49 protein-coding genes, 2 pseudogenes, 2 riboswitches and 1 other annotated feature (1 of these 54 running past the window's edge) are annotated in these 57,671 nt (G+C 28.1%); of the genes and pseudogenes, 43 read left to right on the forward strand and 8 right to left on the reverse strand.

Annotated elements, in window-relative coordinates; all coding sequences use genetic code 11:
* Positions 1–127 precede the first annotated feature (127 nt).
* On the reverse strand, positions 128–1,114 hold the full coding sequence (locus RGC78_RS10390) for a radical SAM protein (RefSeq protein ID WP_252212788.1): 987 nt from the start codon (positions 1,112–1,114) through the stop codon (positions 128–130).
* A gap of 252 nt (positions 1,115–1,366) precedes the next feature.
* On the opposite strand from RGC78_RS10390, the gene RGC78_RS10395 reads away from it, so the two are divergent.
* A complete protein-coding gene (locus RGC78_RS10395) occupies positions 1,367–2,734 on the forward strand; it encodes an MATE family efflux transporter (protein ID WP_309556593.1) in 1,368 nt (455 codons plus the stop codon).
* A gap of 306 nt (positions 2,735–3,040) precedes the next feature.
* On the opposite strand, the gene RGC78_RS10400 is transcribed toward RGC78_RS10395, so the two are convergent.
* Positions 3,041–3,430 (reverse strand): hypothetical protein, encoded by a 390-nt coding sequence (locus RGC78_RS10400; RefSeq protein ID WP_003371490.1) that lies wholly within the window; start codon positions 3,428–3,430, stop codon positions 3,041–3,043.
* A gap of 181 nt (positions 3,431–3,611) precedes the next feature.
* On the opposite strand from RGC78_RS10400, the gene RGC78_RS10405 reads away from it, so the two are divergent.
* The 3 genes from RGC78_RS10405 to RGC78_RS10415 are packed head-to-tail and all read left to right on the forward strand — an operon-like array spanning position 3,612 to position 6,233.
* On the forward strand, positions 3,612–4,568 hold the full coding sequence (locus RGC78_RS10405) for a CobW family GTP-binding protein (protein ID WP_309556594.1): 957 nt from the start codon (positions 3,612–3,614) through the stop codon (positions 4,566–4,568).
* Positions 4,569–4,582: 14 nt separating this feature from the next.
* Positions 4,583–5,239, forward strand: coding sequence for a GTP-binding protein (locus tag RGC78_RS10410; RefSeq protein ID WP_252212785.1), 657 nt, complete (start codon positions 4,583–4,585; stop codon positions 5,237–5,239).
* On the forward strand, positions 5,229–6,233 hold the full coding sequence (locus tag RGC78_RS10415; RefSeq protein ID WP_252212784.1) for a permease: 1,005 nt from the start codon (positions 5,229–5,231) through the stop codon (positions 6,231–6,233). The genes RGC78_RS10410 and RGC78_RS10415 overlap by 11 nt, the downstream gene beginning before the upstream one ends.
* 101 nt (positions 6,234–6,334) lie before the next feature.
* Here the strand turns inward: RGC78_RS10415 and RGC78_RS10420 are convergent, their stop codons facing one another.
* From RGC78_RS10420 to RGC78_RS10430, 3 genes are all read right to left on the reverse strand, one after another.
* A complete protein-coding gene (locus tag RGC78_RS10420) occupies positions 6,335–6,733 on the reverse strand; it encodes a bacteriohemerythrin (protein ID WP_252212783.1) in 399 nt (132 codons plus the stop codon).
* A gap of 223 nt (positions 6,734–6,956) precedes the next feature.
* Entirely contained in the window at positions 6,957–7,511 is a 555-nt protein-coding gene (locus tag RGC78_RS10425) for a hypothetical protein (RefSeq protein ID WP_252212782.1), read from the reverse strand.
* Positions 7,512–7,642: 131 nt separating this feature from the next.
* Entirely contained in the window at positions 7,643–8,551 is a 909-nt protein-coding gene (locus tag RGC78_RS10430) for a DMT family transporter (RefSeq protein WP_252212781.1), read from the reverse strand.
* Between the two features lie 199 nt (positions 8,552–8,750).
* Here RGC78_RS10430 and RGC78_RS10435 point away from each other — a divergent pair, with 199 nt between their 5' ends.
* Positions 8,751–8,960 carry a hypothetical protein gene (locus RGC78_RS10435; protein WP_252212780.1) on the forward strand — a complete coding sequence of 70 codons (210 nt, stop codon included), beginning with the start codon at positions 8,751–8,753 and terminating at the stop codon, positions 8,958–8,960.
* 110 nt (positions 8,961–9,070) lie between these two features.
* On the opposite strand, the gene RGC78_RS10440 is transcribed toward RGC78_RS10435, so the two are convergent.
* Positions 9,071–10,219, reverse strand: a complete 1,149-nt coding sequence (locus RGC78_RS10440) for a DEAD/DEAH box helicase (RefSeq protein WP_252232607.1) — start codon at positions 10,217–10,219, stop codon at positions 9,071–9,073.
* Positions 10,220–10,515: 296 nt separating this feature from the next.
* Between RGC78_RS10440 and RGC78_RS10445 the strand changes: the two genes are divergently transcribed.
* The 24 genes and pseudogenes from RGC78_RS10445 to RGC78_RS10560 form a co-directional block, all read left to right on the forward strand.
* Positions 10,516–11,958: a DEAD/DEAH box helicase gene (locus tag RGC78_RS10445; protein WP_309556595.1), complete on the forward strand. Its 1,443-nt coding sequence runs from the start codon at positions 10,516–10,518 to the stop codon at positions 11,956–11,958.
* A gap of 289 nt (positions 11,959–12,247) precedes the next feature.
* The gene (map, locus tag RGC78_RS10450; protein WP_309556596.1) at positions 12,248–13,117 is read left to right on the forward strand and encodes a type I methionyl aminopeptidase; all 870 of its coding nucleotides are present in this window, start codon (positions 12,248–12,250) and stop codon (positions 13,115–13,117) included.
* Between the two features lie 276 nt (positions 13,118–13,393).
* Positions 13,394–13,531, forward strand: coding sequence for a hypothetical protein (locus RGC78_RS10455; protein ID WP_003374026.1), 138 nt, complete (start codon positions 13,394–13,396; stop codon positions 13,529–13,531).
* Between the two features lie 328 nt (positions 13,532–13,859).
* A complete protein-coding gene (locus RGC78_RS10460) occupies positions 13,860–14,840 on the forward strand; it encodes a hypothetical protein (RefSeq protein ID WP_309556597.1) in 981 nt (326 codons plus the stop codon).
* A gap of 276 nt (positions 14,841–15,116) precedes the next feature.
* Positions 15,117–16,826 (forward strand): AIPR family protein, encoded by a 1,710-nt coding sequence (locus tag RGC78_RS10465; protein ID WP_309556598.1) that lies wholly within the window; start codon positions 15,117–15,119, stop codon positions 16,824–16,826.
* A gap of 599 nt (positions 16,827–17,425) precedes the next feature.
* Entirely contained in the window at positions 17,426–18,571 is a 1,146-nt protein-coding gene (locus tag RGC78_RS10470; protein ID WP_309556599.1) for an HNH endonuclease signature motif containing protein, read from the forward strand.
* Positions 18,543–18,860, forward strand: a complete 318-nt coding sequence (locus tag RGC78_RS10475; protein ID WP_309556600.1) for a nucleotidyltransferase domain-containing protein — start codon at positions 18,543–18,545, stop codon at positions 18,858–18,860. The genes RGC78_RS10470 and RGC78_RS10475 overlap by 29 nt, the downstream gene beginning before the upstream one ends.
* 484 nt (positions 18,861–19,344) lie before the next feature.
* Positions 19,345–19,668 carry a hypothetical protein gene (locus tag RGC78_RS10480; RefSeq protein ID WP_309556601.1) on the forward strand — a complete coding sequence of 108 codons (324 nt, stop codon included), beginning with the start codon at positions 19,345–19,347 and terminating at the stop codon, positions 19,666–19,668.
* A 56-nt stretch (positions 19,669–19,724) separates the two neighbouring features.
* Positions 19,725–19,889: a hypothetical protein gene (locus RGC78_RS10485; protein ID WP_252231884.1), complete on the forward strand. Its 165-nt coding sequence runs from the start codon at positions 19,725–19,727 to the stop codon at positions 19,887–19,889.
* Position 19,890: 1 nt separating this feature from the next.
* Positions 19,891–20,188 (forward strand): annotated as a pseudogene (locus tag RGC78_RS10490) (hypothetical protein).
* Between the two features lie 424 nt (positions 20,189–20,612).
* Positions 20,613–20,807: a hypothetical protein gene (locus RGC78_RS10495; protein WP_309556602.1), complete on the forward strand. Its 195-nt coding sequence runs from the start codon at positions 20,613–20,615 to the stop codon at positions 20,805–20,807.
* Positions 20,794–21,330: a transposase gene (locus tag RGC78_RS10500; protein WP_309556603.1), complete on the forward strand. Its 537-nt coding sequence runs from the start codon at positions 20,794–20,796 to the stop codon at positions 21,328–21,330. The genes RGC78_RS10495 and RGC78_RS10500 overlap by 14 nt, the downstream gene beginning before the upstream one ends.
* 514 nt (positions 21,331–21,844) lie before the next feature.
* On the forward strand, positions 21,845–22,630 hold the full coding sequence (locus RGC78_RS10505; RefSeq protein ID WP_309556604.1) for an electron transfer flavoprotein subunit beta/FixA family protein: 786 nt from the start codon (positions 21,845–21,847) through the stop codon (positions 22,628–22,630).
* A 21-nt stretch (positions 22,631–22,651) separates the two neighbouring features.
* Positions 22,652–23,590, forward strand: a complete 939-nt coding sequence (locus RGC78_RS10510; RefSeq protein WP_309556605.1) for an electron transfer flavoprotein subunit alpha/FixB family protein — start codon at positions 22,652–22,654, stop codon at positions 23,588–23,590.
* A gap of 287 nt (positions 23,591–23,877) precedes the next feature.
* Positions 23,878–25,422 carry an L-lactate permease gene (locus RGC78_RS10515; protein WP_309556606.1) on the forward strand — a complete coding sequence of 515 codons (1,545 nt, stop codon included), beginning with the start codon at positions 23,878–23,880 and terminating at the stop codon, positions 25,420–25,422.
* 147 nt (positions 25,423–25,569) lie between these two features.
* Entirely contained in the window at positions 25,570–27,006 is a 1,437-nt protein-coding gene (locus tag RGC78_RS10520; RefSeq protein WP_252226381.1) for an FAD-binding oxidoreductase, read from the forward strand.
* A 172-nt stretch (positions 27,007–27,178) separates the two neighbouring features.
* Positions 27,179–28,318: an acyl-CoA dehydrogenase gene (locus RGC78_RS10525; protein ID WP_309556607.1), complete on the forward strand. Its 1,140-nt coding sequence runs from the start codon at positions 27,179–27,181 to the stop codon at positions 28,316–28,318.
* 344 nt (positions 28,319–28,662) lie between these two features.
* Positions 28,663–29,265 carry an FAD-dependent oxidoreductase gene (locus RGC78_RS10530; RefSeq protein ID WP_309556608.1) on the forward strand — a complete coding sequence of 201 codons (603 nt, stop codon included), beginning with the start codon at positions 28,663–28,665 and terminating at the stop codon, positions 29,263–29,265.
* Positions 29,266–29,776: 511 nt separating this feature from the next.
* Complete coding sequence (locus tag RGC78_RS10535; protein ID WP_309556609.1) at positions 29,777–30,358, forward strand: TetR/AcrR family transcriptional regulator; 582 nt, start codon at positions 29,777–29,779, stop codon at positions 30,356–30,358.
* A gap of 72 nt (positions 30,359–30,430) precedes the next feature.
* Positions 30,431–31,597: an alpha/beta hydrolase gene (locus RGC78_RS10540; RefSeq protein WP_309556610.1), complete on the forward strand. Its 1,167-nt coding sequence runs from the start codon at positions 30,431–30,433 to the stop codon at positions 31,595–31,597.
* Between the two features lie 15 nt (positions 31,598–31,612).
* On the forward strand, positions 31,613–32,230 hold the full coding sequence (locus RGC78_RS10545) for a DUF6064 family protein (RefSeq protein WP_252231898.1): 618 nt from the start codon (positions 31,613–31,615) through the stop codon (positions 32,228–32,230).
* Positions 32,231–32,334: 104 nt separating this feature from the next.
* Positions 32,335–32,910 (forward strand): TetR/AcrR family transcriptional regulator, encoded by a 576-nt coding sequence (locus RGC78_RS10550; protein ID WP_309556611.1) that lies wholly within the window; start codon positions 32,335–32,337, stop codon positions 32,908–32,910.
* A 147-nt stretch (positions 32,911–33,057) separates the two neighbouring features.
* Entirely contained in the window at positions 33,058–34,383 is a 1,326-nt protein-coding gene (locus RGC78_RS10555; RefSeq protein ID WP_309556612.1) for an MATE family efflux transporter, read from the forward strand.
* 24 nt (positions 34,384–34,407) lie between these two features.
* Positions 34,408–34,933: pseudogene (locus RGC78_RS10560) on the forward strand (DUF4351 domain-containing protein); the annotation flags it as partial.
* Positions 34,934–35,535: 602 nt separating this feature from the next.
* Here RGC78_RS10560 and RGC78_RS10565 read toward each other — a convergent pair.
* Entirely contained in the window at positions 35,536–37,281 is a 1,746-nt protein-coding gene (locus RGC78_RS10565; protein ID WP_309556613.1) for an ABC-F family ATP-binding cassette domain-containing protein, read from the reverse strand.
* A 235-nt stretch (positions 37,282–37,516) separates the two neighbouring features.
* Between RGC78_RS10565 and RGC78_RS10570 the strand changes: the two genes are divergently transcribed.
* The 11 genes from RGC78_RS10570 (at position 37,517) to ade (ending at position 51,621) form a co-directional block, all read left to right on the forward strand.
* Positions 37,517–37,732, forward strand: a complete 216-nt coding sequence (locus tag RGC78_RS10570; RefSeq protein ID WP_252226388.1) for an F-box protein — start codon at positions 37,517–37,519, stop codon at positions 37,730–37,732.
* Positions 37,733–37,743: 11 nt separating this feature from the next.
* Positions 37,744–38,532, forward strand: coding sequence for a hypothetical protein (locus RGC78_RS10575; protein WP_252226390.1), 789 nt, complete (start codon positions 37,744–37,746; stop codon positions 38,530–38,532).
* Positions 38,533–39,052: 520 nt separating this feature from the next.
* Positions 39,053–40,030 carry a mannose/fructose/sorbose PTS transporter subunit IIA gene (locus tag RGC78_RS10580; protein WP_252212756.1) on the forward strand — a complete coding sequence of 326 codons (978 nt, stop codon included), beginning with the start codon at positions 39,053–39,055 and terminating at the stop codon, positions 40,028–40,030.
* 32 nt (positions 40,031–40,062) lie between these two features.
* Positions 40,063–40,872 carry a PTS mannose/fructose/sorbose transporter subunit IIC gene (locus RGC78_RS10585; protein WP_252212755.1) on the forward strand — a complete coding sequence of 270 codons (810 nt, stop codon included), beginning with the start codon at positions 40,063–40,065 and terminating at the stop codon, positions 40,870–40,872.
* A gap of 19 nt (positions 40,873–40,891) precedes the next feature.
* The gene (locus RGC78_RS10590) at positions 40,892–41,803 is read left to right on the forward strand and encodes a PTS system mannose/fructose/sorbose family transporter subunit IID (RefSeq protein ID WP_252212754.1); all 912 of its coding nucleotides are present in this window, start codon (positions 40,892–40,894) and stop codon (positions 41,801–41,803) included.
* A gap of 212 nt (positions 41,804–42,015) precedes the next feature.
* Positions 42,016–42,390 (forward strand): DUF956 family protein, encoded by a 375-nt coding sequence (locus RGC78_RS10595; protein ID WP_252212753.1) that lies wholly within the window; start codon positions 42,016–42,018, stop codon positions 42,388–42,390.
* Positions 42,391–42,540: 150 nt separating this feature from the next.
* Positions 42,541–45,900 (forward strand): HEAT repeat domain-containing protein, encoded by a 3,360-nt coding sequence (locus RGC78_RS10600; protein WP_309556614.1) that lies wholly within the window; start codon positions 42,541–42,543, stop codon positions 45,898–45,900.
* 310 nt (positions 45,901–46,210) lie between these two features.
* The gene (locus RGC78_RS10605; protein WP_252226398.1) at positions 46,211–46,453 is read left to right on the forward strand and encodes a hypothetical protein; all 243 of its coding nucleotides are present in this window, start codon (positions 46,211–46,213) and stop codon (positions 46,451–46,453) included.
* Between the two features lie 147 nt (positions 46,454–46,600).
* Entirely contained in the window at positions 46,601–47,629 is a 1,029-nt protein-coding gene (locus RGC78_RS10610) for a helix-turn-helix transcriptional regulator (protein WP_252212750.1), read from the forward strand.
* A gap of 30 nt (positions 47,630–47,659) precedes the next feature.
* The gene (locus tag RGC78_RS10615; RefSeq protein ID WP_252212749.1) at positions 47,660–49,621 is read left to right on the forward strand and encodes a glycine zipper domain-containing protein; all 1,962 of its coding nucleotides are present in this window, start codon (positions 47,660–47,662) and stop codon (positions 49,619–49,621) included.
* Between the two features lie 87 nt (positions 49,622–49,708).
* Positions 49,709–49,808: riboswitch (purine riboswitch) on the forward strand.
* Positions 49,809–49,875: 67 nt separating this feature from the next.
* Positions 49,876–51,621, forward strand: coding sequence for an adenine deaminase (gene ade, locus RGC78_RS10620; protein WP_309556615.1), 1,746 nt, complete (start codon positions 49,876–49,878; stop codon positions 51,619–51,621).
* Positions 51,622–51,874: 253 nt separating this feature from the next.
* Here the strand turns inward: ade and asnB are convergent, their stop codons facing one another.
* On the reverse strand, positions 51,875–53,464 hold the full coding sequence (asnB, locus tag RGC78_RS10625) for an asparagine synthase B (protein ID WP_252212747.1): 1,590 nt from the start codon (positions 53,462–53,464) through the stop codon (positions 51,875–51,877).
* 96 nt (positions 53,465–53,560) lie between these two features.
* Positions 53,561–53,820: a binding site (T-box leader), on the reverse strand.
* 370 nt (positions 53,821–54,190) lie between these two features.
* Here asnB and RGC78_RS10630 point away from each other — a divergent pair.
* The 3 genes from RGC78_RS10630 to RGC78_RS10640 all read left to right on the forward strand — a co-directional run.
* Entirely contained in the window at positions 54,191–55,456 is a 1,266-nt protein-coding gene (locus RGC78_RS10630) for a cation:dicarboxylate symporter family transporter (RefSeq protein WP_309556616.1), read from the forward strand.
* 475 nt (positions 55,457–55,931) lie between these two features.
* Positions 55,932–56,019, forward strand: a riboswitch (glycine riboswitch).
* A 141-nt stretch (positions 56,020–56,160) separates the two neighbouring features.
* The gene (locus tag RGC78_RS10635; RefSeq protein ID WP_252212745.1) at positions 56,161–56,415 is read left to right on the forward strand and encodes an alanine:cation symporter family protein; all 255 of its coding nucleotides are present in this window, start codon (positions 56,161–56,163) and stop codon (positions 56,413–56,415) included.
* A gap of 141 nt (positions 56,416–56,556) precedes the next feature.
* A protein-coding gene (locus RGC78_RS10640; protein ID WP_309556617.1) for an amino acid permease crosses the window boundary here: on the forward strand, positions 56,557–57,671 show its 5' portion. 268 nt of this gene lie beyond the right edge of the window; the window shows 1,115 of its 1,383 coding nt (coding positions 1–1,115); its start codon is at positions 56,557–56,559; its stop codon lies beyond the right edge, outside the window.

Below are 57,671 nucleotides of genomic sequence, written 5' to 3' on the forward strand. Positions count from 1 at the left end.
TGTCTCAATTTTATATTGGGAGCAAGCTAAAATGGGACTATACTCATTTTTAGTATTCCTAAGTTTAATTACTCAGTCCACTTTGCTTATGCATATATCAACACACTGCTAAAACATAGTATCAATTTCAAATCCTTAAAGAACAAGATTCAAAACAATATTTCATATTATTAAATTTTAGTTTGATTTCATTTTTATAGAGACTATTTTTATCTATAAGAATTTTTGAATTTATAGAGTTATCAAGAAAATCTAAAGGAAAACAGGATGTATTTATTTTAAAATTTTTCATCTTTGCATAAAGTTCTAATTTTTGTTTTCTTTCATTTATTATAGAATCATAAAAATAAAAGTTTATAAATGCTCCTTTATTTAATAGCATGTCAGTAAAATTATTAGAAGTTATAATATCTATATTATTAAATGAAATATTTGATGATATTCCAAAGGGTATTGAGTTTTCTTTAAGTAAATCCATGTTAAACATAATTTTATCAAAAGTTCCGATTCCACGCTGATAATCTGTTTCATCCTTAAATCCATCAAGAGAAATTATAGGTATAACATTACAGGTTGAATATAATCTATTGCAAATTATAGGACTAAACATTTCTCCATTTGTAAAAGGTATAAATAATATATTAGGATATTTCTTATAAATATTAAATAAGAAGTCCATGGAGAAGGGCTCTTTAGCAATTATAAAAACATAATATATTTTATTTTCTTTGACTTTTGTTAAAATAGTGTCAACATCACTATATGTAAGCTGATTAATATTATTTTCAGGTGATAAATTTATAACAAAGAATGGGAAAGAGCTATGAGCACTGTTATCAAAAACATAATCGAAAAAATTTATAGTGAACTTTTTTAAAAAATTAGGATTTATGTTTAACAATATATTTTCAATGAAATTTTTAACTAAAGGAGTATCATTATAATAATTATAAGCACTTTTTATCTTTTTTTTATTTTCATTATCTTTTATAAGTTTAATAGATAAATTAAATAATTTATCCATATTTTTTGAAGGATTCTTTTCTAAAAGTGAACATACTTTTGAAATTACAATATTTTTAGTAGAATTTTTCATATATCCACTGAAATTCATATTTGCAACATCCCCTAAATTTTCTATTAATACATTTATAGATATATTTATAAAACTTTAAAATATGCTAACTTTAAAAAATATTTTTGACATATGCTTAGATTCTTATATAATAATTTAAGTACAATAAGATTTTGACTAAGTCTCAGATTAGATTTTATTTCTAATTTTGAGACTTTAAAATCGTTATATATTAAAAATATAATAAATGTTTAAATTTATAGTTAAAATTAAAAAAGGAGGGAGATTAATGTGGAAAAAAGAATTGATCTAACAGAAGGTAAGATTGTATCCAAACTTGTAAAACTGGCTTTGCCTATTATGGGAACTTCTTTTATACAAATGGCATACAATATGACGGATATGATATGGATAGGAAAAGTAGGAAGTAAAGCTGTTGCTGGAGTTGGAACGGCAGGGTTTTATAGTTGGCTTGCCATGGCCTTTATTATGATTTCAAAAACAGGAGCAGAGATAAAAGTTGCACAAAAGATGGGAGAGCATAATTTAAGGAAAGTAAAGTCGTACATAGTAAGTGCTATTCAAATAAATTTAGTACTTTCAATTTTATATACAGTGGTTTTATTAGTATTTAGTGATAAACTTATAGGCTTCTTTAACTTAGGGGATGCAGAAGTAATATCAATATCTAAAACATACTTGGTCATTGTAGCAATGGGAATGATATTTTATTTTATAAATCCAGTATTTACTGCAATATTTAATGGTGCTGGAAGCAGTAAAACACCATTTGTAATAAACACTATAGGACTTGCATTTAATATGGTTTTTGATCCTGTTTTAATATTAGGAATAGGACCATTTCCAAAGATGGGGGTAGCAGGAGCGGCTATTGCAACAGTAATTGCTCAAGTAATAGTAAGTTTAAGTTTCATATTTGTTATGATTAAAGGTAAAGAAGAGTATTTAAAGGTAAATGTATTTACAAGACCTAGAATGGATTATATAAAGGTGCTTTGTAATATAGGATTACCTGGAGGAATACAAAATGGATTATTTACTATATTCTCTATGTGTATAGGAAGAATAATAGCAGTATTTGGACCCGTACCCATAGCTGTTCAAAAAGTAGGTTCACAAATAGAAGCTATATCATGGATGACAGCAGGTGGGTTTTCTACTGCACTTGGAACTTTTGTTGGACAAAATTACGGAAGTAAAAGGTATAATAGAATAAATAAGGGTGTAAAAGTTACTATGGTTATGGCTGTGATTATAGGAATACTTGCTTCTCTTTTATTAATACTAGGAGGAGAATATGTATTTTCATTTTTCTTAAATGATCCAGAAGCAGTTGAGCAAGGTACTGTATATTTAAGAATACTAGGTTATTCACAATTATTTATGTGTATAGAGATTACAATAACAGGTGCATTTAATGGACTTGGACGTACATACATACCATCAATCATAGGAATATTACTAACAGGGGCTAGAGTACCAGCTTCATATTTTTTATGCAATCCAAATGTGCTTGGCTTAGACGGGATATGGTGGAGCATAAGCATAAGTAGTATTTTAAAAGGAACAGTATTATTAACTATATATCTATATTTATTAAGGAAAAGAAAATTGTATAGAGAAGAAATACTAGCTTAAAGTTGATAGTAAAAAGTTGCGGAAAAAATCTATATTAGAATTTTAAAACATATATTTTTAGAAAGTGTTATTCACCTATTCTGTTCCTATGTTTTAAGTTTATGTCTATATATGCAATAGGCAAAGTGGCATTGTAATTGGACTTTGAGAATACTTAATGAGTATAGTCCCATTTACTGCTTGTCTCAATTTTATATTGGGAGCAAGCTAAAATGGGACTATACTCATTTTTAGTATTCCTAAGTACAATTACTCAGTCCAGCTTTGCTTATGCATATATAGACATTTTACTAAAACATAGCATTATTATACTATTTCATAATGAACTTTAATTTTTCTTCTAGCTCTAGATTCATCATAAGTGTATTTTAATCCAGATTTAAATATAGTATTTTTTCTTTTAAGAGTAGGGATTTTTTCAAGTGGAAAACACCCAAAATCTCTAAGAATAAATTTAACCATACGTCCAATCATTTGTTTAAACATATCTTCAGGCATTCCAGCTTCAAAAAAATCTTCAATTTCTGGAATTACACCTTCAAGAGCAGGTCTATTAGATTTAGCTGCTTCAATCATATTATAAATACTCTTGGCTTCACATAAAAAATAAAATATTTTAGGTGTAAGATAAAAAGGTTCATATTTTATATACATCCTGTGTTCTGGATGATTAAAAAAATCATCTACATCATACATATAATCACTCCCTAATTGTATTAAATCAAACGTTAGTGTAATATACCTTAATTAAAAATAACATAATTTTAGAATTTTATCAATAATTATTAATAGAAAGAAAAAATATTTAAAATTAAGTAATATTTACATTGATTTAATTATAAATAAATATATAGGAGTATAAGGAGGGGTAAAATTTATGGTAAGTAAAATAGATATATTTTCGGGATTTTTAGGAGCCGGTAAAACAATGCTTATTAAAAGTTTGTTAGCTAACAAGGTTTATGATGAAAATACAGTAATAATAGAAAATGAATTTGGTGAAGTTGGAATAGATGGAACTATATTAAAGGAAAGAAATATAGAAATAAAAGAAATAAATTCAGGATGTATTTGTTGCCAAGTAACAGGTGATTTTATAGAATCTGTGTTAGAAATAATAGAAAAATATAATCCTAAAAATATTATAATTGAACCTTCAGGTGTAGCAAAATTAAGTGAAATATTAAATCTATTAAATAAATATGAATATAAAGAAAAATTTTCAATAAATAGAGTAATTACAGTAATAGATGCGCAAAGGTATGACATGTATTTAAATAATTTTGATGAATTTTATAAGGACCAAATAAAAAAAGCAAAAGTTTTGGTTTTTAGTAGAACAGAGTTAATAGGCAAAGAAGAACTCAAAAAAGTAATTAGCTCTATTAGGAAGATAAATAGTACTGCAAAAATAGTAAGTAAATCTTTGTTAGATAGGGATATAAAAGAAATAAACAAAATAGTAGGGGTTGATGACAAAGCATTATACAACAAGAATGAATTTATAATAAATAAAATAGCTAAACATGCTTCTTTTAGAAAAGAACATAATCATTCTGCAAAAGATGTTTTTGAAAGTTATCCTATAGATTTGAATAATAAAATTAGTGAAGAAGAATTAGAAAGTAAATTTAAAATAATAGAACAAAACAAAGAATATGGAAATGTAATAAGAGCAAAAGGAATTGTTGAAGTTATAAATGGTGGATATTATCAATTTGATTATGTACCAAATGAATTTCAAGGAAGAAAAATAAAATGGGCTAATAAAAAAGTTATTTCTATAATAGGAAGTAATTTAAATAAAAAAGAACTGATTCGTTTATTTAGTTAAGGTGGGATATTAAAATGAAAATTCAAGTTGAAATAGTTACAGGATTTTTAGGAGCCGGGAAAACAAGTTTTATAAATTCTTTGATAAAAGAAAGTTATGTAAAAGGTGAAAAAATAATAGTAATACAATTAGAAAATGGAGAAAACAAAATATCTGACGAAGTTTTAGATTATGGTTTAGTAACAATTTATAAACAAAGTGATTTAAAGAAACTAAGCGAAGATATGATTGGTTTAATAAGAGAGTATTCTCCTAATAGAATAATAATTGAATTTAATGGAACTTACAATTTAGAAGATTTATTTAAAATAATAGATAAAAAGATATATAAAAATAACATTAGTTTAGACAGGATATATTTTATTGGTGATACTAAAAGTTTAAGATCATATGTGCAAAATATGGGTAACTTTTTAGTTCCATTTATTGAACTTTCAAATTTGATGATTTTGAATAATACTAAGAATTGTAATAAAGAAGATATAGAAAGTACTAAAAATATGTTAAAAAATATAAATCCATCAGCATATATATTGGAATCAGAAAATAAAGGGGGATTTAATTCACTGCTTAGAGAAAGTCAAATATTAGATAATACTTTTTTTAAAAAGATAAAAGTTAAGATAAATAATTCCACAAAACATTTAAGGAGAAAAGAGAGTGAAAAATAAAAAGAATAGAAATTTTTTAATAATATCATTTATCATATTTTTAATTATTATAGGATTATATAAATTAGATATGTATGATAAAAATATAATGGAAAAATTTTTTAGTACATTTATAGACATAATGATGGATTCAACTCCTTTTATTGTTTTAGGAGCGATAATTTCAGGTGTGATGCAAATATATATATCAAATGAAACTATACGTAAGTGTATTCCTAAAAATAATATTGTAGGATATTTTGGTGCAGCATTAATAGGTCTTATATTTCCAATATGTGAATGTGCAATAATTCCTATAACAAGAGCCTTAATTAAAAAAGGAGTGCCTCTTGGATTTGCAATGACATTTATGATGGCTGTGCCTTTAATAAATCCAATTGTAATAATGTCAACATATACAGCGTTTAATGATAACATATCTATGGTAATAGCAAGAACGGTGGGCGGATTTGTTGGAGCAATTCTTATAGGAGTTATAATGACCTTGCTTCAAGGCAGAAGACAATATTTATTGATGGACAGATTAATAGACAATAAATCATATTGTAATTGCGGATGTAATGATAATGGAATGATGAAATGTGATGGAAATAAGTTTAAATTACTTTTAGAGCATTCTATAAAAGAATTTTTAGATATTATGAAGTACCTTATAATTGGAGCATTTTTGGCAACTGCATTTCAAGTATTGGTTCCAACCAGTATATTTGATAATATATCAAATGGAAAGATGCTATCTATAATATTTATGATGTTGCTTTCATTTCTATTATCTTTATGTTCGGAAGTTGATGCGTTTATTGGTAAAAATTTATTAAATCAATATCCTTTTTGTAGTGTAGTAGCCTTTTTAATATTTGGGGCTATGTTAGACATGAAAAATCTAATTATGTTATTTGGAACATTTAGAAAGGAATTTGTAATAAAGTTATCTATTACAATAGTATCAGTTGTTATATTGGTTTCAAGCGTATTTTTATTGGCAGGATTATAACAATAATAGAAGTTAATCAAGATAAGTTGAGGGGGAAAGGGTAGAGTTAAAAAATATGGCTGTTTTCATATGAATTTAATGAAAACAGCCACTTTAATCTTTTACTCAACTAAAGTTTTTAAGGTAATATCTTTCTTAGTTATATGATCAAAAATCCAACCATATAAAAAGTTAATTAATGTTTGTAATTCATCGTAGTTTTCTTTATAAAAATTAGATACATTAATATCTAAGATTTGCTTCTTAAATGCTTTATGATCAGCAATATGATCTGCTAGATAAGCATAATGTACCATGCCAAAGTACATTTCTTCATAATAGAAATGATAAGTTACATAATTTCGAAAATCACATACAATTTTAATTGCATCATCTACTTTATAAATTACATTTGGAGTTGCAAGTAGGATTTCTAAATCTCTACATAGTTTAAATAAATATTTGTGTTGTTCATCTATAGTCTCAATGCCAATATTATAGCTATCGTCCCATTTTATCATTTGTACCCCTCTTTATTCGATAATATATATAATAATTTATATATTTATATTATTATATAATAAAAATATAAAAAGTTTCAAATTGAATATGTATAAATATACATGAAATACCTCTAAAATAGAACGAATTTTATAATAAACATAAAATATCGGATATAAGCATAAATATTACACCTATTATCCGATAGTTTTTATAGTATATTTAATTCAAAACATTTTTTAACTATTGAGCGTATTTTTCATCTAATATAATTTCAATATAACTAAGTTTATTTTCTACACTAGCATCTGATGCTACTGTTATTTTATAAGTATTAAATTTATTATTCCAAACTAGACCAATAGGTGCAGTTACATCTGGTGTTTGAGCACTAATGCCTAATACATTTAAGATGTTAATACCATCATTAGGATATTTTAGTTCTTTTATTGGTATAATTTTAATAATTGCAGATTTAGAATCAACGTAAGTTATTTCAAAAGTATAGTCATCTTTTTCATAAGTAACTTTATCACCATCTGTGCTTTTAGGATTTCCTAAAACTTTTTTAATAGCATTTTGATCCTTATCTTTTAAATCATCTATACTAACAACCTTCTTTACTTCTGCAGTAGAAGATTCAACATTTCCTGGTAGAGTTGAATTAGCATTTTCATTTTGAGTTTGTTCAGTAGTGTTATTAGTATCGTTATTAGTATTATTAGGCTTTCCACATGATACTAATGTTATAATACATAGTAGTGAAATTACTGATAATTTAATAAATTTTTTTTTCATGAGCGTCTTCCTCCTAAGATATTAAAAAATTTCCCTATATTTACATAGTAAAATTTGTTCTTTGTAGAATATTATATCACTATTTATTTTTAATAAAAGTAAAGTAATAGAATCTTAATAAAGATTAAATTTTAATGTAATCTTTGCTTAAATTTAAGTAGTTTAAATCCATTTTCTGAAACATAAACCCCAAGTAATACTAATATTGCACCAAAAGTAGAGTATAGAGTAAGACTTTCATTTAATATAAAGAAAGAAGCTATCATTGTAACAGCTGGTATTAAATAAATGTAATTATTAGTTTTAATAATTCCTAAATTATCAACTGTATAATTCCAAACAACGTAGCATATTCCAGACGCTATTACTCCTAGAAATAACAAATTGAATATTATTTTTGGTTGCGATAATGACATGGTATTTATATTACTAGATGATGAAAACAATATAAATGGCAATATAGTTAATAATGCATAAAAAAATATTTTTCTAGTTATATATATGTAGTTGTACTTACCACTAATTTTTTTTAAAGTTACTGAATAAACAGCCCAACATAATGCAGCAGATAAAGCTAAAATATCTCCAATTGGATTTAATTTTAATATAAAATTTCCATTAAAGATAACTAAAAATACACCTAAAATTGCAATTATAAATCCAATAAATAAATTTTTATTTAAATTTTCTCCTTTGGAAAAAAAGTGTGCCATAAATGCTGTTAAAATTGGAGCAGTAGCAAGAATTAATGCTACATTAGATGTAAGAGAATAAATTAATGCAGAATTTTCAGTAATAAAATATAAAGATCCTCCAGTGATTCCAGCAAGCAAAAATAAAGATTCTTCTTTTATTGATGTTATTTTATGAAATTTGGGATGAATTAGTAAAAGCATAATATATGCTATTAAAAATCTAAGAAACATTATTTCTGCTGGAGTGAAATTACTAAGTAATACTTTAGTAGATACAAAAGTAGTACCCCAAACTACTATTGTAAAAAACGCTAAAAAGTTTAATGATAACTTTTTATTATTCATATGAATCAAGTCCCCCTTTAAGTTATGTATTTTTTGCTATGTGGTAAATTATATATTAATAATAAATTTGTGTAAATAAGATATTAATTTAAGCAAAATGAATATTGATAAACTTTTTGCAGTATATTTAATCCTATTTAAAGGGATATTAAGTTTTGCTATAGAAGTATATTATTAGGGATAAAGGGGAGGTAAATTAATGAATGATATAATTTTTAAAACAGTAGACGGAGTGGTGTATGCAGGAAAAGTCACATACTTTGGAAAAGAAGAATTATCAGTAAAAAATCTAAATATATTAAATGAGTTTGAAGAAAAAGATGTGCCAGCACTTAAAGAAAATGTATACGAAGATGGTGATGTATGGTTTTATACTAATAAAATAATTTGGTATAAAAATAGGAGATAATTTAAATATGATTAAAAAGATTACTTAATTAATGGGTTTGTATTAAGTAATCTTTTTAATTTATAATAAATTATATTTAAAAGTCTAGTCTAATTAATGAAAGAAATAAATTACTTATCTTTATTTTTAAGTACTCCATTAGAAATAATTTTTTCTTGGAATTCTACATTAAATGCTTTTTCATATTTTTTTATTATGTTCATTTGTTTATCAGTAACTATACAGATAGAAGTACCTTTTGCATTACCTCTAGCAGTTCTACCAGATCTATGTAAGTACTCATCAAGTTTTAATGGAAGATCTAAATTAAATACATGAGTAATATCAGTAATATCAAGACCTCTAGCAGATACATCTGAAGAAACTAATATTTTGATTTTACCTGTTTTAAAGCTATCAATAGCATTTTTTCTTTCTTCTTTAGAAATACTTCCACTCATAGCAAAACATTCTCTATTATGATAATTAAGTTTTAAAGAAGTTAATTCAATATCTTTATTATCATTAACAAATATTAATGCTCTTTTTGGATCTTCAGCTGCTATTATTTTTCTAAGTACTTCAAATTTATCTCTTCTATCACATTTTACATACACATGTGAAATGTTAGGATTAATTGAAGATTTACCTTGTGATTTAACTATTAATGGATCTTTCATTAATTCCTTTAATGAATCAACTATTTCAGGAGTAATAGAAGCAGAAAAGGCCATTAATTGTCTATCTCTCATAGTTGTTTTAATTATGTCTTTAACAATTTGAGCTCTCTTTGGATCCAATAAATTGTCAACTTCATCAATAACAATAGTTTTTATAGTATGAGCAGTGATCTTTTTCTTTCTTATAAGATCAAGAACTCTACCAGTTGATCCAACTATTATATGAGGCTTAACTTCTTTAAGCTTTTTAATTTGATTATTTATATTAACATCACCGATTATTCCAAGTGATTTAACGTTTATTCCAGAGTTATCTGAAAGCAATTTAATTTGAGCCTCTATTTGCATAACTAATTCATGAGTTGGTGCTAAAATTATTGCTTGAATATCTTTAGTTTCAGTATTTATTCTTTCAAATATAGGAAGAAGATAAGCTAAAGTTTTACCACTTCCAGTAAATGATTCTCCCATTATGTCTTTATTTTCTAAAGCTTCATTTATAACTAAACTTTGAATTTCAGTTGGAACAGTTATATTTTGCTTTTCTAATGCACTTATTATATCTGAACTTAAATTTAAATCGTTTAATGATTTTGTCATATTATAAAAATTCTCCTTTGTTTTTAAATATTAGTATGCTTAATTATATACTTAATATATGTATTTTTCTAGTTAAACTTGTATTTGTAGTATATAATCATAGAGTTAGATAAATTTTAGTTAATATTTAATGAATATTACCATAAGAGTAAATATTGTTATTTCTAAGTTATAACTTTTAATAAAAAAGTATTTTTTGAAATAGATATTTAACATATAGGCTAAAATAAATTTGTTATAATAAGTAAAGTGAATTTTAGATATTTCATTGAGATAAAAAAGGAGACAATTAAAAAATGAGTAAAGAATTTAATAAATTTGAGTTAAGTGGTGAATTGCTAAAGGCAATAGATAATTTAGGATATAAGACTCCATCAGAGGTTCAAGAGAAAGCAATACCAGAAATACTTAGAAATAAGGATTTAGTTGTAAAATCTCAAACAGGAAGTGGAAAGACAGCTTCTTTTGGTATTCCATTATGTGAAAAAATAGACTGGGATGAAAATAAACCTCAAGTGTTAGTATTAGCGCCAACAAGAGAATTAGCAGTTCAAATTAGTGAAGATATATCTAATATAGGAAGATATAAAAGAATTAATTGTGTACCTATCTTTGGAAAGCAATCAATAATGGATCAAGAAAGAAAATTAAAGCAAAAAACACATATAGTTGTTGGTACTCCAGGCAGAGTATTAGATCATATAGATAGAGGAAGCCTTGATGTGTCAAAGATAAATTATTTTGTTATAGATGAAGCAGATGAAATGCTTAATATGGGATTCATAAAACAAGTAGAAGCTATAATAAGAAGAATACCAAAGAAAAGAGTAACATTATTATTTTCTGCAACTATACCTGATGAAATAAAAAACTTATGTGACAAACATATGAATAGACCAATTGATATAGCAATTAAATCTCAAAATTTAACAAGCGATAATGTAAGTCACTATGCTTATCATATAGGATATAACGAAAAACTAGATTTATTAAATAATATACTTATATCTGAAATGCCAGAAACTTCAGTTGTATTTTGTAGAACAAAAGAAAATGTTGATACAGTACATGAATATTTAAATAAAAAGGGTTATTCAACTAATAAGATACATGGTGGAATGATGCAAAAAGACAGACTTGATACTATGGAGCAATTTAGAAGAGGTGACTTTAGAATTTTAGTAGCAACAGATATAGCTTCAAGAGGTATAGATATAGAGGGAATTACACATGTTATAAACTATGATATTCCAGTTGAAAAAGAAGCATATGTACATAGAATAGGAAGAACAGGACGTGCAGGGGCTAAAGGAGTAGCATTAACTTTTTGCAAAGATTCTGGAGATAGATATTTAAATGAAATTGAAGAATACATAGGCTTTAAACTAGAGGTTAAAAATATTCCAAGCAAAGAAGAAATAATTAAAAGCACAGAAAAAGCAATGGAAGTATTAAAAAGTAAACCAAAGAAGAAGAAGGAAAAGAGTAATGCTGTAAATAAAGATATAATGAAGATATATCTAAATGGTGGTAAGAAAAAGAAAATTCGTCCAGGGGACATAGTTGGAGCTGTAACTAAAATACCAGGAGTAACTGGTGAAGACATTGGAATAATAGATGTTCAAGATTTAGCTTCATACGTAGATATATTAAATGGAAAAGGTAAAATTGTAATAAATGGACTAAAGACAGCTACAATTAAAGGTAAAAAGCTTAAATGTGATAGAGCAAGAGGTTAACTTTAAGTAAAGTGTTTATCTATGAATAAGCAAAGTTGGACTGAGTAATTGAACTTAGGAATATTATAATAATTTGATTAAATAGTATAATTTAGTTATACTGAATAAAGAATAGTAATTAGTTAAAGAATCACTTTTCAAATATATATATATATAATAATAATAGTGTGTTAGTTTTAGTGTGAAGGAATTTATAGAATTTTTTTAGTGCTTAAAATTAGATAAAATCTAAGATAATTAAATATAGAAATTCAAAAAGTGAATTTAGTAAAGAGGTGTATTTAAAATTATGTTTTCAAATAGAAATGCAAAATGCTGGTGTGGCAGCGGATTAAAATATAAGAGATGCCATTTAGAGTTTGATGAAAAGTTAGAAAGTTTAAGATTAAAAGGTGAAATTGTTCCACCGAGAGAAGTAATAAAGAGTTCAGAAGACATAGAAGGAATAAGAAAGAGCTCAGAAGTTAACAATGGAGTTTTAGATTTAGTTGCAAGTAAGATAAAGGCAGGAATGTCTACTTTAGATATAGATAAATTGGTTTATGACTATACAGTAGAACATGGTGCTATACCTGCACCTTTAAACTTTGAAGGATTCCCTAAGAGTGTATGTACTTCTATAAATAATGAAGTATGTCATGGTATACCAGATGAAAAGATAATACTTAAAGATGGAGATATCGTAAATGTAGATGTATCAACAATTCTTAATGGATATTATTCAGATGCATCAAGAATGTTTATGATAGGTGAAGTTAGTGAAGATGCTAAGAAATTAGTTGAAGTAGCTAAGGAATGTATGGAAGCTGGAATAAAAGCAATAAAACCATGGGGTCACTTAGGTGATATTGGAGCTGCTTGTCAAGAAGTAGCACATAAGAATGGTTACACAATTGTTAGAGCTTTAGGTGGTCATGGAGTAGGAAATCAATTCCATGAAGAACCTTTTGTACCTCATATCGGTAAAAAAGGTACAGATATGGTCTTAGTACCAGGAATGGTATTAACAGTAGAACCAATGGTTAATGCTGGTGGATATGATGTATATGTAGATGCAGAAAATGAATGGACTATATATACAGAAGATGATTCATTATCAGCTCAATGGGAACATACAGTTTTAATAACTGAAACTGGAGTTGAAATATTAGCTAAATAATTTTGGTGTGTTTCAAGGATAGTGCTTATATTATATATGTATAAGTAAAGCTGGATGGAGTAATTGAAATTAGGAATACTAAAATGAATATAAAATATTATAATTAATTATACAAGAGATTACCATCCTGTGTTTGTGGTTAAACATGGGATGGTATTTTTTTGTAAGAGTTTGTTTTTGATAATAATAATCTTAGAACATTTATTTAAGATTGGTATAAATATATTATATGAGCACTTATATTAATAAAGCTTATTAATATTAAGGAGTTTTTTTATGGAAGATGAACAAATAAAGGATATTATAGTAGCTTTAATAAACAATAAGATGTTTCCTGAGGGAAAAGATGAAGAACATACAGCTAAATATGTAGCTAGATTTATAAAAACATTAGAAAAAGAATTAGATAAATAAGATGAGGGCTGGTGGAGGGGTGCCTCCACCATGAAACCCACGAAAATCATTTTATTATTGGATTTTCGTGGGTTTATTTTTAGTGTATGAATTTAGAATAATTAATAGTGAACCGTATCATAAATAAATGAGGTTGAGAGCTTTAGGCATTGATATGACTTACCTAGGGCTATTTTTATTAGTGAAAATACCGTATTATAAACAGAATAAACTATTAAAATAATAGATAATAAACTAATTTTAAATTTAGACCTAAAATATGAAGGTTATGACATTGTTGATGAAAAGTGGTAAAATATAAGAAAAGATTTAATGTTTAGGGGGAAATATGGAGGTAAAAGCAAAAAGAAAGGATATATTAATATTAATATTTTCAGTTATATTATTAGGGGTACAGATTTCATTAATAAGCAATATATTGTTCGATAAATATTATAAAGATAATATAAAACTATTTGTATTAATAATAATAGTTTTATTATTATTAAATATTTTTCTTATAATAAATATAATGATTAAATACGAAATTTATAAGAAAGAAATAGAATTAAAATTTGTGTATGATTATAGCAAAAAGAAATTTATTGATATACCATTTAATTCTACAAGTGTAAATGCTAGAGTATTATTTGATAATTTACCTGAAAAACATAAAGATAAGATTTATTATAATATTGAGGAAAGAATTATTAATGGATTAACAGAGGATAATTTAGAGAGCCACAAACAATTTTTCCATTTTATTGACTGTTTTTTAATACAATTAATATTTACTAGAATACTTAAGGGAAGAATACAGCGAGATAAAAAAAAGAAGTATTTTGATATAGATATAAACTATCTTAAGGAATTACTTGTAAAGTTTAGATACATAGATGTTGATGAAATGTTAGGCGTGTGTAATTCAATTAGTATTGGGAATATAGTATTGAAAAGTTCTTGTTTAAGTTTACCAGAAGGTTTTAATATTAAAAAAGTGGAAAAAAACAATATAAGGCTAGAGTCTAAATATGGATTTATTTACCTTAAATGGGACAGTTGTGCAGGAGGAGTGAGTCAAGAAACAAAAATGATATCGGAAATTGAAGGTATAAATTTAGATGAATGTAACGAGATAACTGTTAATTTATCTCTTGAATATGGGTTTAAGCCATTAAAGTTATTTAAGTCATCTACAGTTGAGTTTGAAGATTTCATAAAAGTATGTGAACAACAAATGGTGAAATTTGATAAAAGTACAACTGTAAGTAAATATAAATTAAAGCTTATGCATGAATTAAGCAGAAAAGTTATTGAAAAGAGTATATAAATTTTTACGCATGATAAATTAAAGTAGTATATGCATTAGAAGATAGGTGAGAATTAATAATGTCGTTATACTTATTTAATTAGGGTCAACATTAATGGTCGTAGAAAAATAATTATAATCTAAATAATTAACCGCATTTACAATAGTTACGGAGAACCATATCATAAGTAAGTGAGGTTTTTATTTCAAAAATATTAGGTGAAAATTTGGAGGATTTCCACTAACAGGGTAAAATATTTGTGTGATATTAACTTTACTCAAAGGAGATGGGGATTAATGGCTAATATAAATGATTTTAAGATTGTTAATATGAAAAGTAAAAGAATGTTTGAATATATTGATATTGATAATACTGAACAAATTAGTGATATTCAAAAAAGTAGATTAGGATTTTATCATTTGATTTTAGAAAATATAACTGGATTAAGAGAAGTTGATGAAATAAAGTCAACAATTATTGATACAGACTATAATAAAATTGTAAATAACATAAGTATAAATGATTTAGGAATAGATGCTATTTACATAAATAATGAGTCGGAGAAAGAAAAAGAAGTACAACTTTTTAATTTTAAATTCAGAGAAAAGTTTAATGCAGATAAAACTAAAAGTGAGAATGATCTTGCTACAAGCACTAAATTTCTAGAACATCTTATTAGTGAAGAGGATTTAGATAATTTAGATATTGACGAGATAGTTAAGGCGAAAATATTAGAGGTAAGAGAATTATTAAATAGCAATATGATTTGTAATATAACTTTATATATGGTTTCTAATGAAGCAAAAGGTTATGCACCAACTTCTAATACATATATAAATATATTAGAAAAAAATTATGGAATGAAGATAATTAACATATCGTTAGATGATATCATTGGATTTTTTAATACACCTAAAGATGACCAACAAAGTAAATTTATAATTTCTTCAAATGATTTTTTATCATTTGAAAGTGATGAGAAATCTACTAAAAAATCATATATTATTAAAATGTCTTTAATAGATCTTATAAGAATAACATGTAGTAATAGTGAGTTAGCAAAAGAATATAATATAGAAGATGATAACTCAGTAGAAGATTGTATATTAGATTTTTCTTTATTATATGATAATGTAAGAGGATATTTAGGTGAAACTAAATATAATAAAAATATAAATAGTACTTTGAAAAATAAACATAAGGACTTTTTTATGTTTAATAATGGAATTACATTAACAGCTAAAAATATTATATCTGATGAAAAAAATAGTGGAAAAAAATATTTATTTACAATAAATGGATTTCAAATAGTAAATGGGGGTCAAACAATAAGATCAATTTATAATTTTCTTCAAAATGATAGTGATTCAGACAGATTTACAAAGTTAAGAGAGTCATTTGTTTTGGTAAGAATGTTTAACATCAATGAAGATAATGAATTGAAAAATTTTATTGCAGAGTATACAAATAGTCAAAATGCTATATCACCTACAGATTTAAAATCGGTAGATGATATTCAAATACAATTAGAAAGATATTTTAAAGAAGCTAAAGTACTATATACAAGAAAAGCGGGTGAGACAGGTAGTACCGAAGTAAATTATGATTATAGAATATCAATGGAGAGACTAGGTCAAATACTATATTCTATTAATGGTTATCCGGATAGAGCAAGTAATCAAAAGAAAAGGTTATTCCAAGAATATTATGATGATATATTTAAAAGTAATACATTTACTCTAGAAGATGCATTAAAATATAGTAATTTATTTATTGAGATTGAAAGAGTTTATAAAAAATACTCAAGTGAGATAAAGTATTATGAACAAAAGGCTTTTTATATATTATATATAATAAAAAATAAAGACTATTCAATACAAGATTCAATAAGTAAATTAGAAGAGTTAATAAAAAGTTATAATGCTGATGTTTCTGAGTCAAGAAAATTAATACAAAAAGGATTTAAAGAGCATATAAATAATAACTTAAATATAGTTGAAAAATAAGAAGCTTCTATAGTGAATTTTAATCTTTATAGTAAACATTAAGAATCTTAAGGTTATAAGTTGGTAGAAAATAAAATTATGCATAGTTGTTAGAAAAACCTCACTTAATACTGATACGGAGAACCGTACCATAAATAAGTGAGATCTTTACTAAAATTGGATAATTCAATATAGATGATTGGATAATTATGTTCCATAGTAATAAAGAGACCCTATACAATTTAAAAGATTGTTGAATTGTATAGGATCTCTTTATTGTAAAAATAAGTTTTGACTAATAATTAATAAATATATTATGTAGAGATAACAGTGTGATAGAGATACTTTAAAATTGATAATATGGTAAAATTATTTGAAATAGCTCATATTTATCTACATAGTCCTTTGGAGTACGATTTGGAGTTACTTAAAAATGAATAAAGGTTAATCAGGTGATATATTAGAATAAATACCTTATGGATTTATAAAAAGCATACTAGAGTGTTTTGAGTAAAATCCTAAATGAAAATATAGAAGTTGAATAATAGAATAAGTTGTTATATATGTATGATAATATCAGAAATAACAATGAATGTTAAGATTTTAAAGGAGATGAAGGGATGAGAAAAGGTATAAATGCTATTGTTGAAAGAAGAATATATGCTGAATCTATGGGGAGATGTATGAATCCAAAGTGTCAAGCAGAATTATTCAAAGAGAGTGGAGACATAATGGAAAAGGCGCATATAATTCCTTATTGTAAAACAGTAGACAACTCATTTGAAAATTTAATTATTTTATGTCCAAATTGTCATACAAACTTTGATAAAAATAATGCATTTAGCACAGATGAGGTTAAGGAATGGAAGAAAATACGCGCAGATGAGTTTAAAAGATTTTTTAGTAAAGAGTATGATAACTTTGAAGATTTAAAAAGTAAAGTAGTTCCATTATTATTAGAGAATCGAGCTATATTTGAAAATTATTATCTACAGAATAAAAGGCAGCTATGGGATAGTGTTGAAGGGAGGGTTTTATCAAATAATAGTATTATAAGAGAAGTTTTAAAACAGAATACTAAGTTGATTCAAAAGCATAGTGTAAAAGAATTCTCAAATCTAGAAATAGTAAAAAGATTTCTCCTTCATATTGATGAATTTGAAAATACGCGATTAAGTAATGAAAAAGTAAGAGGCGCACTATTTCCGACTGAGATTAATTCTTTGTTTGGAATAGAACCTTTAGAAGATAGGTTCTTGCCATCTGTAGAGTCTATTGAGTGTTTAATAGAAGCATTGCAAAATAAAGGAGAATTTGAAACTATTGTTTTAGGTGAAGATAAGCCATATATATGTATTAAAAAGAACAATGGTTCTGAAAAAATTTATCTTAATGATACTCCTAGATTGAGACAAATGTATTATGATAATAATTGTTTTAGGTCAACTGATATTCGTTTTGAAAGTTTAAATTATGCTCTAAAATATATAAAAGCAAGAGGACTAAAATTTGATTTTTTAGATATTAAGAATTTAAAAGTAGTTATGGTAAATGATGTGAAGATAGTTTTTGTTTATAAGTATTGTTTAAGCAAAGTTGAACTCTTACAACTAGCTCCAGAGGAAAAATGTGTAATTTTAAATTTACATAATTGGAATGGTAAAAGTTGTATTTCACAAGAAGCATATGAATTAGCAGAAGAAATGAAAGTTAGGCTACTAACAATGGATGAATTTTATGGATATATCAACAGTATCAGAAATTAAAGATAGTGTTATTCAAAAAATTATATATCATATAGAATTGTTTCGATTTTTTGAAAATATCTATCTATTTGGATCTATACTTAATGAGAAAAAAAATCCGAATGATATAGATTTATTGCTAATATACAAAGATTTTTCTAGTAGTCTTTTAATAGATTTAGAAAAGATAAGAACCACTTTTAAACAATTGTATGGATTTTCTTTTGATTTAACTGTACTAAGTGAAAATGAAGCAGAAGAAGTCAGTTTTATAATTAGATTAAATTCAAAATACTTAAAACTAAAATAATGGATTTTTATATTTATAAAATAAATAATAATTTAATAGAGTATTAAGAAATGAAGAAGTTCCTATTAGAAGTGCTTTTTCTATTTTAGGAGGGATTCACATGATAGAGATAGCATATTTAAGAGAAATAGAAAAGGTTCAGAGGTTACCAGGCGAAGTGAACGAGGTAATTAAATGCATATTAGAAATACTTGATTAAAAATATGGAGTTGATAGGATAAGTATGCAGATGATGGTGGTTATGCTGTAGTTGCAGAAAGCATTGAAGATTTTAAAGAAATACAGAAGAAAACTAATATAGATATTAATGATGTAATTGTTGAATATGTTGATAAGGTTTCATGTGCTGATGGAAAAGATAATATGAAGCAAGAATTAATAAGAAATGATACTTAAAGTGAGAAGTGAAGCTTTAGGTATCATTTTTCTATTATCCGTAGATTAATTTTGATAAATTTAAAACAGTGAAAGGAGTCCAATGATTATGGCAAAGGGAGAAAAGAAAGTAATTGAAGAGAAAAAGATAATAAAGGAAACTAGATATTGTCAGGTATATAAGTCTGTATCAATTATTGATGATGATTATTATAGCAGCATCGAGAAGATCAAAGTTAAAAGTAAAAATCATGAAGAGGTTAGATTTGCATTATACAAAGATACTTTTAAGATGGAGCGTCAATTTATTCCTAGAAGTTTGGATTTAACTGAGAAGCAATTACTAGAGCTTATTAAAAAAGCTATTGAAGGTAAAGTATTTGTAAAACTGCTTAAAGAAAAATTCAAAAATAAAATATATTACACATTATAAAAATAGGCTATAATATATATATAAAGTGCTTCTATTGATAAGGAGGGATATTGATTATGGTTCAAGATAATAAAAAATTATATGATGCTTTTTTAAATTATTCTTATAGTGATTTGATGGACTTATTTAAAAGGGCAAAAACTAAGGAAGAACAGGACTTTTATGTTATGCTTTCAAATTTAGTACTTAAAAGAGAAGCTAAAAAGGTTATAGGTAAGTAGAGTGGCAACATATACAATATTTGCAGGTGTAAATGGAGCAGGTAAGACTTCAATTTATAAAACAACTTATTATGAACACAATAAGGATGAAAAGAGAATAAATACAGATGAAATGGTAGCAAGAATAGGTTCATGGAAAGATACTAATTTGCAGTTGAAGTGTGCGAGAGAAGCAGTCAAACTTATTAGAAAATCTATCTAAGATTATACCAATATGTGATGAAATTAATATTTATGATAATACTGATATATTTAAGCTAATAGTATGTATAAGAGAGAGCAGTATAATTTGGAATTAAGAAAAATTACCAGATTGGATAAAGGCAATAGTTAAAAACATAATATAAGTATTCCAATTGAAATATTGGTGGATTTTGAAGGTTATGCTTTGCCACCACCAAATAAGAACTAGAAATTTGATACAATAGAAACCCCTTGATTTCAAGGGGTTTTCGTGTTTTTTGGAGAAAATCAAGTGCTTAAAAAATAAGTCTTGAAGATAAAATTTGAAAAGTAAAGAACAAGAGTCCTTTGCTAATGCTCAAGTGCAACATAAAGTAAAAAAAAGGTGATATAGTTTCTGGGCAACATTTGATTTAATAGAATCCCATACAGTTGTTATTAAAGGTCCTCCATTTGTATAAATTTTTACCAAAGATGGACATTAGATGTCCGTATTATTGGAGTATAGTTTAAACATAGAAATTTGGAGGAATTGATAAAATGGACATGTTAAATCGAGAAGTTAATTATGTATATGAGATAAAGTATAGTAAAGAAAGTACAAATAAGAAGAATAGATGTTTAGTTAAGAGCAGAATAAAGCCAAAAGATATATGTGATTTAATATTATACATTCAATATAAATATAAGAGTATTATTCCACAGTCAGATTTAACAGAATATGAGGTTAAATAATTTAATAGAGAACGGTTATATTGAGAAACAGATTGTAGATATATTATTATCTGAAGGTTATAAACTTTCAAGAAGTAATGCAAGGCATATGATCCGTAAAGTTGTTAAAGATAATAATTTAATCATAAATAAGTATTCTTCTGTGAATAATAGTATCAAAACTAAGAACGGTGCTAGTGATGCAAAATATACATATATAAAAAGAAGCTATATCTTCAATTACTTATGGATGAATGCTAAACTATCGGAAAGAGAAAAGAATTATTTATATGTTAATTATCCTAAAGTATTTAAGTTAAAGAAGTGCATTATCGAATTTAGAGAATTATTTAAGATAAAGGGTCTTGTGTTATTATATATCTTTATTGATAAATATATAAATATAGATATTACTGAATTGGCATCTTTTGTGAATGGATTATTACGGGATATTGAAGCTATTGAAAATTCAGTTTCTAGTGATTTAAGTAATGGATTTGTAGAAGGTACTAATAGCAAATTAAATGAAATATATGCCGCATAAGTAAAATAGAGCGTTTAAGTCATAAACATAAATTAGTTCAATTTGTTATTGCAATTTATCAAAAAAAATAGATAGCAGATAAGGTTAATTAATTAAATTTAGATTATTAATGCAAGTTATGTCATCTTAATAATCTAAATATTTTTTTGATATGATTATGTTATTAATTTAACAATAAATATAAAAATAAGGGGATTAAGGAAAAAATTACTTTAAATCAAAGATGTAAAAAATTGATTTAAGGACTTATATATACAACTTCTTATAATAGACAAAATTACCAATGTAAACATTTACTGTTAAATTATTAACAATTGTTTACAAGCAGTATTTGAGGAGATATAATGAAATTATAAATTGGTCCTACCTATTTATGATTGGTATGACAAGTACGTATGAATTTATAGGAGGAAAATTATCTTTGATCATAGGAATATATTAAATCTAGGAAAAGAATATTAATAAACTTGTTAATATCATTAAATTAATGTAAATGGTAAAGGGGAGAAAAAACATGGAAATTATGTTATGTGTAAAACAAGTTCCAGATGACTCTGTTGAAATTCATTTGGATAAGGAAGCTAAAAAACCCAAGTTAAGTGGAGTGAGTTTGGTAGCAAATGCATTTGATACATATGCATTAGAACTAGGAGTCCGCTTGACTGAAGCACATGGAGGGCAAGTAAGTGTATTAACAGTTGGAGCAGAAGATTCTTTAAACACCTTGAAAAATTGTCTTTCTGTAGGAGCTAAAGAAGCATTTTTTGTAAAAGATGATTTATATGCAGATTTAGACTCCCTTGGAACAGCTCATGTTTTGGCAGATGCTATTAATAAAATTGAAAAGGACAAGGGTAAAAAATTTGATTTAATTCTTTGTGGAAAGGAATCTACAGATGAAATTACTGGTGAGGTTGGAGCAATGCTTGCTGAAAAACTTAAAATGGGTTTTGTAAGTAGTGCAATTGAAATAGGTCTAAAAGATAATGATTTGGAAGTTCATCAAGAAACTGATGAAGGATATAATTTAGTTTCTTTAAAATCACCAGCAGTAGTAACAGTAAGTAAACCAAATTATGATCCACGTTACCCTACGATTAAAACTAAGATGGCAAGTCGTAAGGCAGTAATTCCAACTTACTCAGCAGCAGAAATTGGAGAGGTAAAACAAGCAAAAGTATGTTGCATTCAATATGTTGAACCTTCTAAGAAAGAAGCTGGTATCAAGATTAAAGAGAAAGATGCTGTGCTTGCAGTAAGTGCTGTTATGGAACAAATGAAAAAGGATAAGGCAATCTAAATTAAGGGGGAAAAGGAAAGTATGAAAGCATTATTGTTTATTGAAACAGATGGAGAAAAAGTATTGGGAGGAAGCCTAGAACTTATTAGTGCAGTAAAAGCATTAGAGGCAGAAGGAACAGCTCTTGTAGTAGGTAACAGGGCTTTAGCAGATACAGTAGCAGAGTTTGGAATTCCAGTTATTTTTGCAGATAATGCGGATGGCTGTGATACTTTGACAGAAGTATTAGCAGAAACTGTTAAGGAACAAAATCCAGATATTATTCTATTAGCTAATACAGCACTCGCTAAAAATATTGCACCACGTATTGCTGGACGAATGAGTTTAGGCTGTGTAAGTGATGTAACAGGAATTAGTAAAAGCCATGATAAAGTTATATATACTAGACCAGCTTATGGCGGCACAATTTTGGAACATATTGAAGTAGAAGGCACTGCTATAGTTACAGTTAGAAATGGAAGCTTTCCAAAGCCAGAATCTACTTCAAATGCAAGTGTTACAGAAAAGAAGGTTGAAATTTCATCTAATGTTATTAAGACAAAAATTGTTGATGTAGTAAAAGAAATTTCTGAATCTGTTAATTTAGAAGAAGCTGAAGTTATTGTTTCTGGTGGACGTGGAATGGGAAATGCAGAAAATTTTAAACTTGTTGAAGAATTAGCACGTGTACTTGGTGGTGTAGTTGGTGCAACAAGACCCGCAATTGAGGAAGGATGGATTTCTCGTGCACATCAAGTTGGACAATCAGGAAAAATTGTAGCACCAAAACTATATATTGCATGTGGTATTTCTGGAGCAACACAACATACATCTGGAATGACAGGTTCAGGTTATATCGTTGCAATTAATAAAGATGAAGAGGCTCCAATATTTGAAGTTTCCAACTTAAGTATTGTTGGTAATGTTGCAGAAATTCTTCCAGTTATGATTGAAGAAATGAAAAAAGCAAAAGCACAGTAAAGTTTTTTCTAAGATAAAGGGTTATTTTACTAAAAGCTATTGCAATAACTTAAAAATAAATCTCAATTCACAAGAATATGAAATTAAATATAAAATTTTACACTTGTACACTTAGAGAATTATTAAAAATAAATTAATAATAAACGTAGCATATAAAAAATAATTATATTCGTATATTTTTAAAACAGTATTAATTAGCAAGTGGAGAGATGGATAATTATAATACCATGGTCATACCAATTTGTGAAAGATTATACCACTTAAGAATTAAATAAGGAGGATATGAAATGCTGTTTTTAAAATTCTTAATGGCCATAGCACCAATTATTTGGCTTATAATTGCACTTAGCGGATTAAAAATGCCAGGTTTTAAAGCCTGTTTAATTACACTTGTTCTTACAATGATTTTAGCTATTTTCTTCTGGAATTTGAATGTCATTTATACTATGACAGGAGTATTAGAAGGAATACTAAACGCATTGTGGCCAATTTGTCTAGTTATTGTTGCAGCTTTGTTTACGTATAATTTGGTTCTACGTACAGGCGCAATGGATTCCATTAAAAAAATGTTAGCTGGAGTTTCTAGAGATAAAAGAGTATTAATATTAATTATTGGATGGGGCTTTGGTATTTTCATGGAAGGAATGGCGGGATTCGGTACAGCAGTTGCTATTCCAGCATCAATGCTCGCTGGTCTTGGATTAAATCCAATTTCAGCAGTTCTAGCATGTTTAGTTGCCAATACAGCGCCAACTGCTTTTGGATCAGTTGGAATACCTTTAGTAACACTTTCTGAAATAACGAAAGTTGGAGCTAACTCACTAGCAGCAAATACAGCGATAATTGAAGCGTTTATCCTTTTTATAAGTCCATTTATTATGGTATGCATTGTAGGTAAAGGAATAAAGGCACTTAAAGGGGTATTTGTTGTTACCTTGGTTGCTTCATTATCATTTACAATACCTGCTTATATTACAGCAACAGTACTTGGACCAGAATTACCAAATATAGTAGGATCTATTTGTTGCATGATATGTACAGTTGCTTCAGCAAAAATATTTAATAAAAATCCTCAAGAAGAATATTGTATTCAAGTTAATGAAAAACAAGAAGAAACAACTTTATCATTTAGTAATGCAGTAAAAGCTTGGTGCCCATTTATTCTAATATTTTTAATGTTAATGTTTACTTCAACATTATGCCCACCAATTTATGATGCAATTGCAGGATTTAAAACTAGTGTAATTGTATATGCAGGTAAAGGAGGAAACACTTTAACCTTTAGTTGGATTAATACACCGGGTGTAATTATCTTTATTGCGGCCATTATTGGAGGGTTTACACAAGGTGCAAAAGTGCCAATGATGTTTGAGGTATTAAAAGGTACATTAAAAGCAAACTGGAAAACGATTGTAACAATTTGTGCAGTTATGTCAACCGCAAAAGTAATGAGCTATAGTGGAATGATTTCAGATATTGCAAGTTTTTTAGTTGTAGTTACAGGAGGAGCATATCCATTAATTTCACCATTAATAGGATCTATTGGAGGCTTTGTCACAGGCTCAGGTACATCTACAAGTGTTTTATTTGGAGGATTACAAGTACAAACAGCACAAAAACTCGGACTTTCAGCAGCATGGATGGGTGCAGCCAATACACTTGGAGCAGGTATAGGAAAGATGATTTGTCCTCAAAGTATTGCAATTGGCGCAAGTGCAATAGGCAAATCTGGTTCGGAAAGTAAAATTTTAAGAAGTGTATTTAAATATTATATATGCTATATAACTATTAGTGGAATCCTATGTTTTATAGGTACACGTTTATTTAGTTAAGAGATAATAAGTAAGATATAAGTAGTATTTAGAGATAAAAGATAAGAAATAAGTAGTATAAAAATATAAGGGATGAAAGATCTCAGGTAAAAGTTTAGGAAATAATTTAAATTTGGCACTAAATAAATTAGAAAGGAAATGATTATTATGGCAGAGTATAATCAATTGACAGAAGAATTAATCATGAAATTACAGGAGGCAGCTCCAGGGCATATTTTAACAGGTGAAGATATAAATGAAGATTATAGTCACGATGAAATGCCTATCTATGGAAAAGCAGCTCCACAAGTTGTATTTATGGCACATTCTACTGAAGAAGTTTCAAAGGTAGTAAAAATATGTAATGAAAATAAAATACCAGTAACTCCAAGAGGAGCAGGAACGGGGCTTGTAGGTGGAGCAGTTCCACTACTCGGAGGAGTTTTAATTGATATTACAAAGATGAATAAAATACTTTCTTATGACTTAGAGAATTTTATTGTACGTGTAGAGGCTGGTGTTTTATTAAACGATCTTGCAGAGGACTGTTTAAAAAAAGGATTATTATATGCTCCAGACCCAGGTGAAAAATTTGCTTGCCTAGGTGGAAATGTTGCAACTAATGCTGGTGGAATGAGAGCTGTAAAATACGGTGCAACACGTGATTATGTACGTGCAATGAAGGTTGTACTTCCAACCGGTGAAGTAACAGACTTTGGAGCTACAGTATCGAAAACAAGTTCAGGTTATAGTCTTTTGAATTTAATGATTGGTTCAGAAGGTACCCTTGGAGTTATTACTGAACTTACACTTAAAATCATGCCAGCACCAAAGGTAGTTGCAAGTTTAATTATACCTTTTGAAAATTTAGATGATTGTATTGCTACTGTTCCTAAATTTAAAATGGAACACATGAATCCGCAAGCTATAGAATTTATGGAAAGAGAAATCGTTTTATCTAGTGAAAGATATATTGGAAAAAGCGTCTTCCCACAAGTAATTGATGGAGTGACTGCAAATGCTTATTTACTTGTAACTGTTGATGCGGGTAATGAAGATGAGTTAAATAATCTTATAGAACAAGCTAGTGAAATAGTATTAGAATCAGGAGCAATTGATGTGCTTGTAGCTGATACACCAGCAAAAATTAAGGATGCGTGGGCTGCACGTTCTAGTTTCCTTGAAGCCATTATGGCAGAAACAAAATTATTAGATGAATGTGATGTTGTAGTTCCAGTAAATAAAATTGCTTCTTATCTTGCATTTGTAAATAAAACTGGTGAAGAGTGTGGAATAACTATTAAAAGCTTTGGACATGCAGGAGATGGAAATCTTCACATATACCAATGCAGTAATGATTTAGAAGAAGGAGAGTTTAAAACAAGAGTTGATAAATTCTTTAAGATTATTTACGAGGAAGCAATAAAATGTGGAGGCCTTGTTTCAGGAGAACATGGAATTGGTAGTGGAAAGGTTAGCTATTTAAGAGATAGCATTGGAGAAGTAAATATGGAATTAATGAAAGGCATTAAAAAAGTCTTTGATCCAAATTCCATTATGAATCCAGGTAAAGTATGTAGCCAAATAGAAGGTTTAAGTTCATAATAAAAAAGTTTATATATATAAATATCTCATAAAAGTAAAAAAAAGAAAAATAAGCGTATCCTACAAAAAGTAAAAAGGAAAAGATGTTCCACAAAACAAGAAAAGGAATTAAGAAAAAACAATTGATATCCAACAAATTATAAAAAGGAAAAAAGGAAGGCAGGAGATTAATATGAATTTTAGACAAGATGAAACCCATGAACAATTACAAGAAATGTATCGCGAGTTTGCAGAAAATGAGGTAAAACCAATCGCAAAAGAAATTGATGAAAGCATGCGTTTTCCAGAAGAGAATGTAGCAAAAATGGCTGAAATGGGCTTACTTGGAATTCCATTTTCTGAAGAATACGGCGGAGCTGGAATGGACACATTAAGTTATGTACAATGTGTAGAAGAATTATCTAAATGTTGCGCGACAACAGGTGTTATTGTTTCAGCACATACAAGTCTTTGTGCAACTCCAATTCATACTTTTGGTACAGAAGAGCAAAAAGTAAAATATTTAAAACCACTTGCTTCAGGTGAAAAATTAGGTGCATTTGGATTAACAGAACCTGTTGCTGGAACTGATGCCTCTATGCAAAAGACAACAGCAGTACTTGAAGGAGACCATTATGTATTAAATGGAAGCAAGATTTTCATTACAAATGCAGGATATGCAGATATATATATTGTTTTTGCTATGACAGATAAGAGCAAGGGAACAAAGGGTATTTCAGCATTTATCGTTGAAAAAGATTTCCCAGGTTTTTCTGTTGGAACTCATGAATTAAAGATGGGAATTCGTGCATCTTCTACATGTGAATTATTCTTTGATAACTGCATAGTTCCAAAGGAAAATCTTTTAGGAGAAGAAGGTAAAGGATTCGGAATTGCAATGGCGACTCTTGATGGAGGACGTATTGGTATTGCAGCACAAGCTCTTGGTATTGCAGAAGGTGCAATAGAAGAAACAGTAAAATATGTTAAAGAGCGTGTTCAATTTGGAAAATCAATTTCACAATTCCAAAATACTCAATTTGAACTTGCACAAATGCGTGCAAGTACAGAAGCTGCAAAACTTTTAGTATATCAAGCAGCATGTGCAAAAGATGATCATGTAAAATATACACATTTAGCTGCTATGGCAAAATTGGTTGCTTCTAGAAATGCTACTAATGTAACAAATCGTTGCCTGCAATTATTTGGTGGCTATGGATATTCAAGTGATTATCCAATTGAAAGAATGATGCGTGATGCTAAGATAACAGAAATCTATGAAGGAACATCAGAAGTTCAAATGATGGTAATTTCAGGATGGATGCTTAGATAAGCCACATTTTAAGAACTAATAAATTTGCTCTTTAGTTAAACACATTTAAATAAACTATGAAAATAACAAGTTCAACTATATATTATAGGGAACTTGTTATTTTTTATGTCTTTAATTGGATGGAGTGCTTTTTTATTCTTTAAGAATTTATAATACATTAAATATTAATGAAGGTAAGAAAACAAAGATGAGGGTGGTAGATATTGTAGGCACACTTTGCAATAAGAGGGCATGAGGTAGAAATATTTGAAAAGTGTGATAGATTAGGTGGAAATCTAGTAGCAGCAGGAGCTCCAAGTTTTAAAGAAGACGATATAGCACTTATTCAATGGTATGAATTACAATTGAATAAACTTGGAGTTAAGATAAGATATAATACAATTGTTACAGAAAAAATGATTAAAGAAACCCATGTAGATGCAATTATACTAGCTACAGGCTCTACTCCTAGAAGATTAAGTATTGAAGGAACAGAAAATGTTTATACTGCAGAAGAAGTATTACTTAAGAAAAAAGATGTTGGAAATTCGACTATAGTAATTGGTGGTGGACTAGTAGGTTGTGAAACAGTTCTATGGTTAAAGGAAATGGGGAAAGATGTAACTATTGTTGAAATGATGGATGATATATTACAAGTTGGTGGACCTTTATGCCATGCAAATCATGATATGTTAAAAGAGTTAGTAGCATTTAATAAGATTAATGTAAGATGTGGCTCTAAAATAATAAAAGCAGCAGAGGAAGGATTTATAATTGAAAACAAAGAATCTCAAGAAATAGTTAAAGCTGATTCAGCAATTGTTGCAATAGGATATAATTCAGAAAATTCACTATATAATAAAATTAAATTCTTACACAGTAATGTTAGAATGATTGGTGATGCAAACAAAGTTCAAAATATAATGTATGCTATATGGGATGCATATGAAGTAGCAAGAAACATTTAAGGAATAATTTAATTTTAATAGAGATTCTTAAATTTAATAGTGTAAAGTAAAAGTATGACTTCCATATTTTATTGAAGTCATACTTTTTAATTTTTCTCGTAAATTTCTTGCATTATAAAGATTATAATTGAGTACAATAAAAATCAACTTAGAAAAACTAAGAAAATTTTCAAAAGAATAAATATTAATGAAATACTAGTAACAATAGATCCTTGGAAAGATAGTAATTTACAAATGAAGTGTGCAAGGGAATCTGTTAAGAGAAAATATTTATAATAGGATGTTTAGATTGAATGAATAGGATAAAATAAAAATATATTAGAAATGTTAGATTTTAAAATTGAGGAAAAGAGGTACTGTTTATGAAGTTTCTATAAAAAAGGTAGATGGATATGTAACAATAGATCCTGTTCTAAAGGATGTTTATAAGAGTGGAATTGTTGTGGAAGAGGTATTGTAACTTGACGAATATAATAATATAATATTATTATAAAAGAATAGGTGGTCGTTTATGCAAATATTAAAAGAAGAGGTTAAAAACAATATAACTTATGAGGCTAAAAAACTTTTTAGTGAATATGGATTTGAGAAAACTTCAATGAATATGATTGCAAAGGAAGCAAATGTAAGTAAAAGCAATGTTTATAATTATTTTGCCACAAAAGAGGAGATTTTTTATTATATTACTGATGCTATGGCAAATGATTTGATAAATATGACTGAATTTTTTGTAAATCATAAATTCTATGAGAAATTTGGTAGCAATGAATTTATTGAAATGATGGTTCAGAAACTATTTAAAATTTCATCGGAACACAGAGAAGAATTACTTCTTATTATGGATTGCTCAAAAGGTACAAAGTATGAAGATATAAAATCAAAAATTATTAATATGTTAGAAAGGCATTTTGCAGAAGGATTTTCCGAAAATATTGCTAAAGAATGCTTTATAGCTCATGTAATTGCTTTTAATTTAATAGAAGGTATATTAGAGATACTAAGAAATAAAAAGGATAATAGAGAGATTTATGATAATTTTAATAAATTAATTAAATATCATATAAAAGGTTCAGAAATGTTGATTAATAAATAGTCAACATTTTTAAATAAAATAATAATGACCATATGTTCTTTATTAAACAAGATATGGGAAGTGATTGAGTTTATGTATAATAACAATTTTAAAGTAGGTACATATAATTTGAATAGTGAGCCTAATTTTAACTATCAATTAAATAGAACAATATTGTGGAGTAATGGAGATGCTGAAGAAATTAAGTCTATAAGCTATTTAATAAAAGCGCCTAAAGATTGGGAAAGAGAAATGTTAAAACTTGGAGATAAAGCTTTAAGTGAAAAGCGTATAGAACAGGCAATAGCATATTATCGTATGGCAGAGTTTTTCATGTTCCATGAAAATCCAGATAAAATTAAAGTTTATGAGAAAGCAAAAAAGTTATTTTATGATTTGAATTCAAACATTTTTATAAAGGAAGGAATAATTAAAAGAGAAAAAATTAAATATGACAATGGATATTTACCAGTATGGGTATCGTTACCTGAAAAAGAATCAAAGGGTGCAATTGTTATATTTGGTGGAAATGATTCATATATTGAAGAATTTAAATCTACAGTATTATATTTAAGAGAAAAAGGGTATTCTATTTATGCTTTTGAAGGACCAGGACAAGGAGAAGTGTTAAGAAAATATAATATTCCATTTACCCACAAATGGGAGGAACCTGTGAAATGTGTTTTGGATTATTACAACTTAAATGATGTTACAGTGATAGGTATTTCCTTAGGTGGAATATTAGCTCCCAGAGCTGCTGCATTTGAAAAAAGAATTACAAAAGTTGTAGCATGGAGTATATTCCCTAGTTTTTTTGATATATTAATGTCAACCCGTACTAAAAAAGTTCAAAGAATTGTAAGGGTATTGTTCAAATTAAAACAAAAATTTATGATTAATAAATTGATGGAAAAACAAATGAAAAAAGACCCTATGGCCGAATGGGGAATTAAGCATGGTATATATAATTTTGGAGTTAATACACCTTATGATTATTTTGCTAAATCAATGAATTTTCAAATATATAATATAGCTCCTTTGATTAAACAAGATTTTCTATTGATTGGTGCTTCTAAAGATCATTTTATTCCTAAAGAATTTTATAAAAAAGAAATAGATGCTTTAACAAATGTAAAATCATTAACTTTTAAATTATTTAATGAAAAGCAATTTGCAGAAAGACATTGTAATGTTGGTAACACTAAATTGGTTCTAGAGAGTATAGTAAATTGGATAGACAATATATCTAAAATAAATTAAGTTTGGAGGTGTGATATGTCTGTGATATTTTGGAATACGATTTCTAACTATAATAAAAGCACTTGGATAGCACAACTTATAATATGTGCTATAGGCTTAGTGTTAACAAGACTAATATATATTAAACCAACAAAAATTGTGAAAATTTCATTGAAAATATTTTTATCTTTTAGTTTTGCTTGGATTTCAATTGTATTTTTTATACTGAATGGGTCTAATGAGTTAAACAAATATTTAACAGCTACTTTATTTGGCAGTATTGCATTATTGTTTTTTATTGACATATTTAAAGATAATATAATTTTTGAAAGAAATAAAAGGTTTAATAAATTAGTATTCATTTTATACATTCTATTTTTAGCCTATCCATTAATTAGTATTATATTGGGACATGCATATCCTGCAATAACTACATGGCTTATGCCTTGCCCGCTTGTAGTATATTCAATTACATTATTAGTTTCTTTTTCTACCAAAGTAGATTATAAAATATTAATACTATTAATATTTTGGGCGTTAACAGGATTGCCTAAAATTTTTATGTTTGGTGTACCAGAAGATTTTATACTTTTTCTTTCTGGAATTTTGGCTATTTATGTGTGGACTTTAATTATTAAAGAAAGAAAAAAATAAAATAATAATAGCAAGAGTTATAGATATCAATGAATATAATTCATTGACTTTTATTCATTCAAGTGATATATTATGTTTAGAATGATGAAAGGAGGCTTTTAAATATGGTACGAATTTCAAAGGAGCCTGAAGTTCGCAAACAGGAAATATTAGATACAGCAATGAGATTATTTTATAAAAAAGGATATGAATCAACTTCTATGGCTGACATAGCAAAGGAAATGAATGTGGTACCAGGGTTATGTTATCGTTACTTTAAATCAAAACAAGAACTTTTCGAAACCGCAATGGATAAGTATGTTGAAGAATGTGGAGAAAAATTTTTAAAGGTTATTTGTGATGATAAAAAAACATTAATAGAACGTATGGACGATATGGCTAAATTAATGCTAATTCAAGAAAATAACAGCAAATATCATTATTTTTATCATAAGACTGGTAATGAAATATTGCATGAGCAGCTTACTATAAAAATTGCAAAATATTTAATTCCAAGTTTATGTAAAGAGTTTAAAAAGTTATGTGAAAAAAGAGAAATTCATATTGAAAATGTTGAAATAATGACTAATTTTATTATGTATGGACAAATAGGTGTTTTGTCATGCAAAGACATTTCTATGGAAGAAAAAATTAAACAAATTCGTGGATTTATAAATTCAATATTAGGAATAAGACAATAGATATAATGATTGGTTATTAGATAAACATCCCTAATAAAGTATTTCTGTAAAGTGATATTTTGTTAGGGTAAAAAAATACTTAGTGAGTGAATTTCATTCATTGACTACAATTCACTAAACAGTAATCAAAGAAAGAAGAGGATTTAAATGAAAAATGTATTAGAAAAAGATTTTACAACAGGTAACACAACTAGAAAACTAATAGGAGCTACTATCCCAGTGCTCATAGCATTTATATTTAGCATGGCATACAACATAGTTGACAGTCTTTGGGTTGGAAATCTACTTGGTGAAAAAGCAATGGCAGCACTTACTGTATCAATGCCACCTATACTGTTAACAATTTCTATTGCAATGGGTGCTACTAATGGGGTTGCAATTTTGTTATCAAAATATGTTGGGGCAAAGGATAAAGAAAATCAAAATAAAGTAATATCAACTTCTTTTATAGTAGCATTTATTTTCAGCATAATTATAACTGTTATTTGTGAACTTAGTGCAAAAACTATTTTAAATCTTTTAAACACACCAAATGAGATATATGCTATGTCAAAAGAGTATCTTATTTTATATATGATTGGATATGTTTTTGTATTTATGTACTTATATTTTACAGCTGTATTACGCAGTTTTGGTAATACAACTATGCAAATGGTATCTATTATTTTCTGTACAATACTTAATATAATTTTGGATCCTATTTTTATTAATAAAATGGGACTTAAAGGTGCAGCAATTGCAACTTTATTGTCTCAGGGAATAATGATGATTATTATGATTGTATATATTATTAAGAAAAAATTAATTGTAATTAATTTTAAGTTCTTTGACAAAAATACTTTAAAGAATCTTACACTAAAAGCAATACCATCTATTATTCAACAAAGCATTCCTGCAATAAGTACAAGTTTTATTACTTGCTTAGTTAGTACATTTGGAGTATTGCCTATAGCTGCATTTGGTATTTCAGGAAAATTAGAAACAATTTTATTTTATCCTGCTATGGCGCTTAACATGACAATTACTACATGCACTGGTCAGTGCTTTGGTGCTAAAAATATAAAAAAAGCAAAAGAATATCTTAAATCAGGAGTATTATTAGGTAGTGGATTTTTAATTGTATTAACAATTATAGTAGTATTTTTTTCAGAAAATTTAGCACAAATGTTTGGGGCAAATGAAAGTGTTAAAGATTTAGTTAAAGTTTATTTTTCAATTATTTCAGTTGGATATATATGCAATGTTATTACTAATTCTGTTTTTGGAGCAGTAAATGGTTTTGGAAAACCAATGTCAGCTATGTTTTTAATGATTTTCTACTATATTATTATTCGTATGCCACTAGCAAAGGTATTATCTACAGGTGATTTAGGATTAAATGGAATATGGGTAGCTGTTTTGATAAGTCATATTGTAGCAACTATAGCAGGAATTTATTATTTTAAAGTACTACTAAAAAATGCACAAGTTTAGGTGGAACTACACATAGAAAAGTTTATTAATTATGTTGTTTATTCAGGCAATATAAAAGATCCAGGGAGTATTTTAGAAACAGGAATAAATGAATACAAAGTTAATTCAATATCTATGTCGAATAGAGATTACAAAACAAGATATAATGGCTCTAACATTCACTCCTATTATGGGAGGGAAGATAGGAATATCTGATAAAATAATAAACGCTATACACGTAGTAAAAGACATAAATAATGACTATAAGAATGATATAGAATCAATACTATATGCTTTTGCAAATAAATTTTTAAGCGGAAAAGATTTGGAGAAAGTAAAGGAGGAATTGAGAATGACTGAACTTGGTAAAAGTCTAATACAAGAAGGAATTGAAAAAGGGAAAGATGAAGGAAAAGCTGAGCTTCTGATTAAACAGCTAATGAAAAAGTTTAAAAAATTACCTAATGAATATAAGGAAAAAATAAAATCACTTCCAAAAGAAACAATAGAGTTAATTGCAACAGATATATTTGAGTTGAATTCAATAGAAGAGTTAGAACAATATTTCTAAAGAGTATTGAAGATATTGGAAAATGTAATGTGTAAACAAAATAATTTATATCAACAATTTTTAAAGTATTGATATTATGATTTAAAGGAATTATTTAAAAAGGTGAAAGCTAAAGAAGAACAAGAAAAAATAATAGGGAAAGAAATAGTAGAAAATAGCTTGCGATATTTAGAGTAGGCTATTTTTTTACGCAAAATTACTTAGACAGGGAGGTGATAGATTGATATGCATCTACGATAAGAAAACCACAAAAGGCAACTTCAGCTGGAGTCAAATTATTCAATGAATCATGAGGTCCTATAAAATTATAGTGAAAAATAAATAAATAGATTAAGTTTATAAGAGCAATGTTTACATAACTTAACAGATTAAAGCTTAAGGAAGCGTAAAACAAACAATAGATATAGAGCATTCTATAAATGTAAAGTAAAATATAAAATATGAAGAGTTTTTTTAAATTCTAAAAAATCACCCCAACCTCTAGATATACCTACAAAAGGTATTCAGAATGATTATTAGGATGATTTTTAAAAATATTAAGTTTTTATTTTACCAATTTAATGTATTCTTAGCTTGATGACATTGCCACCCTGTGCTATTAACTAAATTTGGAGTAACTTAATCAGCTTTTCTAACTCTTCAGATAAATCTTTTGCAGTGATAAAATCATTATCTTTTAAAGCTAATTCTATTTTTGTTTCAACTAATTTTTTATTTTGTTCAATTTCTAAATAATCTTTTTCAAAGTAATTGGCATAAACCATTTTTTTGAAAGTCTTCATATTCATTCTTCTTATTTTCTTATCTTCAACAATTAAAATATAATCCATACAGTTTACTATAGAATAGAAATCGTGAGAAACCATTAGAATAGCGCCATTATAGTTTTTTATGGCTTTTTCTAATGCTATTTGTGAATATGTATCTAAATGACTTGTAGGCTCATCAAGAAGCAACAAGTTTGCATTACTAGCAGAAATTTTAGCTAATTGAAGCATATTTTTTTCTCCACCAGATAAAGACTCTATCTTTTGATTAAGTATTTCTTCTTCAAAACCATATTCAAAAATATGTGATTTAATGTCTTCATAAGTTTCAAAACCAGCATCTAAGAACTCTTCAAGTATGGTATTAGAATCATTTAGTGTTTTGCCTTGAATCTGAGATAAATAAGCCATTTGAACTTGTTCATTTATCTCAATAGAATCATTATTATTTTTAAATATTTCTTTAAGTAAAGTAGTTTTTCCAGTACCATTTGAACCCACAATAGCTACTTTATCAGTAGATTTAATTTCAAAGTTAACATTTTCTAACAGTATCTCATCAAAGGCAACACTGTAATTATTAACTTTTAAAGCAATAGTTTCTTCAAGTTTATTATAGGTATTTAAATTGATATCTGGTTCTTTAATAGCTATAAATGGAGCTTTAATTCTACGTTCTTCTAATCTTTCTTGAATTTTAACCCTAGCCCTTAGGGTTTTTCCTCTGAATTGTTCAGCATTTTCAGTTGCAAGCTCTCGGAGTCTTTCTATTAATATATCATTTCTTTCAATTTCAGCAGTATCTTCAGCAGCCAGTTCTTGTAATTCAATTTTAGTTTGAAGTAATGAGAAGTTATAATCAATATAGCTTCCATCAAACTCTTGTATCTCCATGTTTTCAAGATGAAGAATTTTGTTGAAACAATTATTTAATAGATATCTATTGTGTGTAATAATTAACATTGTTCCTTTATGTGAATTAATTAGATTTTTAAGAGAATTAAGGTTTCCAAAATCTAAAAACACATCTGGTTCATCCATAATCATTAAGTCTGGACTATTTAGCATTGCTTTAATTACTTGGATAAGCTTGAATTCTCCACCACTAAGTTCAGATATCATTAAATCTTTATATTTGATTAAGTTTGTAAGATTAAGTTTCTTATTAATAATGTTTTCGAAATCATCGCCATTAATTGCATCAAATGCATCTAAAGCTTGTTGATACTTTTCTAGTAAAGTATCAATATCTGAAGATGTCTCCATTTCAGTACAAATAGATGTTATTTCATTTTGTAGTTTAATAAACTCTTCTGCTATATATTCGAAAACTGTAATTTCTTTTATTTTATCCAGTTGTGAGAATTGACTTACATACCCAATTCTACAATTTGGAGATATTTCTAATGTACCATCAAACATATATTCTTCTGGATCCATAAGTATATCTATAAGTGTACTTTTTCCACTGCCATTTGTTCCTATAAAAGCACAATGGTCACCATCTTCTAATGTAAATGAAATGTTATTATATAAATCCTTTTGGGGAAATGAGTAGGACAAGTTATCAACTTTTATCATATTATTACCTCTCTTTATAACTTAAAAAGAGCTTATAAAAATAAGCACTTTAATATATTTTTATCAATTGAAATTTTACATTTGATTTTTATGTAGTAAAGACATTTTACTAAGTTTAACATTGACAGCATAACATTTTTTTCGACTAAGTTCAATAATTTCATATAATAAACAAAAACTGTCTTAGTATTTTAATACATTAAGTATATTAGTCTATTTTTTGCACTTATAACTAATGAAAATCCAATATATATTATTATATGGAAAATATAGATTTATTGCAGATGAGGATGTAGAAGATGTTGATGCCATAATAGTTAATGGTTGGTTTAATACAGTTCCAAATGAACCTAAGGGAAATATATATAATTATAAAATATTCCATTATACTCAAATTATTGATATAATAAGGTGTGCGAGGGTTATAAATATACCATTTATTATTGTTTAATGGAGGAGTTTATGTTATTTCAAGAAATGCCTAGGGTTAAAGATGAAGTAGAATTAAAATTTAACAGTACTTATCCCGTTTATTTAAAAATTTGGTCATGGGCAACAAAAAATCTTAATAAATTTAACGATTATAAAGATTTTTCGTACTTTAAAAAATGGGAGAGTGAAGAATTTACGCAAATTTTCAGAGACTTTCAAGTGAGAGAGGTTTTTGGAAGTGTATTAATTGAATTTGTTAAGTATGTATATTTTTACCATATACCACCTGGATTGAGAGATAGTAAATTAAAGGTTGAACATAAGGAAACAATAACTGAAATATTTACAGTGGTTATTGGCAATTACTATTTCAATTTTATGAAGTGCGCAAATAGTATTATTTTATGCGATATTTCATATAATGAAAAACATAGAACTTATTATAGGGTACAAGATTTTTTGGGATACAATGACACATATTTAAAAAATACAAAAAAAGATTCTTATGTCCAATATATGAATAATGTTTGGTTTGTTAATACAAATGTGCCATTTATGTCTTATCCAGATGGTATATTAGATAATAATAGACAAGTCAACAAATTGAAAAATATTCCATTTTTCAATGATTTTAAAAAATCATATTTTAATAATTATAAGAATATTGATAATTCAAGCGAATGGTATGAAGGGTGCAAAAAAGTGATAAGTGCAATAAATCCACAGTTTATATGGGAATTTGTTGAGTACTCATTGAGAGATAAGAGAATTGTTATAGTAACTGGGTTTAAAAGAAATGCTCCATTTGGTTATTTTTGAACTTAAATATTATCATTATATAATAGTAATTAATTGGAATTGTTAAATAGTAGTTTTTTTATTGCAAAAACGAGATGATAAAATTGAAAGCGTCAGAACTTAAAAATAAAAGCTATAAAAGCATTAATTTATGCAGTAGTAAAAGTAGAAGATGAAATTGCTCTAGGTTATTTTTAATAATATATTGCACAATAAGAAAAAAAGTGCTATCATGTAAACGTAGTCAAAAAGAATATTTAGTAAGAGTTCTTAAGTAGATTACAATAAAATATAAATATTTAGCGTGTTACTGATTCGATCAGGCATAAGCGTAGGGAAATAAAAAATGCAATAGAGTAAATGTAATATTGTTTGTTGTATCATATGTTTTGTACAGTTTTTTTAGGTATTATGATTTTTTTTATGATTTAATTTAGTGTACAAATAATGTGACCAAATCTGAACATATATTTCTTTATTTTATTTCCAAATGCTTATGTCTTTTTTGTTTTGTAACAAATAAAAAATAGGAGGTATAAAAATGGTAGGAATTATTCTTGCTAGTCACGGAGAATTTGCTAAAGGCATCATGCAATCTGGTAAAATGATTTTTGGAGAACAAGAAAACGTAAAAGCTGTTACGTTGATGCCTAGTGAAGGACCTGATGATCTTAAAGCAAAAATGAAAGATGCAATTACATCCTTTGACAATCAAGATGAAGTCTTATTCTTAGTTGATCTTTGGGGTGGTACACCATTTAATCAAGCAAATGGTTTATTTGAAGAACACAAAGATAAATGGGCAATAGTAGCTGGTTTAAATTTACCAATGCTTATTGAAGCTTATGGTGCACGTCTTTCTATGGAATCTGCACAAGAAATTGCATCTTATATCTTAACATCAGCTAAAGAAGGTATTAAGGTTAAGCCAGAAGAATTAGAACCAGAAGATACTGGTAAGGCTATTGAAGATTCAGCAAAACAATCTAATGCAGGTAAACCAGGATCATTCGAATATGTTTTAGCTCGTATTGATTCTCGTTTACTTCATGGTCAAGTAGCGACTGCTTGGACAAAAACTGTTCAACCTACAAGAATTATTGTAGTTTCAGATGCAGTAGCTAAAGATGAACTTCGTAAGAAATTAATACAACAAGCTGCTCCACCAGGAGTTAAAGCACATGTTGTTCCAGTTGATCATATGATTAAACTTGCAAAAGATGATCAACATTTTGGTGGTCAACGCGCATTACTTCTTTTTGAAAATCCAGAAGATGTACTTAGAGTGGTAGAAGGTGGAGTGCCATTAAAGACAATAAATGTTGGTTCTATGGCTCATTCTATAGGTAAGGTTCAACCAAATAAAGTACTTGCTTTTAATCAAAAAGATATTGATACATTCAATAAGTTAAAACAAGCTGGACTTAATTTTGATGTTCGTAAAGTACCAAATGATTCAAAAGGAAATATGGATGAAATACTTAAAAGAGCACAAGAAGAATTAAAAAAACAAAAATAATTTAATTATTAATAAAAGGAGGATTAGTAATCATGACTTTAAATATACTTCAAATTGTATTAGTCATTATTATAGCATTTCTAGCTGGTGTAGAAGGTATATTGGATGAATTCCAGTTCCATCAACCATTAGTTGCATGTACATTAATTGGATTGGTTACAGGTAATTTGTTACCATGCTTAATCTTAGGTGGTACTCTTCAAATGATGGCCTTAGGTTGGGCAAATATAGGTGCTGCAGTAGCACCAGATGCAGCATTAGCATCTGTTGCATCAGCAATTATTTTAGTTCTTGGAGGTCAAACTGGTAAAGAAGGAATTACTGCGGCGATCGCTATTGCTGTTCCTTTAGCAGTTGCAGGACTATTATTAACAATTATTTGTCGTACAATTGCTACAGCGTTTGTACATTTTATGGATGCAGCAGCTAAGGAAGGAAATATAAGGGCTATTGAAATGTGGCAAATTGTTGCTATTTGTATGCAGGGTGTACGTATTGCAATTCCAGCAGCATTAATTTTAATAATTGGTGCTGGTCCAATATCAGGGTTACTTGCAGCTATGCCAGCTTGGTTAACAGATGGTTTAGCAATTGGTGGTGGAATGGTTGTAGCTGTTGGTTACGCAATGGTAATTAATATGATGGCTACAAAAGAAGTTTGGCCATTCTTTGCAATTGGTTTTGTATTAGCAACTATTTCAGAAATTACACTTATCGGACTTGGAGCAATAGGTGTAGCTTTAGCTCTTATTTACTTAGCACTTAGCAAACAAGGTGGAGCAGGTAATGGTGGAAGTTCAAATACTGGTGATCCTTTAGGGGATATCATTGATAGATACTAAGAAGGGAGAGGAAACGAAAATGTCAAAACAATTAAAATTAACAAAAAGAGATCGTATTTCTGTTTGGTTCCGTTCATTTTTCCTTCAAGGTTCTTGGAACTATGAAAGAATGCAAAACGGTGGTTGGGCATATGCAATGATTCCAGCAATCAAGAGATTATATAAGACTAAAGAGGAACAATCAGAGGCATTAAAACGTCATTTGGAATTCTTCAACACTCACCCATATGTAGCTTCACCAGTTCTTGGAGTAACATTAGCTTTAGAAGAAGAACGTGCAAATGGTGCACCTGTAGATGATGCAACTATTCAAGGTGTTAAAGTTGGTATGATGGGACCTTTAGCAGGTATCGGAGACCCAGTTTTTTGGTTTACTGTTAGACCAATTTTAGGAGCATTAGGTGCTACTCTTGCTATGAGTGGTAATATACTTGGACCAATAATATTCTTCGTTGCTTGGAATATCATTCGTATGGCATTCATGTGGTATACACAAGAATTTGGTTATAAAGCAGGATCTCGTATTAGTGATGATTTATCAGGTAGTTTGTTACAAGATGTTACAAAAGGGGCATCTATACTAGGTATGTTCATTTTGGGATCATTAGTTAATAGATGGGTATCTGTTAAATTTGCACCAGTAGTATCATCAGTTAAGTTAAGTGAGGGTGCATTTATTGATTGGAGTGCTCTTCCACAAGGAGCAGAAGGTATAAAAACAGCTTTAATGCAACAAGGCGCAGGTATGTCATTAACACCTGAAAAAGTTACAACATTACAAAATAACTTAGATTCATTAATTCCTGGGCTTGCAGGATTAATAATTACATTTATTTGTATGTGGTTGCTTAAGAAGAAAGTATCTCCAATTGTTATAATTCTTGGATTATTCGTAATTGGTGTTGTATTCCATTTGATTGGTTTAATGTAATATTTTTTGCTTAGCCTAGGCTTTTAGCCTGGGCTTTTGTTAACATATAAAGTAGTTGAGGCACATTCAAAAAAATAATTTTTATAATACTAATGAAATAAATTGGTTAAATAAGTATTATTTTTAATAAATTTTTCAACAATTGATAGAAACATATAAAAAATATATAATAAAAATAAATGTATGTATTAAGTAGAAAAGAGGTAGATTAGATGGTTCAATCACTGAATACAAAAGTGGATCTAGCGATTGATGCAACAGCTTTTACTGGGCTTGCAGATTATGGAAAAATAATGATAGGCGACAAAGGCTTTGAGTTCTATAATTCTCGTGATCCTCACAAATATATTCAAATTCCTTGGGAAGAAGTTGACTATGTCATTGCATCTGTATTGTTTAAAGGAAAATGGATTCCGCGATATGCAATCCAAACGAAAAAAAATGGTACTTATACCTTTGCTTCTAAAGAAGCAAAAAGAGTGCTTCGTACTGTTCGAAATTATGTTGATCCAGATCATATGGTTAATTCTTTAAGTTTTTTTGATGTTGTGAAACGAGCAGCTAAATCCATGTTTAAAAAGAGTTGATCAACTAAAGAAGTTATAATCTGTAAGAGTTAGTTGTGATACAGTAGAATGGTTAAAAGGTTAATAACTATGTTATAAGAGTCACGAACTTAAGTTTATCCATATATAAGCGATAATGTAAATATATGAATAAAAGTTAAGGAGTTATATATGTTTTTTAGTAACATTATAAATAAGAAAAAGAGTTTGATTAAAGAATTAGACTCATTAGGATATTCTGAGAGAGTACAAAAAGTTGCATTATTAGCACGTGATATGGATAAAGATAAATGTATAAAGTTATTGTATTCTTTATTAGAAGGTGGGGAATATGAAGCTAACTTGGCTCTAGTTGGTGCAGATGTTATCAGGAATTGTGAAATTATTACAAAAGCTTTAAGTCACCACAAAAATAGCATAAGAATAAAAGCAGCTAAACTTTTAGCTAAACATGGATCAGTAGATGAAATTGAAAAAGAAATGAGAAATTTATCTTGCGAATGCCGTAAGAAGTTATTAAACACTATTTACTATGTAAATCGCAGGGATGTAGCTGAAAGATTATTTCCTATTGTGTATTCAAAATATGGGGCAGGAGAGGCAAAGAGGATATTTGCAATATGCTCTGATGAAACTGTTGAAAAATATATTGATGAAATTGGGTATGCAATTGATCATTGGAATAGAATAGCAGTTTACCATGAAAAAGTATTTATAAAGTATTTCAAGAAATCTTTAGAAGATGCAAAAGATAGGGAAAGGGTGTATGTTTGGAATACATTTTTTGATGCAGTAGAAGTCTTAGTTTTGTCTAATGGGGAATTTATATTAGATTGTGCAATGAATTTTCCACCAAGAGATAAAATTTATTCTATTTTATCTAAGCAGTTTGGAATTCTTGTTAGAAAAAATCCTTCTAAAGTACACAGTATACTTTTATCAGAAGAATGTAGAAAAGAGCTTCTCTTGTATGGTGTTCCAAGATGTATTTTTAGCAGAAAAGTTAACTTTACTATAAATCAGTGGATAGAAATAGGTAAGATTCTTAAAAATAAAGTTAATCATATTATAAAGATACTTCACAGTCTTCCACCTTCAAATCGTGAAGATTTTTTTTATGGTGTATATGATGAGGATGAAGTTAATAAGAAAGTTTTTCATAGAGCAATATTAAAAGAACTGCCTAGTAAACTCCGTGATAAAATAGCTAAAAATATGCTAAATATTAAAGAAGTTCTTAATAATAAAAACAGATATATCAATACTTTAGCTTATTGTGATATTGAGTTTAGTAGGGGCATTTTGGAAAAAGAAGCTAAAGCTTCAAATGCAGAAGAACGTAGTTTGGCACTTAAATTAATCATAAAAAGCACTGCATTGAGCAGGAGAGAAGTTTCTGAAACTTTGACTTATTTATCTCGTATTAAAAATGATCAAGACCCAGTAAGAAAAGCTGTTTTGGAAGAGCTTTCTAACTGTCAGACATCATTGTATGACGATAAAGATGTAAAACTTCTAGAAGTTATTTTTAATAGTGTTATTGAAGCTAGAGATACGTCTTATGATACTTTGAATTATTTGGGAAAATTAGCCTTTAAGATTTTAAAACATAATACAGATAAAAATAATAGTAAAATATTCAAGTTTGCATTAAATACATTAACTAGTTTATCTAAAAGAAACTCAATACTTTTTTTATTTAAATTAGATGATATAGAAAAGGGACTGGAAAAAATAATCTTTGAAGAATTTTATCCTTTATTGAAGGACTTAAATAAAAGAGAAAATTACAGTTGCATAATTAAAATGGCTAATTTATTAGGAAAACGAGGATATAAGATAGAAAAGCTTCAGGAATTATTAAAGGAAGTAGTAATGTCAAAATATGAGAACTATTCTAAAGAGGCTGCAAAAAATTACCTAGCATATAAAAAGACAAGAGATAAAAGAGTTAAAGAATTGTTAGAGATGGATAAATCATTTATATGTATAAACGAAGTTTTTTTGCATCTTCATACAAGACGACAAGAATGGTTAGATCCATATATTGAAGGCAATGTGATTAAGGGTAAGTTCTTAAGTGGAGAGACAATTTATCTTTTACCAGCAGTAGATAAATTTAATAAATATCTTCCACGCCAGCAGCAGACTTTCAGCAAATTACTTAAAATAATAGCTAATGGATCACAATATAGTTATTATGAACGTCATCAGGCTATACATGCATTAGCTAAAATGTCAGATATTGATTTAAGATGTTTTGATGGTCTTGTAAAAAGTAGTGAAGTTCTTATTTCAGAATCAGCTTTACATGCATTATCAACTACAGAAGAACCTGAAAAAGCTATTAAAGTTTTATTAGATAATTTAGATGGAGATAAAGCAAGAACAGCCATGTATTCTATACCAAGATGTATAAGAAATATGAATCATGAATCTTTTACTAAAGTTATTGATGAACTTTTCCAAAGAGAACATTTAAAAATAACTGTGAGAAAAGAAGTTATAAGATTGTTGGGAGAGTATAGAAGTGAAGAAAACATTAAATTGTTATTAAATGAAGCTAAAAAAGAAAATGTACACAAAGATGTACAGATAGCAATAGGACATGTTGCTAGAAAGTATTTAGATTATGAATTTGCATGGGAAATTTTAGCTAGACTTATTGAATGTAAGGAAGGGGATGTTATTAAAAGCTTATTAAGTCAATATTCAAATCATCTTCAAAAGAAATATAGAAATAGGTATTTAAAATTAATACTAAAAATTGCAGATTTAGATGACAATGAAGTTTCTAAAGAAGCTATTATTACAATGAAAAATTGGATAAATATAGATGAGAACAGCATTGCTAATTCTGCTTATAAAGTGATAACTGATTTAAATGATTCAGGCAAGTGGAAGTCGGCCTTGGATTTATTAATATGCGTAGTTGTAGATGGCAATATAAATAAGTATATAATAGATACTGTTAGATTTATGGTTAATGTAAGGATAACAGAAGACATTAATGGGAAATCTCAAAGAGATATGCCTCATATACAAAGATTAAATTTTCTTGTAAATAAAATTGTATCTTTAAATAAAATGACAAGACAAAAGCTAATACCTTTATTTGAAGAAATAATTGAAGTTATAAAATCTGATGAAACATTGAAAAAGATGAGTATTAAACTTTATACAGCATGTATAGATTTTGATAATTCAATAAAAACTATAAAATATATAAATAATATTGCACAAATACTTAAAGAAAGACCATATATTATGGAGTTTTCATATAATGAAATTTCGAAAGTATTACAAAACTTAAAGGGATATTATAATCCAGAAAATTTAATGAAATCAATAGATGAGATAATTTTACAAGATATAACTGAAGCGATGTATATATCACTTTCACTTTTAGAAACAGCAGGAAATGATTTATTGTGGAGAGAAGATTGCTGCGAAAAATTAAGAACTTTTAGAAATCACAAAAATATTGAAATTTGTTCAAAGGCATTACATATTTGGACTTCCATTGAATAATTTATTTAAGAAAGAAATCAAGAAAAAGTTGATGAGAAGAAGGCTATTTGATTAAAAGAAGTAGTAGTGTTTAAAGACCACATTGAAGTTACATTCAATGTGTTTTTTTCTTTGCTCAAAAATAGAAAAGGAGCAATTGAAGTTATAAGCAGTAATTATTAAGATGTGTGATTATTTGAAAGATATATATGTAATTGATAGTGTTTATTACAGTACAATGATTTTTGCAGAAGAATATTAATAGATGGTCAGTATGTGTCCAACCACTCGATTTATAATAAAGTTAATCAATAAAGAAAGGATGTAGGTTATGCAAGTAATAGCAATGATTATTGGATTAGTAATAGGAATAATATTATTTCTATTACTAAATGAGATGTTTAATGTTTACTATTTCGGATGCGCAGGTGTTACTTCAACATTTGTAGGTTGTTGGAGTGCTGGATACATAGCGATGTTGCTTTTAGGAATGGCAGCAAAATGGTTAGTTATAATAGGTGTAATTATATGGATATTAGTTAAGATATTTGAAGGAAAAGAGAAAAAAGCATAAAAATAAATGGAGGCGAATAATAATGAAAAAACAAAGTTTAAAGAAGATAATAACATGAAAATAGTACTAAGCATTATCATAAATTAACTTAAAATAGTATACAAAAAACATTACTTTAAGTAAAATATTGTTGGAGGAATAATAAAAATGGAAGTTATGGAAGAAAAAATAGATATTAAAGAAAAAGAAGAGTCCATAAAAGAGAGAAGAACTATATATAGAATTCTTAATCTTTACAATTTAATTAATAAAGAAAAACAATTTAACAAGTTGAAATTTGCAAGGGATTCTGAGGTTAATGAAAGAACTATCAGAAGAGATATTGAATGTTTGAATGGCTATTTTGAGAATGAGTATGAAAAGAAGGGCAGTGTTGGGGAATGCAGAAAAATAGAATACTGTCCAAAAGATAATATACATAAGGTAAATATAAAAAGTGATATTGATTTTAGTGAAAGCGATATTTATGCTTTTGTTAGGGTTATTATACAATCAAGAGCATTTACAAAAAAAGAAATAAGAAGAATGTTAAATATACTAGAATTTCAAATTGAAGATATATCAGTTATGAAAAATATAATTGCAAAAGAAGAACTTTATTATGTTGAGCCTCATCATAAGAAAGATATAATTGATCAACTTTGGAGTATGCGTAAAAGTATTGAAAAAGGCAAAAAGGTTGAGTTTGATTATAAGCGAGCTGATGGAATAGAAAAGCATCATATAGTAAATCCAATTGCAATAGTTTTTAATGAATATTATTTCTATCTTGTGTCTGAAATTGATAAAGAAAGCAGTAAATTTGAAATACCATTTAGAGTTGATAGAATTGAAAATTATAAAGAAACAGAGATTAACTCCACTTATCCTTATGGTAGGTTTGAAGAGGATAAATATAGAAAGAAAGTTCAGTTTATGTATACTGGTGAATTTAAGACTATTGAATTTGAGTTTTTTGGAGATTCTATAGAAGCAGTACTCGATAGATTACCAACAGCAAAGATTATTGGAAAAACTGATAAAGGATATAAAGTTAAAGCAGAGATTTATGGTGAAGGCGTAAAGAGATGGATTCTTTCACAAAAAGAATTTCTAAAGGTCACATGGCCTAAAGACTATGTTGATGAAATAAAAGGAACAATACAAAAAATGTATGAGTTATATAAAAATAACTAATTAATTATTTTTATATTTGGAGGAGTAATAATGGAAAATAAAGAATATTTAGAAAAAGTAATTTATGAAATTAATAAAAAAAATCAATTCTTTTTATGTGCCCCAAAATGGTCTGCACCTATATATGGTTTTTCATATGACAAGTCTAGAAACACAAAAGCTATGGATGTTTTAATGAAATCTGGTATTATTAGTGAAAAAAGAAGTGATGTAATTTGTATATTAGGTGATTGGAGTGATGTTGCAGAAGGGATTTATTTTACTGATAAAGCTATGTATATAAATTCACCTAAAAATTCAACCAAAAAATTTAGTGTAAAGTATGAAGACATATGTGAGTTAAAATATAACCCACAATCTGTAGAACTTAGCATTACTACCACTGACCGTTATACATATTATGTTACTACGACGATATGGAGTAAAAGAAATATAAAAATTTTTCTTGAAATAGCATCTGGAATTATGGATTTAGATGATGAGGATAGAGAAAGAATAGAACATATAGAACTAGAAATGAAAGATAACATAGGGGGAGTGGTAGCAGGAATAACTTATGGAAATGTTAGTAATGCAAGTACAATCTATGGGATGGATAAATTTAATACACCTAGGGGTCATGGATTCGCAGCAGAACAAGCTAATCATTTATATGATAAAATTAATAATGGTGATTTTTTTGGAAAAGGAAAAGTTAATTTAGTAGGAGATGATATTGATCCTAATACAGGGCGTATAATCAAAGATGGAGCTGACAGAGTAGTAAATGGTGTTAATATACAGACAAAATATTGTGCAAGTGGATCAAAGTGTATTTCTGAATGCTTTGAAAATGGCAAACTAAGATATATAAATACAGATGGAACGCCAATGCAAATAGAAGTTCCGTCAGATAAGTATGATTCAGCAGTAAAAGCTATGGAAAATAGAATAAAAAATGGTGAAGTTTCAGGAGTGAGTGATCCATCAAAAGCTAAAGATATAGTTAGAAGAGGACATTTTACATATGAACAAGCTAAAAATATAGCAAAATTTGGAACTGTTGAATCTATTACATTTGATGCTGTTAATGGTGCAATTATAGCAACAGGTGCAATGGGAATAAGTTCAGTGTTAACATTTGCAACTTCTATTTGGAATGGAGAAGACTTTGATGTCGCTATAAAAAATGCGGCTTATTCTGGTTTAAAAGTTGGTGGAACTACATTTGCAACTGCAGTATTAGCAAGTCAATTATCAAAAGCTGGTTTAAATAGTGCATTAGTAGGAAGTTCGGAAGCGATTGTAAGTATAATGGGACCCAAAGCATCAGCAATGTTAGTTAATGCATTTAGAAGTGGAGGAAATATATATGGTGCAGCTGCAATGAAGAGTGCTGCTAAAATGCTAAGAGGAAATGCAATAACTGGTGCAGTTTCAGTTGTCGTATTATCTAGTTTGGATGTAGCAAATATTTTTAGAGGAAGAATTTCAGGAAGTCAGCTATTTAAAAATGTTGCTAATACAGCATCTACTGTTGCAGGTGGAACTGCTGGATGGGTAGGCGGTGCTACAGCAGGTGCAGCAATTGGGTCAGCAATACCTATAGTTGGAACTGCTATTGGTGGATTTGTTGGTGGAATACTTGGTTCTTTTGCAGGTGGAGCCGCAGCCGGAAAAGTATCAGGAGCTGTATTAGATGAGTTTATTGAAGATGATGCTAATAAAATGGTGAAGATAGTAGAAAAAGTATTTACACAGTTAGCTGAAGACTACTTGATTAATAAAAAAGAAGCTGAAAATATAATTGATAGATTAAAAGATAAATTAACTGGAAAATTCCTTAAAGATATGTTTGCAAGTTCAAATAGAGAGTTATTTGCTAAAAATGTATTAGAGCCATTAGTTGAAGAAGAAGTTAAAAAGAGAGAGGTGATAAAAATTCCTTCAGATGCTGATATGTTAAATGGATTACGTGTTGTACTAGAAGAATTATCAGACCAAGCTAGTTAAGTGCTTTGATTATAGGTATAATGTTAATCACATCAGAATATATTTCTATTAATTGACAATGCATTTATTATAAGTTATAATAATTTAAAAATTAACGAAAAAATTATTTGTATAACCTCAAGAATATGGTTTGAGGGTATCTACCAGGAACCGTAAAATCCTGATTACAAAGAAAAGGATACGTCTTTTTTCTTTGTAATCAGGATTTTTTATTTTAAAAAATTTAATTAGTAATTTTAGGAAGGTAGTGTCTTATGAAAATTGATATGAATTTATTGAAGAGAAGAATTAAAGTAGCTAATAAGGAGGTAAAGGCAGATACAGTTGTGAAAAATGGAAAAATACTAAATGTTTTTACTGGAGATATTATGAAAGGCGATATAGCTATTGCAGATGGAATTATAGCAGGCATTGGTCAGTATGAAGGCGAAAAAATTATAGATGCACAGGATAAAGTTATAGTCCCTGGATTTATTGATGGCCATATGCATATAGAAAGTACAATGTTGACACCACATGAATTATCAAAAGTTCTCATTCAACATGGGGTTACTACAGTAATGGCTGATCCCCATGAAATTGCAAATGTTGCAGGTATAGATGGGCTCAGCTTTATGTTAAATGCATCAGAAGAATTGCCGATAGATGTATTTATTATGCTTCCTTCATGCGTTCCAGCAACTTCATTTGAAAATAGTGGAGCAAAACTTGATGCAGAAGATTTACAACCTTTTTACACACACCCAAGGGTTTTAGGACTCGCAGAATTTATGGATTTTTCGTCTATAGTGAATTTAAATGAAGAGATGTTACAGAAAATTATTAATGCTCATTTAAATGGAGGTATTGTAGATGGACATGCTCCGGGACTTAGCAAAGAAGAGCTAAACGTATATATATCTACAGGGATTTATGCAGATCATGAATGTGCTAATGTTAAGGAAGCAAAGGAACGTTTAGAATTAGGTATGTACTTAATGATTAGGGAAGGTACAGCAGCTAAAGAATTAAAAAAACTAATAAAAGTTGTAACTCCAACAAATTCAAGAAGATGTATATTGGTTACAGATGATAAGTTACCTGATGATTTAATTGTTGAAGGTAGCGTAGATCATAATGTTAGGCTTGCAATAAAAGAAGGACTAGATCCAGTTACAGCTATTCAAATGGTAACAATTAATGCAGCAGAATTTTTTGGTCTTCGTAGTTTTGGAGCAATAGCACCAGGGTATCAAGCTGATTTATTAATATTAGATGAATTACAGAATATTTCAATAGATAAAGTTTTAAAGAAGGGGATATGTGTTGTAGATAATGGGAAAATAAAGAAAGAAGAATTTAAAACAAATGATAACAGTAAAGAATTAGCTCTGAAGTTACCTAAGATAAATATGAAAGAGTTAGAAAAAAATGCTTTTGAAATATCTTTATCTTCTGATTTATGCAATGTAATAGAAATAGTTCCTAATAGTTTAATAACACATCATAGAGTTGAAAAAGTTGATATAGATAAAGGCAATTTTAGTACATCAATTTCTAATGACCAATTAAAGATGGCTGTAATAGAAAGACATCACGCAACAGGAAATATTGGATTGGGAATTGTTAAAGGATTTGGTATAAAAAATGGAGCAATTGCAACAACGGTCGCTCATGATTCCCATAACATTGTAGTTGTTGGAACTTCTGATGAAGAAATGTTTTTAGCAGTTAATCATCTTAAAAAGATGAATGGAGGAATTGCAATTGCTTCAGGTAAAGAAATTATAGCATCATTACCTCTTGCTATAGGAGGATTAATATCTGAGAATGGCTATTTAGAGGTTCAACAACAACTTAAAATTTTAAATCAAGCTTTAAGTATAATAGGAGTTAATGCAGATTTTAATCCTTTTTTAACTTTATCATTCTTAACTCTTCCAGTTATTCCAGAAATTAAGTTAACAGATATGGGATTGTTTGAATTTAAAACATTTTCTCATATAAAAGTTCAAGCTTAAAAAATTTATGTTTGAAAAAAGTACATTTTAATGAAAATGTTTATTATTTTGAAGTTAGAGAAGAGAACAGATTTTAGCAACTGATTTTTAAACTTAAAATTAGAACATGTGAAATAGTCATGATTTTTTATTGATGTTATTTCTTGGGAAATAACAAAGTATATAAGCAACTTCATCACATATGATGAAGTTGCTTTAAATAATAATGAAGCTAAAAAATAACCATAAAAAATAAATTAAATTTATTTTTTAATTATAGTCCGCTATCACCATAATTTGATAATACTCGGGCACTAGGATCGTCTACAGCACAGCCTTCCCACTCTTTGTTTGGCATCCAAAAATCAACTATCATTTTTGCTTGGCCTGGATAGTATTTTTCAAAAATTTCTCTATATAGCAATGATTCTTTTGTAAATGGTTGAGCATGGTAGTTATACTTTTCACTTGTTTTATCAAAATCTTCACCACTATAGACTGTTTCTGCATACTCCTTTAAATAATCTACCATAGAATGTCCTACAGCATCGCTAAAGGCTGCTTTTTCACGATATAAAATATTATGTGGAAGATAATCACCTTCAAAAGAATGCCTTAAAAGGTATTTCCCCATATTGTATTTGTTTAATTTCTTTTCAGGGTCAATAGACATAACATATTTTACAAAATCTAAATCACCAAATGGCACTCTTGCTTCTAAAGAATTAGATGCGATACAACGGTCCGCTCTAAGTACATCATACATAAAGAGTTCTTTAATTCTCTTTTGTGATTCTTTTTGGAATTCTTCTGCATTTGGAGCAAAATCAGTATATTTATATCCAAATAATTCATCAGAAATTTCACCAGTTAGAAGTACTCTCACATCAGAAATCTCATGTATTTTTTTACAAATTAAATACATACCAATACTAGCTCTTATTGTTGTAATATCAAATGTTCCAAGAAGTTTAATAACCTCTTCTAGTGAGTCAAGAACTTCTTCTTTGGTCATGTAAACAACAGTATGATCACTATGAATGTAATCTGCAACTTCTTTTGCGTATTTTAAGTCAATTGCATCTTCTGTCATACCTATAGCAAAAGTTTTTATTGGTTTGTCAGGATACATTTTTTGAGCAATTGAACATACTAATGAGCTGTCTAAGCCACCACTTAATAAGAATCCTACTGAAGCATCAGCATCCATACGTTTTTCTATAGCAGTTACTAATTTGTCATGAATGTTACTACAAATAACGTCTAAGTCATCTTTGCAGTAATCACCCTTTACTGATGCGATATCACAGTAGCATGTAAATTTACCATCAGCATAATAATGTCCTGGTGGAAATGACATAATCTTTTCTGTAAGACCAACTAAATTTTTAGCTTCACTGGCAAACATGATTTTACCACATTCAGAATAGCCATAGAATAGAGGACGAATTCCAATTGGATCTCTTGCTGCAATGAAAGTATCCTTTTCTCCATCATAGATAACGGCTGCGAATTCTGCATCTAATTTTGAGAACATATCTAGCCCGTACTCTAAGTACATTGGAAGTAATATTTCGCAATCACTGTCAGAAATAAATTTATGCCCTTTTGCCATTAGTTCCTCTTTTAATTTACGGAATCCATAAATTTCACCATTACAGATAGATGCATCTTTTTTTCTTGTGAATGGTTGCATTCCACCAAAACTTAAATCCATAATAGCAAGTCTTTGAAAACCTAAAATACCAGATGGTAAAGTTAGAATTTCAGTCATATCTGGTCCTCTAGACTCAGTTCTTTGTAATGCCCCAGCAAATTTTTCATGTTTCATGTCTGTTCCTGTATAACACATAATTGTACACATATTAATATTCCTCCTCAGTTAAATAAAAAATGTAATTGTTCAAATATTTATCTCTATTAAACTTTTTTGTAATAAAAAAAGCCCTTCATCCTATAAACATAGGACGAAAGACTTAAACTTCCGTGGTACCACCTAAATTAGCTTAAAAAAAGCTCACTTTAATCAGTACGGAATTAACTAAATAAATTCGATACTGTCCAAGCTATAACGGTTTGGCTCCGTCCAAGACTACTCTTAATAAATTTCGTTTGGAAGCTCCGGGATGTTCTTCATTATTAGTTTCGTATCAGTCTCTCACCATTACTGATTCGCTTTGACTACCTCATAATAACTACTCTTCCCATCAAGGCTTTTATATTGATTGTTTGAAATGTAAATTTAAATTTATTTCATTTTACTTGGAATTTTATAATCAGTCAAGAGATTTATAAAATATTTTTTAAATAAAATTAAGTTTCTAAGATATTGGACAAGTATAAATCCTTATTGAAATTTAAAAATAGTGGGTTTCAATGATCATGTTTTGCATATCAAGTTTTAAAGAGAATTAAAAAAATATGCAATTATAATGGTTGTACATTTGGAATTTTAAAACATAGGGATAAATATTTTTATTTATGTTATACTATATGCTGTGAATTGGAATTTTATATGGAATTTTGTTGAATATATTCCAGTATAATAAATCTAATGATAAAAATTATAGACAATTGAGAGGGACTTTAAATGAAAAAATTAGGACTAGCAATTCAAATTCTTATTGGACTTACACTAGGTATTATAATAGGAGCAGTTTTCTATGGTAATCCAGTTGTCGAGTCATATCTACAACCGTTTGGGGATATTTTTATCCGATTAATCAAAATGATAGTTGTTCCTATTGTATTTTCATCACTTGTTGTTGGTGTTGCCGGTGTAGGTGATATTAAACAAGTAGGTAAAATTGGTGGAAAAACAATACTTTATTTTGAAGTAGTAACTACAGGTGCTATTATATTAGGTTTATTAGTAGCAAATTTAGTTCATCCAGGAACTGGTGTAAATATTCAGGAGCTTTCAGCAGTTAGTATTGATAAATATATGAGTACCGTAGAAGCAGCATCTAATCATGGTTTTATGGATACATTTATAAATATTGTTCCAACTAATATTTTTGAATCATTTGCTAAAGGTGATTTACTTGCTGTTATATTCTTTTCAGTTATGTTTGGTTTAGGTGTTGCTGCAATTGGTGATAAAGGGAAACCAGTTCTTGCTGTTTGTCAAGGCGTGGCTGATGCAATGTTTTGGGTAACGAATCAAATTATGAAACTTGCTCCGCTAGGGGTATTTGGTTTAATAGGTGTAACAGTTTCTAAATTTGGACTAGCTTCCTTAATTCCATTAGGAAAATTAGTTATTACTGTTTATGGTGCTATGATTTTCTTTGTACTTGTAGTGCTTGGTTTTGTGGGAAAAATATTTGGAATAAGTATTATGGCACTTATAAAAATTTTAAAAGATGAAATTATTCTTGCATATACTACAGCAAGCTCTGAAGCGGTTTTACCAAAACTTATGGAAAAAATGGAGAAGTTCGGATGTCCAAAGTCAATTACATCATTTGTTATTCCAACAGGATACTCATTTAACTTAGATGGATCTACATTATATCAAGCTATTGGAGCACTTTTTATTGCACAAATATATGGAATTCATTTACCACTTGCTACTCAAATTAATTTAGTATTTGTATTAATGATTACTTCAAAAGGTATGGCAGGAGTGCCTGGTGCATCTTTTGTTGTTTTATTAGCTACTGTAGGTTCTGTAGGTATTCCTGTAGAGGGGGTAGCTTTTATTGCTGGAATCGATCGTATTGTTGATATGGCAAGAACTACTGTTAATGTAATTGGAAACTCATTGGCTGTTGTTGTTATATCTAAATGGGAAGGAAAATATAACGATGAAGAAGGAAAAAAATATTTTGAATCCATTAAAAATGTAGCATAATTAAATAAAATTAATAAATTAAACTGGATTGATACGTATAATTAAGAAAATATTGAATACAAGTCTTTTAACAATAATTATACAAAAATCAGCGCAAAAGAATTAGCACAAAAATTATAAAGTTAAGATCTGACTTCGATATTTAATTGGAGTCAGATCTTTTTAAATTTCTCAACCATAGAACATTTAGTTTTTTTGATATTAAAATATCACATTTATAGAAGTAGTTTTATTATTTAAATTATTTACTATAAATGGAACATGTTATTATCTTATAATAGATGTTTTTAGCAATTATTATGAAATAACATTTTTATTTTAATAAAAAAATGAAGAAATTGTTGCAACTTTATTAAAAATAGACTAGTATATATTTTAACAGTTCAGACGAAGATAGTGGGAGAGTTGTGACTATGGTCATGCACCGAAGAAGTAAATCTTTCAGGTACCTATTTAATTAGAGATGACCGCTATTGGATGAACCCTTGGAGAGACTCGAAATAGAGCACCGAAGGAGAAAGTCGTAAGACGAAACTCTCAGGTAAAAGGACAGGGGAAAGGTAGCATATCTTATAAAAGTAATACATTATATATTACTTCATTTAGATTTTATCTATTCCCATTTGTATCTCCAATAACAAAATACTTATATTAGGAAAAAGTATTTTTTAGTACATGCTTTTTGACTAACATGGAGGGATAAAATGGATCAATTAACAAAAGTACTTACTCAAATCGATTTTATAGTATTGGGGGTTCCACTTTTAGTCTTACTAATGGAAACTAGAATCTGTCTTACTGTACGTCTAGGATTAATTCAATTACTCAAATTGTCTCTTTCTCTAAAATTTCTTTTTGAGAAAAGTGAAAAAGAGCACAATGTAGAAGGTGATGTTACTAGTTTTGCAACATTATGTACTGTATTAGCAGCTACTATATCTTGTAGTTATGCTTTATAACAGTACTAACATCAATAATACTTTTTTGGGGCATTATAGAAATAGAAAGCTATATTTCAATGGCCCAATAATAATTCTAGAAAATTGTGATCTCAGTAACACAGATTTAAAAACAGTAACATTTAGAAAGGCGGAATACATATGTCAGAAAATCAAAATTTATCGAGAGGACTAAAAAATCGTCATGTTCAATTACTTGCAATTGGAGGTGCAATTGGTACGGGATTATTCCTTGGTGCAGGCAGGTCAATTCACTTGGCAGGTCCATCTATTTTATTTGCGTATATGATAACAGGGATAATTTGTTTTTTTATTATGCGTGCCCTTGGGGAATTATTGCTTTCTAATTTGAACTACCATTCTTTTGTAGACTTTGTATATGATTATCTAGGAGATAGAGCCGCATTTATTACTGGATGGACCTACTGGTTTTGTTGGATTTCACTTGCTATGGCTGACTTAACTGCTGCTGGACTTTACATACAATATTGGTTCCCGAATATAGCTCAATGGGTTCCAAGCCTTATAGTTCTTGTAATTTTACTAATTATGAATCTTACCACAGTAAAGTTATTTGGTGAAATGGAATTCTGGTTTGCCTTAATTAAAGTTGTTGCAATTTTATCACTAATTATAATTGGTACATTTATGATTATTAAAGGATTTTCTACAGATGCGGGTATATCTAGCTTTACAAACCTTTGGAGTCATGGTGGCTGGTTTCCAAATGGGTTAAGAGGTTTTATCCTTTCTTTCCAAATGGTTGTATTTGCTTTTACTGGAATCGAATTAGTTGGTTTAACAGCTGGTGAAACTGAAAATCCAGAACATGTTATTCCAAAGGCTATTAATAATATTCCAATTAGAATTATTATTTTCTATATCGGAGCACTTACTGTTATTATGAGTATATACCCATGGAATTCAATTAATCCAGATAAAAGCCCATTTGTACAGGTATTTGCTGCAGTGGGAATCGCAGCAGCAGCAAGTATTGTGAATTTCGTTGTACTAACATCAGCTGCATCTGCTTGTAACAGCGGTATCTTCAGCACAAGTCGTATGGTTTACTCTCTTGCTAAAGAAAATAATGCACCTGAGTCAATGAAAAAATTAACTTCTCATCAAGTACCTTCTAATGCTACAATGTTTTCTGCAACTGTCATATTGATTTCAGTTATTCTGAACTATATTATACCAGAAGGGGTGTTTGTACTTATTACAAGTATATCAACATTCTGCTTTATCTTCATTTG

The organism is Clostridium aquiflavi (assembly GCF_031344075.1).
Lineage (GTDB): Bacteria > Bacillota > Clostridia > Clostridiales > Clostridiaceae > Clostridium > Clostridium aquiflavi.

Coding starts and splice junctions, on each gene's coding strand:
- RGC78_RS10510 (WP_309556605.1), top strand. CDS start 22,652: ATGAAAGCATTATTGTTTATTGAAACAGATGGAGAAAAAGTATTGGGA.
- RGC78_RS10420 (WP_252212783.1), bottom strand. CDS start 6,733: ATGATAAAATGGGACGATAGCTATAATATTGGCATTGAGACTATAGAT.
- RGC78_RS10520 (WP_252226381.1), top strand. CDS start 25,570: ATGGCAGAGTATAATCAATTGACAGAAGAATTAATCATGAAATTACAG.
- RGC78_RS10440 (WP_252232607.1), bottom strand. CDS start 10,219: ATGACAAAATCATTAAACGATTTAAATTTAAGTTCAGATATAATAAGT.
- RGC78_RS10545 (WP_252231898.1), top strand. CDS start 31,613: ATGTCTGTGATATTTTGGAATACGATTTCTAACTATAATAAAAGCACT.
- RGC78_RS10425 (WP_252212782.1), bottom strand. CDS start 7,511: ATGAAAAAAAAATTTATTAAATTATCAGTAATTTCACTACTATGTATT.
- asnB (WP_252212747.1), bottom strand. CDS start 53,464: ATGTGTACAATTATGTGTTATACAGGAACAGACATGAAACATGAAAAA.
- RGC78_RS10405 (WP_309556594.1), top strand. CDS start 3,612: ATGGTAAGTAAAATAGATATATTTTCGGGATTTTTAGGAGCCGGTAAA.
- RGC78_RS10465 (WP_309556598.1), top strand. CDS start 15,117: ATGGCTAATATAAATGATTTTAAGATTGTTAATATGAAAAGTAAAAGA.
- RGC78_RS10550 (WP_309556611.1), top strand. CDS start 32,335: ATGGTACGAATTTCAAAGGAGCCTGAAGTTCGCAAACAGGAAATATTA.
- RGC78_RS10595 (WP_252212753.1), top strand. CDS start 42,016: ATGGTTCAATCACTGAATACAAAAGTGGATCTAGCGATTGATGCAACA.
- RGC78_RS10555 (WP_309556612.1), top strand. CDS start 33,058: ATGAAAAATGTATTAGAAAAAGATTTTACAACAGGTAACACAACTAGA.
- RGC78_RS10570 (WP_252226388.1), top strand. CDS start 37,517: ATGAAAATCCAATATATATTATTATATGGAAAATATAGATTTATTGCA.
- RGC78_RS10565 (WP_309556613.1), bottom strand. CDS start 37,281: ATGATAAAAGTTGATAACTTGTCCTACTCATTTCCCCAAAAGGATTTA.
- map (WP_309556596.1), top strand. CDS start 12,248: ATGTTTTCAAATAGAAATGCAAAATGCTGGTGTGGCAGCGGATTAAAA.
- RGC78_RS10430 (WP_252212781.1), bottom strand. CDS start 8,551: ATGAATAATAAAAAGTTATCATTAAACTTTTTAGCGTTTTTTACAATA.
- RGC78_RS10540 (WP_309556610.1), top strand. CDS start 30,431: ATGTATAATAACAATTTTAAAGTAGGTACATATAATTTGAATAGTGAG.
- RGC78_RS10480 (WP_309556601.1), top strand. CDS start 19,345: ATGGCAAAGGGAGAAAAGAAAGTAATTGAAGAGAAAAAGATAATAAAG.
- RGC78_RS10590 (WP_252212754.1), top strand. CDS start 40,892: ATGTCAAAACAATTAAAATTAACAAAAAGAGATCGTATTTCTGTTTGG.
- RGC78_RS10580 (WP_252212756.1), top strand. CDS start 39,053: ATGGTAGGAATTATTCTTGCTAGTCACGGAGAATTTGCTAAAGGCATC.
- RGC78_RS10635 (WP_252212745.1), top strand. CDS start 56,161: ATGGATCAATTAACAAAAGTACTTACTCAAATCGATTTTATAGTATTG.
- RGC78_RS10600 (WP_309556614.1), top strand. CDS start 42,541: ATGTTTTTTAGTAACATTATAAATAAGAAAAAGAGTTTGATTAAAGAA.
- RGC78_RS10475 (WP_309556600.1), top strand. CDS start 18,543: ATGGATATATCAACAGTATCAGAAATTAAAGATAGTGTTATTCAAAAA.
- RGC78_RS10575 (WP_252226390.1), top strand. CDS start 37,744: ATGTTATTTCAAGAAATGCCTAGGGTTAAAGATGAAGTAGAATTAAAA.
- RGC78_RS10400 (WP_003371490.1), bottom strand. CDS start 3,430: ATGTATGATGTAGATGATTTTTTTAATCATCCAGAACACAGGATGTAT.
- RGC78_RS10435 (WP_252212780.1), top strand. CDS start 8,751: ATGAATGATATAATTTTTAAAACAGTAGACGGAGTGGTGTATGCAGGA.
- RGC78_RS10585 (WP_252212755.1), top strand. CDS start 40,063: ATGACTTTAAATATACTTCAAATTGTATTAGTCATTATTATAGCATTT.
- RGC78_RS10445 (WP_309556595.1), top strand. CDS start 10,516: ATGAGTAAAGAATTTAATAAATTTGAGTTAAGTGGTGAATTGCTAAAG.
- RGC78_RS10460 (WP_309556597.1), top strand. CDS start 13,860: ATGGAGGTAAAAGCAAAAAGAAAGGATATATTAATATTAATATTTTCA.
- RGC78_RS10500 (WP_309556603.1), top strand. CDS start 20,794: ATGAGGTTAAATAATTTAATAGAGAACGGTTATATTGAGAAACAGATT.
- RGC78_RS10505 (WP_309556604.1), top strand. CDS start 21,845: ATGGAAATTATGTTATGTGTAAAACAAGTTCCAGATGACTCTGTTGAA.
- RGC78_RS10605 (WP_252226398.1), top strand. CDS start 46,211: ATGCAAGTAATAGCAATGATTATTGGATTAGTAATAGGAATAATATTA.
- RGC78_RS10630 (WP_309556616.1), top strand. CDS start 54,191: ATGAAAAAATTAGGACTAGCAATTCAAATTCTTATTGGACTTACACTA.
- ade (WP_309556615.1), top strand. CDS start 49,876: ATGAAAATTGATATGAATTTATTGAAGAGAAGAATTAAAGTAGCTAAT.
- RGC78_RS10470 (WP_309556599.1), top strand. CDS start 17,426: ATGAGAAAAGGTATAAATGCTATTGTTGAAAGAAGAATATATGCTGAA.
- RGC78_RS10455 (WP_003374026.1), top strand. CDS start 13,394: ATGGAAGATGAACAAATAAAGGATATTATAGTAGCTTTAATAAACAAT.
- RGC78_RS10535 (WP_309556609.1), top strand. CDS start 29,777: ATGCAAATATTAAAAGAAGAGGTTAAAAACAATATAACTTATGAGGCT.
- RGC78_RS10610 (WP_252212750.1), top strand. CDS start 46,601: ATGGAAGTTATGGAAGAAAAAATAGATATTAAAGAAAAAGAAGAGTCC.
- RGC78_RS10495 (WP_309556602.1), top strand. CDS start 20,613: ATGGACATGTTAAATCGAGAAGTTAATTATGTATATGAGATAAAGTAT.
- RGC78_RS10615 (WP_252212749.1), top strand. CDS start 47,660: ATGGAAAATAAAGAATATTTAGAAAAAGTAATTTATGAAATTAATAAA.
- RGC78_RS10525 (WP_309556607.1), top strand. CDS start 27,179: ATGAATTTTAGACAAGATGAAACCCATGAACAATTACAAGAAATGTAT.
- RGC78_RS10515 (WP_309556606.1), top strand. CDS start 23,878: ATGCTGTTTTTAAAATTCTTAATGGCCATAGCACCAATTATTTGGCTT.
- RGC78_RS10390 (WP_252212788.1), bottom strand. CDS start 1,114: ATGAATTTCAGTGGATATATGAAAAATTCTACTAAAAATATTGTAATT.
- RGC78_RS10410 (WP_252212785.1), top strand. CDS start 4,583: ATGAAAATTCAAGTTGAAATAGTTACAGGATTTTTAGGAGCCGGGAAA.
- RGC78_RS10485 (WP_252231884.1), top strand. CDS start 19,725: ATGGTTCAAGATAATAAAAAATTATATGATGCTTTTTTAAATTATTCT.